The sequence below is a fragment of the Paraburkholderia polaris genome (assembly GCF_012927345.1).
Classification (GTDB): Bacteria; Pseudomonadota; Gammaproteobacteria; order Burkholderiales; family Burkholderiaceae; genus Paraburkholderia; species Paraburkholderia polaris.
Map to the genome: position 1 here is coordinate 1 of NZ_JABBGJ010000049.1, position 57,277 is coordinate 57,277.

Here is a 57,277-nt window from a genome sequence, read left to right on the forward strand (position 1 = left end):
AACGCCATCAAAAACGAACAACGAATCGATGTCTTTCGCGGTTAGTCCCCAAACGGGTTGCCGGTGTCTTTCACTTCGGTGTTGAGGTTGTATTCCGCACGCACGGCCTTGAGCACGCCCTCGATGTCGCGCTCGAAGCCGACCGCGTTGCCGAAGTGCGTCATGCTCCAGTTGCAGCCTGTCTTGTCAGCCTCTTGCAACTGCGGCCGCGGCACACGAATCTTCACGCCATCCTCGACGACTTCCTGCAGTCGATGGATTCGCCGGTTGACCTCCTGCTGAAGCTGCGAGGCATTGAGCGTCTTGCGTATTATCCAGGTCTCCTTCTGGTTGCCCAAGCCAGTCTAGCGCAACTGAGGCGTTCCGCGATTTGGCGCTGAAATGCAAGGTGCCTGAGAGAGAGCAGGCGCCTTGGTTCGTCGGGGTGCGTCAGTAAGTCAGTACGTGACAATCACGACGCCGCTGCCGCCAATGCCACGACGACCAATGCGCGCACCGTCCCTGCCACCACCGATGTTCGCCTCGTCAATCGCTATGCCGCAAGTCTGTGCTCGTGGTACGGCCGGTCCCGGCGACCTGAGGCGGAGGGCGGTCCGTAGTGCAGCCCAAAGGTGACAGCGTTGAGCTCGACCTTAATTGCCCGGAAGCTCCCGCGCCCTCGCGCAGTCAACTTATCCACAGATTTTGTTAGCAAGTTTGTGGACAACCCGCTCGCATTCGTCGCAAGCACTTGAGGGACTGGGGCTTTGCTCTTTGGCTGCAGGCGGCGGCAGGCGCTTCTTCCAGCGCCACCACCTTGCTCGACCTTCCAGTTCGAAGCCGCTTTGGTCCTAACAGTAGTGGGTTCGCCGGTCTGCATGAAGCCTTCGCGAGTGCCAGACGAGGTCATTGGTCGCATCGAGCAGATTGTCCGTGATGCATCGGTTGCAACGTTGCGATCTTCCGCCCTTCCCCGCACAATCCGAAAAAAGGGGAAGAAACGTATGAAAACAAAAATAGTGCTCGCTGGACTGACCATCCTCGCTGGTTGCACAACAGTCTCCTAAGTTACGCCTGCCGGCGACGGACACTACACGGTCACGACACAGGTCCGCGGCGGGATGACGCCTTGGGGAGAAGTCAAAGCGACGAGCCTCAAGCGCGCGGATGAATATTGCAACAGCCGAGGCAACCAGATGCACCAGGTCGACATGCAGACGCACGGCGTGCGTGGCTGGACGCCGCAAGAGGCCGAGTTGACCTTCTCATGTTTGCAGGTCGAGTAGATTTCAGAGCGATGCTCGGAGGCAGTATGCAGAATCCCCCGCTTTTTCACGCCCTGCTAGATCACCTCGAAGCGATCGACGCTCCGCCGATGGAAATCCAACGGTTTGTCGACCGCTGGCATCGCCTGAAGCCTCATGAACGAATTCCTTGTCCAGTCTGCTATCTGAACGGTGAGGAGCAACCCCTCACGCCGCTCGACGCCCAAGGTAACACCGAACCGGTGTTTTGCAGCGCGTGTCGCACGCAGTACGACATTCCAATCGACGAAACGTAAGGCAGTATGGTCGTACGCGACAACCTGCATGACGAAGCGCGCGCCGAACTCCTCTGCTACCTGGTGGTCGGGCTGCTAGTGACTCGAGCACGCACAGGAGAATGGCTGCGCACAGACCGCCTCGTCGAGTCGACGCGCGTCTGGTCGACCAGCAATGGCGCTGACGCAGACTGGGCCGAACGCGTCCACTTAGGAGCCTTGTTACAGCAGATCGCGTTGGATTTTGCGGAGTTGCCACGCTTCGCAGACTCCGCGTCGCTCGCCAGGCTGTTCACGGACGCCTGGCGGTTGGACTATCGGTCGCCTGTCGTCCGCGGGATCCATGCGGCCTGCGAAAGCGAGCTGCACCCGGAAAAGCCATAGCCGCCGGCGTCACGACGCGCTAGTGCTCGATGTACATGCGCCATTCCGGAAACTGATCGAAGAAGCTTTCGCTCACGTAGACGAGATACACCACCGGTGAATGGGTGTTTGTCGTCATCCCAGGTTCGTTAACGATCGTCAGGCCGGGATCGATACCGCTCGTGCTGGCCCACGCGGTCAGGTCATCGGGAAGATCACCGGCTTCTTCGCGCGGCACACGCAATTTGATTGGCTTCATGTCATCCTTGGCAAACGGGGAATGGCATCTGGCCGAATATCATACAAAGAAGCGGCGTGCCCGCACCAGACTACGGTAGCGGCAAGTCTGAGGTTTTCTCGGAGCCTGCCGAGAATCAGTCATCAACAGTGACGACCGCTACCGCCCCGGCCATCCCCGCTACGACGAAGCGATGGCTCTTGAAATGACCGTTCGCGCGACCCGCTGCACGCAGCGGTAAGAAAAACCCCGAAGACTTCACGACCGGCACACCCGAATGGGACACCGCGACCAAAGATTTTCTGGGCGATATTTACGGCGCGATGGTCGGCGATCCTGCTGATCTCGATAATCCAGACTGGCTGGCTATCGACTGTAGTTCGAACGCGGGTGATCAAAATAATCAGACAAAACACCCGATTGCAGGATTACTTTCACCGTGTAAGACTTCGCGCTCGCCCAGCGATCTCTGGGCGGAGTGTGTCTCCAGGCCGCGGCTATGTCTGCGGCTTTTTTTTGGTTCGTCTGACCTGAGAATCGATCGATTGTGGAATCCGCATGACCGCAGCTCGAACGACCTAGACTTTGATGAGTGGCTACAAGCGTGCGAGGCTTGCAATCATTGCAAGAACAAGCAACAAGGAGGTAAGCCATCATGAAGTCCCTGATCTATGCGATCTCTACCGCTGCGGTCTTCGCCGCTCCGGTCGTGTCCTTGGCTCAATCGAACGCACCCGTAACACGCGCACAAGTGCGGGCCGAACTGATGGAGCTCGAACAGGCTGGCTATCGGCCGTCCAGAGGTGAGGACGTGAATTACCCGATGGAAATCCAGGCGGCGTTGGCGCGCGTGGCCGCAAAACACGCAGCGATGCAAGCGCCTGCCCTGCAGTAGGCCGGTTCACCCGATCATCAACAGGCGGTCGTCGTCAAACCGCCTCCACAGATTGTCGAGTGCCCTTGCCGCAATGTAGTCGCATCGTGCATCGCCGGCAACACCCAGCGATCTCTGAGCGTGCGTCTGAGATGCGCAGCTATGGTTGCAGCTTCTTTTTTGGACGCCAGATGCGAAGAGCCGGGCGCAAGGCAGAGCTAATCTGTGGTGGACCTGGGAGAGACGACCTCGTTTTCTTGCTACTTTCACGTTGAGATAGGTAGGGCATCCACCGTCAGTTGTGAGCTCTTTTGAGGAGCGGGATGAAAACTCTAGTCGCGACTGCATTGCTTGTGAGCCTTGGAATCGGCCTTTCTGGTTGCATCGTCCAGGCCCCGGGGGGTGTTGCTCCTGTGCCCATCGGAATCACAATTGGATGGCACGGGGACCAGTACTATGATGGCCGTCGTTACCGGGCGCACGACGACTGGATGCGCACGTAAGTGAATTCTGGCCTGCGCTGGCCGCTTGCGCAGCACACCCGGTACGGGCCTGAGTGGGATCGCGCCAGTACCCTACCGTGCGTTTCTGGTAGACGTTCGCAATTACCGAACAATGCCTAAAAACAGAACACCTTCTTTATCCAGTAATTTTTATTGATTAATAATCAATAGTTTACAACTTATATGTTCGTTTTTTTCATTGCGTTCGTTTTTTGAGTACACTACTCAAAAGAGTACATGGAGCGCGTTATGTCGTCGACGAACAATCCCACCTTCGCTGAAATGCAGCTGGTCGAGGAGGCGTGCGCAGCCTTCCAGAACGCGACGCGACGCTTCAAGGCAAAGCCCTTTACTGCAAAAATCACCAACGCGCGTCCCGCGAACAGCGCAATGGCGGACACGTCCGTGCAGTTCGACATCAGCGGCGAGAAATTCGTAATGCCCGTCTATGTGAAGGCCCGTATCGGGACCTCGGGTGGCCTTTTGGCCCAACACCACATGTATGCCCGGCAGCTAAACGGGCGGTCACGCCCTCTTATGCTGGTTACGCAGCACGTCGGTCCAGAGCTCGCCAACCTCCTGATCGAACAGAACGTCCCTTTCCTCGACGCCGCGGGAAACGTCTATCTGGCCGAACCTGAAGCCACGGTGATGGTCACCGGCCGGCCAAAGGCTTCACATGGCGTCCTGGTACCAGGTACGCGGTCGACGACGCGAACCGGCCTTCAGGTGATGTTCGCGCTCGCCGCACACCCGGGTCTGGTCAGCATGCCGTACCGCACGATAGCCGACGTCGCTAACGTATCTCTCAACTCCGTCAAGCAGGCGATGGACGACCTTCTCGCCCGTGGGCTTGTCGGCGAAAGCCGCAGCGGCTCGCGTAGCCTGCCCGACTGGCCGAGATTCGTCGCCGAGTGGGTGAGCCTCTACCCATCACGGCTACGACCCAAACTCGGCGGCCGCCGTTTCTCCAGCACATCTCCTGACTGGTGGCGCAAATTCGACTTCGCCTCGTTCAGCGCTCTACTAGGTGGCGAAGCCGGCGCCGAAGTCATGACAGACCACCTCAAGGCCGCCAGTGCGACCGTATATACCTATCAAGCGATCACGCGCGACTTCATGATTCGCGCCAGGCTACGTCCCGACGAGCGCGGCGATGTGGAGATCCTCGAAGCCTTCTGGCCGCAGCCACCGATCGAGACCTGGCGGGAATACGGACTGCCACTTGTTCACCCGCTGCTGATCTATGCTGACCTCGTTGCGACCGGTGACAGCCGTAACCTATCAATCGCGGAACAGATCTATGAAGCCAAACTCGCCTCCTCTCATGCTTGAAGTCAGCGCGGATCGCCCGCTTCACCCGGTCACGCTTGCCATTCTCGGGCATGTGCAGGACGCCGCAAGGCAGTCGGGATCGGACTTCGTTGTCGCCGGCGCGACCGCCCGCGATATCGTGCTGTGGCACGTGTACGGGATCCGCACCGAACGTGTGACCCGCGATGTCGACGTCGCAGTCTGTGCGGTCAGTTGGGAGGCGCACGGCGAACTCGTCGAGAGACTTGAAGCTACGCGCTTGTTCAAGCTCAGCGAGAGAGTCGAGCACACAATGACCTTCCTCGACGAGTCGGTTGGAAAGCCGACACCCCTGGATCTTGTACCGTTCGGGCCACTCGAGGCCCCAGAGGGCACCATCACGTGGCCAAAGGACAAGAACCAAATGAATGTGCTCGGTTTCCGTGAAGCTGTCGATACGGCACTCGAGATCGATGTCGGCGAACGCCTCATCGTGCCCGTGGTCACGCTGCCTGCGCTCGTCTTACTCAAGCTTCTAGCGTGGCACGACCGGCGGACAACCAAGAATACGGATGCACCGGACTTGTTGCTGACCATGCGGAACTACCATGGCGCGGGCAACCAGGAACGCATTTACGATGTTGCGCCCGACCTGCTTGAGATCCACAACTTCGACCCGGGTCTGGCGTCCACTGCCCTTCTCGGTCGTGACTCCCGGCGAGCCGCGTTACCCGCCACACGTGATGCGGTGGCCCGCCTTCTTGAACAGGAGAAAAGCTACAACACGCTACTCGCCGACATGCTGGCACGAGCCGCAGCACTGGCATTCGATGAATTTGTGGACAGCACAACCGATACGCTGGCGGCCTTTCGGAATGGGTTCCTGCAACCTGCCGACGGAGAGTTATAGAGACGCTGAAGCGCGGCCCGCAGAAGACTTCGCCGGCGCGGAATGCTGCTGCACGCCGGTCCATGCCACATGGCTACATTCGCGGCCTGTGCGGAACGATGCTGGAGGTTGTAGGGGCGGTATTCGGGCAATCTAGGCGTCGCCGTGCAATGAAGGAAAAGTAGCAGCGTTTCGGAAGTAGTGGAAGCAGCCTTGGTGCAAATCGTCTACATCGCCCACCCACCCATAAGGTGGTCGTGCCCATTCCCTTCGAAACCTATTCACTGCCATGTTCGTGCAGGTCAGGCAGCTTTCCGCTTGATCCGCTATCGGTACGTTGAGGCCCTGCTGGCAGAACCGCTTTGTTGGCTTGTCTCTCCCGCCGCTCGCTGCGTCTCTGTTCCGCACGCTTCACGACTTCTTCCAGCGATTGCACCTTTTCGGGGGTCGAACGACCAAAGCGCTTGCTATAACAGTGCGCGATAAATTCGGCGAGGAGCCGCTTCCACGGCTCCTGCTGGTCGTTAGCCAGTGATCCGAATTTTCGGGGATTCAATCCCAGTTCGCGAGCCATCTGGATATGAATATGGCTCAACCTGAAACGCTGCCGCGCATCACACCAGGGTTGAAGTTTCGGTGGCGGCCGCATTACTGCTCACCTCTGCGCCAACTCACTGCAGTCAATCGCTCCACTGCCGCGTAGTAACGCGCCTGCGAAGCAGCAGCATCGTCGTTCTGATCCGCCTTCAAAATGCCAAACAGGTTCTCTGCCACAACTGGGCCGATCGCGTGGATAGCATCGTGTCGCGTGAGTCCCTGTTTCCCGAGGCGATCCATTGCCCGGACCACGGGCTCAAGGTCCAGGGCAATCTGGTTTTCGACGATCACATGCAGCGCGGCATGTGCCGTGAGGTTGGGAAGCTTGATCCGGGCAACGCGATGCCAGGTTTCAATGAGAAGAATCCGCTCCTGTTCGTCGAGTTCAAGCCATGATTCAGGCTCGGGCCCGCGCTCCGGGTTGTTCGCTTCCATGATGTCAATCCTGTACTGACTTCTGTTCATCGTAAAAATGCCGCCTGCCGTCGCGTTGCGCCTAACCGTGCCAATTGAGCCCATGCGGAGGCATCGCGGGCGTTACACGCAGTTCCCTCCAACGCTCACCGAGACGCTCGATGCACGGCATCTGATCATTCTGCAGTGCATCGAACAGACGCTCTAGCCAGCGTTCGCGCATGACGGCTGGCGCATCGACTCCGGCGATGACTGGTACCGGTGCGTCGACTGCACGGTTCACGACTGTGCCGGGTGCACCGAACGAACTGTCAACCCGCTCGAGTGCGCGTGAAAGCTTCTCGAGCAAAGACACGGCGCCATCGGCCGCGACAACAAGCTCCCTTCGGGCGACCTGCGGATTTCCGCGACGGCTTCCTTGAGACGCTGGATCGGCAGCGCAGATTTCCGGCCAGACGCACTGCGTCGGGACCGTGCCGGGAAAGTCCACCTGTGAGCGGTTGGACGGGTCATCATCTTCAGGCATGCCGTGTCAGCGCGTCTTCAGGTAAGCGGCGTACAGGCCGGCATGCAGATCGCGCAGTGCCTTGCGACGCTCCACCAGCTCATGCTGGTTGCCCTGCCGCTCGAGGCCGAGGATCTGCAGCAACAGCCGCGTCGCCCGCTCCGGCGCCGTCTGGCGCGACGGCTGCGCTTCACGCAGCAGCGGTGCCAGTCCAGGCTTTTCGATCAGCACCCACGCAGGGAACCACGCGAGATCGGCTGTCTGGCCTGCACCCTCGAAATTCGCGTCGAACTTTCTGCGCAACGTGTCGATTGACGCGTCGGCGAGCCGGTGCAGCAGCCCAGCCAGGCGGCCAGGTGACAGCCACGCCAGTTCAGTGAGCAAGGGCAACGCGGCCTCCAGACCATCCGCGCGATGTCGCACCTCTGCCATCCACATCAGCGGCGCAGGGATCCGGCGCCACGACCCGATCCGCTCGACGGCCCGTCTTGCCTCATCCCAGTCGCCCGCGCGCAACCAGACCGCCGCCGCGTAAAGGTCACTGACGTCAGCGCGAAACGGCAGGGACGCGGCCTGCTGCGCGAGCGTCCGCCAGCATGACGCCACCCACGCCCGTCCGGGCGCGTCGCCCAGTAACCGCCGCGCCGCCGGTTCAACCTCATCATTGAGGCGACCACAGGCGATAGCCAGCGCCGGATGATCAGCGAACGGCGCGGCGACAGCGCTGTCGAGCACATCGATCAATGTCGCCAGCCCGGCCAGGGTGTCGTCATCGGGGAATTCGCCTGCCAGTCTCTGCCAGGCCTGCCGGGCAGAGACTGCATCGCGCTGGTGGAGGGCATCCAGCACATCGTTGCGGAGCATGACGTCGCGGCTGTCGGCGAAGATGTCGAGCTGCATGATGGTCAGCGTCAGAAGAGTTGATCGTTCAGACCGGCCAGATTAGCCCATTTCACCACGCTGCGGAACGACCGGCCATTGACGTCGACCGATTCAATCACCGCGCGTTGACCGCTCGCTTCGGCGATCACGCGCACAATGCGATCGCGATACCGCATCAGCGCGCCGATCGGTGGACAGACGGCCTTCTTCCTTTTCCGGGCGGTCGGGTTCATGCACTTATCCCGCCTTCTTCGCCGATGCCGCCTTGCGGGTCGCACGAGACTGCTTGCGGGCGGGCACCGTGACAGACCCACCCTTGCGACCTGAGTTGCGCGGGGCGACCGTCCCCGCCATCTGCTGCCGCAGCAACCCGAGCTCACGCGCATAGCCGGCGCTGGCGTCGCGCACAGCCACCAGACTGCCCTCAAGGACACCAGCCTGGTGCCGCGCATCGGCAAGTTGCGCCTGCACGGCCTGCAGCTCGCTGCGGTGGCGTGCCTCGCCCTGCTCCGTGCGGCGCGTCGCGGCGTCGAGTTCCTTCTGGAGTCGCGCGCTGGCAACCCGCTCACGCTCGATCTCGAGCAGCGCCCGCTTCCCGGTCGCCCGTAGTCGCTCTTCCGCCAGTCCGGCGCTGGCCCGCAGCTTCTCGAGCTCCTCCGAGAAATCCGCCCGCGCCTGCGCAAGTGCCCGGTCGCGCGCGGCGTTTTCGTCCTGCAGCCGGCTGATTTCCGCTTCGAGTGCACGACGCGTGGCCTCACCGGCGGCCTGCCCCTGCTCGAGTTCCTGGATCCGGACCTGGGCGGCGAGCAGCGCGCTGGTGCGCTGCTCGAGCGCAGTTTCGGTCCGGCCCAGTTCGCCTTCCATCGACGTGACGGCATTCTGCGCGACGACCTTCTCCGCCTCGGCTTCGACCCGCAACGCCTCCAGTGCCACCTGCGCCGATGCGGTCGAACGCGTCCACAGCGTCGCGACCAGTTCGCCGGCGGCGGCCTGCAGGTCGGCTGGCAGGTCCGGGTGGTCGATCCGCACGCGGCTCTTCTCGCGCAACTCCGCCCAGAACTCGCCGAGCACGGCCGTGGGCGTGCCCATGCTGCCACGCCGGACCAGCTGGTACAGGCGGTTTGCGGTCGGCGTGATGCCGTAACGGAAGAACAGCAGCGCGCAGACCTCGCGGTACAGCTCGCGGGTTTTCGGATGCGCGGCTTTCAGCCGTTCGATGTCGGCGGTCACAGCGGCATCAGCGGCATCAGCGGAGGGAGCGATGTCCATGGGTGAAGGTGGCCAGTTCTATCCTTAAATATTACTACGTAAACCGACTTGTATCGAACGATAAATCCACACTACACGACATTAGGCCTATAATGTCGTGTAGATGGCCGGGAGCGCTGGCCGTCACCGCGTCACACCCGCCGGAGCCGCCCGAACCGTGCCGAACACCCCGATTGCGTCCATCCAGCCCGTCGAGTGGCTCATCGTTCCGGAAACGCTGGATGGTCGCGACGGCACCAACCGGGGTAACCCCGGGCATTCGCAGCTGTCCGCCAACAACGATCTGGACGCGGTGCGCGCGTGGCTGTCCAACTACGCCGACACGAAGACGACCTTCGACAGTTACCGCAAGGAAGCCGAACGCCTGCTGCTGTGGGTCGTCGTGCAGTCCGGCAAGCCGCTGTCGTCGCTCACGCATGAGGATCTGCTGCTGTTCAGGGCGTTTCTCGTCGATCCACAGCCGGCCAGCCGGTGGGTCTCGGCCACCGGCGGCAAGTACCCGCGCGGCGACGCACGCTGGCGGCCGTTCAACGGCCCGCTGTCAGCGGCCAGCCAGCGACAGGCGCTGATCATCCTGAACGGCATGTTCACCTGGCTGGTGGACGCCGGTTACCTGCGCGGCAATCCGATGGCGTTGCTGCGGCAGCGTGGCAAACATGCGGCGCCGCGGGTCACGCGCTACCTGTCACTCTCGCTGTGGCATGAGGTCAAGGGCTTCGTCGGGCAGTTGCCGCAGGACACCGGGCTGCAGAAGGCGTACGCCGCCCGCTGCCGGTGGCTCACTACCCTCTTCTACCTGCAGGGCATGCGCCTCTCCGAGGTCGCCGCCGGAAAGATGGGCGACTTCTCGCGCCGGCTCGGCACCGACGGACGCGAGCAGTGGTGGCTCGACATCCTCGGCAAGGGTGAGAAGGAGCGGATCGTCCCCGCGTCGCCCGAACTGATCGCCGAGCTGGCCCGCTACCGCAAGGCGAACGGGCTGCCGTCGCTCCCGGGCCGCGCAGACGACACGCCGCTTCTCATCCCGTTCAGGGGAAAGAGTCGCTGCATGTCGCGCTCAGCCGTGCACGACGCGATCAAAAGCGTATTCGGCAACGCCGCCGCGTGGCTGCGCGCCCGCGGACCTGAGTTCACCGATCGCGCCGATGAACTGGACCGTGCCTCGGCGCACTGGCTGCGACATACCTCGGGCTCGCACCAGGCCGACGGCGGTGTCGACCTGCGCACGGTGCGCGACAATCTCGGTCACGTGTCGCTGAACACCACGAGCCTTTACCTGCATGAGGAAGAGGACAAACGCCATCGCGAAACGGTGAAGCGCCACCGGATGAACTGGGAGACGCCGCCTGCTGCGGAGCCCGGTTCTGCGAAAAACGACTCATGAACCCAGCCCCGGACGGCCAACCCCTGGCGATCGGTTGATCCGCAGGCCGACTGCCGCATAACGCCCGACGATCGCAACCTGTCCCGGCCAGAATCAGGCATCCGCGGGAATGGGAGAGCGGGACGTTCCGGCCAGGAATGCCCCGAGCTTCTGCTCCGCGGCGAGTACTTCGTGCAGCGGCGCACTCGCGAGTTGCGCGTCGTAGAGGGCAAGAAGCACCTCGAAGTCGGCGATCGCCTCTTCCGGAAGCCGCCACTCGCCACACTCGTGAGCATCGGCCAGCGTCGCCTCGACGGCGTATTCGGTGATCCTGAACTGCTCGACCGGGATGGCGCCATACCCGGCTCGCTGCAGGAACCAGCCCAGATACACCGCGCGCATCAATTCATTGATGAGGTGTCCGTTTCCGTGACCGCAGCGGCACGCGACTAGCGCAAGGTGATTCGCGAGGGACTGTTTGTTTGCCGACGCGCGATCCATCGGCAACAGAAGCGCCCTGGTTAGCGGTTTGTGGCCCCGCGCACTGCGGGGCCTGTTTCGTCTGGACGACACGGATTTCAAAGTTGCAGAGGGCGGGTTGATAACCTGGAAATTATAGCGACACCGGCTGCGGGGATTTTGCAGCTCGCGTTACCCTTGAAGCGCCACGCCGTACCCTCCATCAACCCCGACCTGTCGTTTGTCAAAAGTCGGAATTGCAGCTGATGGCCCCCCCGATTTGCCCTTCTGAAGTTTGTATCGCTGCTGTCGTTAAAGTGGCATGAACATCGAGTTGCCGCCTGGTCCCGTCGCGCTGCTCCTGGCGCTCAGTGCTGTCATTGCGACACTGGAGGTGATTCGCAAGGTGAAAGGTCTCAGCCCGATCACGGGGAAGTCCGGTGAATTATTTTAAGCACGCGAGACTCATCAGCGTCCGGTGTCCCGTGACAGCCAGAAATGATCTTCGAGCGCTTCGCGCGTGATCGTGCATTCGATATCGCGATTCCGATCACATAAACGGAATACGACCGCGCGACTGTCGAGCGAGACTTCGGGAGCGAGATCAACAACGTCCATAGGACCGTCGTAAGATACGGCCGCCGCGCTTCGGCAATGAGCGCATGTTGTGGAATCTACCAGAACCCGGTGGACGGAAGACCGGTGCCCATTCTGAGCACTGGGCCGACGGAACTGGTCGAACGCGGCAGTCTGCAAAACTGTTTTTAACCTTTGTCGCTCCGTCAAATTGAGGCTGACGGTTAGTTGCATTACGTCGGGTAATCCAGCGCATTTGAATGGTGAGCTTTTGCAGGAGCACGCGGTTGTACGGGTTGCCGACGTAGATTGCAGGAAAACGTGTCTCAATTTCGCCAGGAAATGTGTCGCCCATTGAAAGGAGAGCATTCTATTTGGTGGGGTGGCGCGCCGGTGGCAGCAGCGGGGCGCTTTGAGCGGTGCTGCATAATCCCGTCCGGGTTGAGCGACGGAGAACCGCTCCTTCTTCCGCTGCCTTGCAGCTTGCCGTACACGTTCCAGTCCCTGTGGCACGCTTGCCCGGTTCTGCGCCCGGCACGTGTTGGACTGATCCGTGTTCCCCTTGGTCCCCGCCCTTCGCTCCACCTGCTCCGCAGCCGGTTCCCCGGCGTTGTTCGCAGGCTTCATCGCTAATATGGCGGAGTCTGACTTCTCCCGTCCGTTCATCATCGGCTACGGCTCCTCGCCTTCCCGATGCGGACCTGCCCATGCTGCAACAGACCAGACCGGAGACCTCCCGGTTCCCGAACAAGGAGCGTGCGTGCGTGCCAGGGTCTTCGACCACGCCGAGCCGACGGAGTGCTCGCAATTATCGCGCTCCGTCGTGTTGCCTTCCGCAGTGTCAACGGCGTCGGCGCTCGGGACAATTAAACTATCGCGGCTCAATGGCTGGCCCGCACGTACCCCTGTCAACGCTTCGCCGCATGTCTCGCGACATACTGCGCATGACTCGGGGACAACGTGGTTTGCTAGACCTTCGTTGTAAGAGACTTGCACTCTTTACTCCTTGCCGGTCTCCCGGCGCACTGACAACTTTACTAGCGAAGTTGTGACAACTTTGCTTCGGTCTACGCCATCGCCGCCCTCAGTCTTCCAACACAATTACCCAGTTGTCGTACAAAAACGGAAGACACGACGCGGACAGTGGCCAGGCGAGGGCCGCGCCGGTTCAGCGCCCGGAGAACATGCTGGGGCAGAGCATCCCCAGCGGACCCCCGCTCGATGCCAAAGCGAGCAACGCGTCCGGTCCGCCTCGTAACGATTGATACGTTTTACGTTTCAATCAATACAAGCTCGGTGGCGAGCTCGGTGACCGGCCTGCTGTAGACGGAAAACGCGCCCACAAAACGCGTCTCACCCGCAGAGCCCGCGCGTTTTCGTGAAACATTTCCTTTTAAATTACTTGAAGTCCATACCACACAAGGATTTCGGGGCGGGCCCCGTTCGACGCCGGATGTTTCACGATCGCCTTGCCTACTGCGGCAGTGCAGGCCGTTGCCAAAGCTCGAATCCAGGACTCGCAGCATGACAGCGGATCCGCCATCACCGAAGCTTCCAACATTCAGTTCAGTTCTCCGAAGTTTCCAACTTTCACTTCCTAGAGGTCGGAAGTGAATCTGGAAGCGGCCGGGCGGCGGAGGTCGAGAACTCAAGGGGTTGCGTTTCCGGCGGGGCTATCACTTTTGCTTCACTCGACGACTGTTGGCCCAGCCGGCCAGTCAGCTGCTTGACGCGTTTGGTGCCGGCAGGGCATCGCCCGGCTCAGGCAGCGCGGCCGCCATGATGGGGCTGCTTGCCGCACAACTGATCCACACGGTCTGCCTGAAGAGTCTCGAAAAGGAAAGCTGCCGCCCTGCAGAAGCGACACTACGCCACATCCGCGACCGCATGACGGAGATCGACCCACTGCTGCGCGCGCTGTTCGAGAAGGATGCGCGCGAATTCGAAGAGGTCGTCCGGCTCATCGGCGAGCGGCAAAGCGCAGCCACGCCGGAAGCGAAAGGCGCCCTGTCCCGGCAGATCAACGCCATGCTCGAGGGTGCAACGGACAACGTGTTCGAGATCATCGACCTGTGCCTGCCGCTGATCGACCACGGCGTGACCGTCTTCCAGCACGGCTGGGGTACGGTGCGCGGCGACTCCGGCGCGGCCATCAGCGCGTCGATCGCCGCGGTCACGTCGGGACTCTTCATTGCGAACCTGAACATCAAGTGGCTGAAAGGGAGAAGGTACGCGCGAGACAACATTGACAGGGGGACTGCATTGCTGGCGACCCTGCCAGCAGAAGCAGCTCGCCGCGAACGCCTGCATTAAGTCCTTGAACGCCGAAGCGCTCGCCTCGATCGAGCTCGAGGCCACCGACGAACGGCAACTGCCGCTCGCACTGGACGCGGTCGCCGCGCCGGCCAGCGTCGAGGTTGGAAAATCGTGAACACCCCCAACCTCCGCACGATGCCGGCTGGCGAGCCGTTTGACCGGCTCGCCACGGCGCTACTCGCCCTGCTCGACAGCGCCCGTCCCGCCGACCCGCAGGGCGACCGGCTGGCCGGCTGGAAGCCGGTGCGCGGCGAATGCCACGACAACGTCGACCGCTGGGTGGCGCTCTACCCGGAGGCGCGCGCCGTGCGCGGCTGGCGGCACGAGGACTTCAACGGCGTCACACACAAATTTGTCGCACATTCGGCGATCCGCACCGCCGGCGGGTTGGTCGACGTCACGCTACCGTGTACTGAACCGGCGCGGCCGTTCATCGAGCACCCGCGCGAGGTGTGCGGGTTTTTTGCTGTGCTGTGCCGGGTGGGCCTGGATTACCCCGCCCACGAATTCAGGGTCGAACTTGCCGCGCTGGCTGACGAGATCGAGGCGAACCGGGATTTCACACTGGACGAGCCCGTCGACGGACACTGCCTGTGACCGGCCCCGCCCTGCCCTTGCCCCCAACCGTGACGGCCACTCCGCCGCGTTGCATGACCCTGTGGTCCCGCGGGCCAGCGCTGACGGACGGTGCGCGGACCGTTAGTTGCGTCCGGCGCGTGGCCCCAGCCGGCTCTGGAGCCTCCCGATGACCGCAGTGGACCGTTCTGAACCGGACACTGTCGCCGCGGCCCGCGGGCAGCCAGCAGTTGTCGCCCACCGCCCGAACCGGTACCAGAGTCCGATCCTGCCGCCGCACCTGTCGGACGAGGAGGTCGTCGGCCGCTGGCTCGCGGCCAAAGCCACTGGTCGCGGGCGGCTGGCCACGACCACGCTCGCGCAGTACCGCACCGAGGCCGAGCGCCTCTTCTGGTATGCGCGGCAGACCGGTACGCCCATCTCGAGCTGGGGGCTGGACGAGTTTTCCGCCTACATCGGCTTCCTGCAGGCGCCGGCGCCATGGGCGGTGCGCAAGCCTGGCGTACGGCGCGGCTCGCCGGACTGGCGGCCGTTCCTCGGGCCGCTCACCGACCGCTCGGCCGGCCAGACCCAGAAAATCGTCACCTCGCTATTCGACTGGCTGCGCGACGTCGGCTACCTGCAACTGAATCCGGCCACCGGGCTGCCGACGGTCGGTCGACTCGAGCCGGAAAAGCAGGTTCGCTTCCTGTCAGCGAGCGACACGGCGCTGCTGCGCGAGGCCATTGTCGCCCGCCCGGGCGCGGAGTCCGGCCGCCAGGCACGCCTGACGAAGGCGCGCGACCTGTTCGCGGTGGACCTGTTTGAACGGACCGGCCTGCGCACCAGCGAGGTGGTGCATTGCCGGATGGGCCACGTGCGTATCGAACCGGTGCCACAGGCGCTGCGCCGGGAGTTTCCGGACGCCCCCCCCCTTCCAGTGGCTGCTGCGCGTTGAGCGCGGCAAGGGCGGCAAGGCCCGCTGGGTGCCGTGCGACGAAATTGCGCTGTCGTTGGAGGCCTACCGGATCGCGTTTGGACTTCCACCAGTGCCGTTGCCGGATGAAGACCTGCCACTACTGCTGTCGGTGCGGCGCTCCCGTTGGGGTGAACTCAGGGGCATCCGCAGCCGCACGGCGGTCTGGAAACTGGTCACCGTGCTGTGCAGCGAGGCACTCGCCTACGCCCGCGCCCACGGCCGCCGCGTCGATGCCGACCGGTGCGCACGCGCGTCCACGCACTGGCTGCGTCACACCTACGCCAAAGGGCTTGCGCAGGCGGTCCGCGACGGCCTGGACGCCTCGGACGCGCTCGAAAACATGGGCCACAGCGATTTGCGGACCTTCCGTCAGTACGTCGACGAGGAGCCTCTGAAACGCGCGCTGGCGACACAGCTGGCCCGCACACGCACGAAACGATAGCGGTTGGCTTTCGACGTCCTTCGGACTCCCCGCCCGCACGAGCCTTCAGGGATGGCAGCCCGCAGTGGCTGCGGCACACGTTTGTGTTGCATGCAGTCGCCAATGGCATGAGCCTCGAAAGCGCGCGGAATTTCCCGGGCCCCGACTTGCTCGATACCACGTCCATCTATGCCTCGTCGGAACTCGGCGGCCAGTATCGAGAAGCGGAGGCATTTTTACGCCAGGCAGGCGTTTGAAACTACGCCCTCTTGGTTTGCTGATTTCCGACGCCCCCTCCTCTCGGCGCATGAGCAAAACGCTTACAGCGCGCGGCCTGTGCAGAACAACTCGGGCTTAAGCATGCCGTCGTCAAAAAGTCCCGCTCGTCCAAGTTGGAGCGCCAGCGGGCCGTCGCGCTGCGCTACGAACAGCACGTCAGCTGGAGGATTGTACGGCTCGCTGATGATCACGCCGCCTGACCCAGCGGAAGTGATCTGAATGGGTCTTTTCGCTTCTGCAAGAATTTGTTGTTCTCGCTGGTATAGCGTTTCGATGTCGTTCACGAATGTCCTCGTAGCAGTTAATGAAGAGCGCAGCATAAGGCCCTCTCTCCTCCCCGCCGCGAGCAATTTTTCAAAGCGCGTCTCGTCGCTCCATTGCGTCAACTTCAGTATACAAGGTCGCTAACGCGACGCCCGGCGTCAAGCGATGTGACTTCTGCAGAGTGGTTCTCGCTTGGCATAGGAATACGTCAGGATTTGAAGCAACCAGCGCTTTCAAAGCTTCGGCAGCCTCTTGCAATCTAGCGTCCGTGGCATCGTCGAAAGCCGAGTTCATTACGGGGTAGCTTCAAAATTCGGACATAAAAACCCGATAGCCGCAATGCACCATCAATGGATCGAATACTTGCCGTGTCCTGACGACGGTCCATCAGAGGCCGTACTGCCGTTAGATCACATCCTTATCCAGCAAGGCTTTGCCGTCCAAAACGCGCCATGTGTTCCGAATTCTGAAGTCGCCCCCTGTGTCACTGATGAGGCGCACCTGCTGCTCCAAGAAACGGGCGAAAAATCGCCCCTTTTCAGCCAATCAAACGCTCGAACGTATTTCTACCGCCGTCCACTCCGAACATGACACAGGCGCCGTCCATGACAGATTTTCTTTCATCGATATCGATCTTCAGGGCAATCTTTCAAGTTCGACGCAAACCGTCGACGACCGGCGCAAGGCATGCGGTTGTGCGTTTCCTTCCCTCGTTGCGTTGATGAATCAGAACAGACGCCATCGCAGCCCACCGGGGCGGACCTGCTGAGTACCACGTGTCGGCTGGCTACGCTCCGGAGGCTGACAAATCCGAATCATCATTGATTTCAAGGCTCCATTCCTCCACGAGAGCCTTCACACGGTCGGCGAGCTTGTGCTGCGCCGGCCCTTGAACCCCCTTGAGACTCAACTCTGTGCGACCATCGCCGAAGAGTTTGAGTTCGCCCAAATCGGCACCAGTAGGCGTTTTAAACTGTACGCGAGACTGGTAATGAGGGCGCCGTGATCCCGGGCGCTTGATCGTCGCGTCTGCCGATGCTGCTTGTTCGAGCCGGCGCACACTGGCTCGGCCTTCAATGATTTCCTGCAACCAATGTTCCGCGACCTGCTCGCCGGCGCGCTCGTAGATCAGCTTCAGGTTGTACGCATGGGAGAGTCCAAGCGGCTTTGCCGCCTGCGCCAGTTTATTAAAGAAAAGTTGGGGCAATTCGTTCAGGAGCGTGATTTTTGTAACCTGGTTCACCGACTCACCGACGGCCGCAGCCAATTCGTTGTAGTCGACGTAGACCCCCTCATTCAAAAGTTTTCTCCACGCAACGGCGTCATCAAATACCGTCTGTTCATCGCGTTCCTTATTTGCGCGATAGGCACGAAGATAGAGATCTTTTGCGCCCAGCGGCTCATCTGAGAGCTCGGCATCAATGTATTCGTTGCCGAGCGCCTTCGCTGCTCTAACGCGCCTCTCACCATCAACGATCACTCGCTTGTTCGGATACTCCGCAAGCTCAGTAATCTTGATGGCGTCTATCTGTCCTTCGTCGCTGAAGCTCTTCGCCAGCGAGTCGATGGTTTGCGGGTTGTAAAACGTCCGCGGGTTATAGGGATTGGATACCAGGTCCGCGAGACGGATGCTGAACCTTCCTTTCCGTGGCAGCGTCGACGGAGCCAAAGCCAACGCTGCGCCCGTTACACGCGCTGCTTCGCGCTGCGCAGTTTCTACGACGTTATTTTTGGTGAGACGTTCGTCTGCGGACAGGCGTTCTACAGCCATTCCTTGCCGAACACGGCTTGTAAGATCAAGTCGCCCTTTAGCCATTTGCCGCCTCCTCGGTTCGCTCGTTGCTCAAAAGCGCTATCAGCTCCTCCACCAGCGCCTTCAATTCCTGCTTCGCTTCCTTTTTGCCAGCCCTAACACCGGTCGCGTCGAATACTGTTCGGCCCAGCGCTGCGGCTTGCGGATAACACTCCCGGTCCGACATTGTTGACTCGAACATCAAAACCGACGATTCCGCCAGGAGCTTGCTTAGTTCGCGATACAAGATCGATTTTTTATTGGATTTATTCACTAAAATCGCGAATTTCGCTTCCGGACTGGAAGCGCGCGTGCGCTCGATGAGCGCGATCATGCCTTGACTACTCCACATCTCTAGCGGTGAAGTATTGGTCGGCACGATAGTCGCATCCGCCACGGCGAGAACACGGCCTGTCGTCAAATTCGCGATATTAGGCGGACAATCAATCAATACAATGTCAAAGTCGTTCGCAAGGTTGGCGATTTCCCGCCCGATGTTTTTTTCCAGTTTCGCTATGCTTCCCACACGAAAAGGCAACGCTTTGCTTGGGTCAGTTGTCGCCGCCCAGCTCATGCAAGACTGCTGTTCGTCCGCATCTGCTACGTAGACGTTGTAGCCTTCTTCCGCGAAAGCGGCTGCGAGATTCATCGTAACCGTGGTCTTCCCTACCCCGCCTTTCTGATTCGCAATTGCTATTGCAAGTCCCATTTCATCCTCTCCGTGAATAGCGCACCTGAGTTACGGGCCCTGAACGGGGCCCTCGATTCGCTCCGCGCCGCTCGGGCAAAGGCGCGCGACGCACAAGCTAGAATTTACTTGAGCTTGCCAGAAATGCAAGACCTGGCTTCAAATAAGTGGCACTATTTTTCTGATAACGGGCTGGCGCAGCCTCTCATCGCACATTTCCGGACGAAAAAGAACCCTCCGCAACAGTGATTCGATGAATAGTGCAGGCGCGCATGTCGCGACTCTTCCACGTGGAAGAAACCCTTTGACACTCAGAAGCGCCCGACATCAACTCGCCCCGTGTTCCGTACCTACTTTATTTCACACAAATAGCCGCGTTCCTTGCCCAGTTTCGTAATTCGATTACGCGCCCCGATGGAACCTCAATGCGAGCACGGACTGCATCTGGCCATCGGACTGTGGCAAGGAAGCAACGCGAACCCAATTTCGGAGAGGGACAAGGGTGTTGTGTACGCAAGCAGATGCCTGCGGCGGTCTGAGCGCCAGCCTGCGGCCGATCCCGGGGATCGGCCCAGTCGAAAGAAACAGAGATCTTCCACGTGGAAGATTCCCGCGCGCGAGCCAAGCCATAGCGTTGACCTTGATCCCTTCTGCCAATCTTTCACGTGAAAGACGTGAGTCACTTTGGCATACCGGGCCGTGTTACGTGCGAAAATTACCGCGCTTCTTCCACGTGGAAGAAGCGCGCCGGAACGGACATGGCTATCATCCGAGTAACTGCGCATCTGCTAGTCGTCCAACCGCGAGCCGAAATCAGTACACAACATTTCACGTGGAAGACTCAGATGACGATCATCCTATTCACGGCCACCAGATGCTATGGAATGCTGTACGCAATCTTCCACGTGGAAGACGTGAACCAGCTTGCTCATAACAAGCCGCGACGCCCACGCAACTGACATCAACTGGTGATGATTCATCGCCAACTTGCGTAATCGAAAGGCCCTCTCAAATGCAGTGCGCGATCTTCCGTGTGGAAGACGCGTGCCGCCGGACGTTTATTTATGAAGCTTGGCGCTTTGAAATGGGCTGACCTGCTGGTGTGCCGTTGGCCTCGTGCGATTGGCAATTTTTCAACTTTGTGCGCTTTTCGAGTTAATTGGCGCGGGCGGATCCGGGGTTTGGTAAGCATCTTCCACGTGAAAGATGCACGCGCTCTCGCGACGGACGAAAACATGGGTCACATGCGCGTCGACGGCCGTCTGGTTAACTACCCGGCACTGTGTGCACTCGCCACTCTGGCACGCGGTAAGCAGCGCGTTACCATTCGACGCTGCAGAGCCAAAGGTTGGTGACTCGGATTGCGATGCACGCGTACTGCTCGCCGATCACAAGACCGCCGGGATGAGAGCCCAGCAGCGTTAAATCAGATAATCTGTTAATAAACTATAGTTTTTATATTTCATTATTTCAAAGCCGCCCGAACAGAAAGGGCACGGTCGGACCTCAAACGCTTCCGATACTTGAAAGTCCGGCCTTCTCGTCGGATACCTGGGCGGGAGAGGATCCCGTTGAACTTGAGCGCGGCGCAGCTGCAAACTGGCGCTGCGATCAGGGACTTGTGCACCGCCGCGTCGGCTGAACTAACTTCGCACGCTTCAGGAGCTCCGCGTTAGCATGATTGACTTGGCGCAGAGCGGGACGAAACTAAGACGCGCCTGACGCCCGTCCACGAGAGCATCGTAGTTTGGTCAGGCGGGGGGAGGGGGTATCATGATAGCCTTCCCCCTCTAAGATCAACGAAGTGGAGTAGTCTGTTTAAACGTCTCCCCGACAACATCGTCGCACGGTGTTCAAGGTTCTCAGGCTGTGGCCGTGGACGCCAAACCTTTAATCACGAACTTAAACAGGTCCTCAGTCGATGGCTCGCCCCACGTTTCATGGGCCAACCACGACAAGAACGATTGCTGTGCTGCGGCGGATTGTTTCTTTCCACTTTCCAACCGCCACTTTTGCATCGGTTGCCACGCGTTGTAACGCACTATCAACTCCGCCTGATCAGCAGCGCTCAACTCATCAAAGTACGCTCTGGCATCCCCAAGTTGGGACGCGCGGTATTTCTCACGGATTTCCTCCTCCGTGATACCGGTTATGGACAATCCCGGGGCTGCGGCCGCCTTTTTGGTGCCGCTAGACTTCTCCGGTGCCATCCATTTCTCCGCAAGCGCTTTGCGGAAGTAGGCTGGAACATTTGTGATCGGTGTCGCGCCCTTTTTGGCTTCGCGCGCGCGGACATAGTCGAGCGCGTTGCGCACATCGCTCTCACTATGGCGGCCCAGAGTCTTTCGCGCTTCGGAACTCGGAATACCTAACTGCGTGACTGACATTAGAAGATCACTATCCACCGACTCTAGGCGCGGGGCCTCTTGCTTCCGTGCCACTGTAAAGCGAACTCCAACGACGGCGCGCCCCTGTCGAACCTCGAGTACTTCAATCGTGTGGTCACTGACCTCATTCGCCTCCCGCACTGCGGGCGTCAAGACGTTTCGCTTGAACTCCTTGTACTCGGGGTAGATTGTCTTCGCGCCTTCCTGGCCCAGAAAGAGTTGCCGAAGTTTCTCGATCGCGATTACTGCCGACTGGCCAATGCCCTCGTAACGCACGGAGTTTTCCCACAGCACCAGCGCTGCCGCGCGTTTGAACGCACGAACAATGCGCATATCAATCGTCGCGTACATCTGGGGATGAACGAGAAAGTCCCGAATCTTGGCCGAAAACTCATAGGTGAGGGTGCTACGGTCCATCTCTGCCGTCGATAGAAGACCGGTCGCGGCCCAGACTTCTCCGCGCTCGGCTTCCAGAAAGTCCCAATTCACGACCGTACCGATGAGTGAATTGATGACCCCTTTCAGATAGTCGCGGTTGTTGCTGTTCAGACCTACCTTATCAACGAGGTCCGTAAGAGCGATCGAGAACTGGGAAAGACCCACATTCGTACCGGCATGATCGCGGTCCTGCTCAATCGCATTTGCCAACAGCGCGTTGTAAATCTTGTGCTGAACAAGAGTCAGCGCTTTGTTTTTTGCGCTGATGTGAACAGCCGGCGTCGCTTTCTTGAAGGGCTCCGGTTCCTCGACAGTGAAGAGTCCGATCTGAGTCGTCCTCGCTTCGGTTTTCGCACCTTTCTTGCCCTTCAGTCGCTTTGGGGGCTGCGGCGACTGCTCAGCGAGCGTTACAGATTTGGATGCCACGCGTTGACCTCAAATTCCGTTTTATTTAGTTCTCGGTGATTGATAACAAACCTCAACACGTCAATGACTTAGCAGACAATGTTGAGATTCTACCCGATATCGTGTCGCGGTCCTTGCCAAGCGGGGCGTCCACCATACGCCTACACCCCTATCACAATCTGACCGCAATTCTGGCCTAAAAAACGACCATACGACTACACCTTTCAGCATTCCAAGGGCATCAATCTACCACCATTCTTTCCCTATACTCCGCCCTGGTGAGCGCTTACTTCCGCTTTAAACCGCATAAAACGGTGCCTGTGGCGCCCGAACTACGGATCGTCGATCCGAACTCACCACCATAGCTCTACACCTTCCACGCAACTGTCGCCGGCCGACCGGCCGGTGCAGGCCGTCCAGTGGTCGCGCCACGGCCCGAAATTGCGCTGTGGCGAACCATAGAACTACACCTTGGCGATCGTCCCATAGCGTTCCACCTTAGCGGATAACTGAAGATCATTGCGCGCCAACGGGCCTCCCAACAAATACCATAGGACTACACCTAGTTAAACAACGAGCCGACGCGCACAGCATTCCGTCTCCTTTCGCCATCAGTCGGATCGTGCCGATGGCCGCACCATGGTCCTACACCTCAAGCCAGCGTGCGAGGCGCCTACGACGACCAAGCAGAGATCCGGAGTCCCATAGGACTACACGTTCAAATCAAACCATAGATCTACACCAAACACCGGTGACCATAGCCCTACACGTTGAGGTCCTCGTGAAGTGAATTTGGATTGCCAGGAAAAAATCGTTCCAATTCAAGGGGAAACCCTTCGGTGCCTTCGGTATATTTGGGAGCCTTGGGACTTTTTCGCTGCTGTGGAATGACGGTGAGCCGCACAGGAGTAGCGAGATGCAATTTCGTGCTTTCCTTTCTTCTTAAAGACGAACGCCGTTTACGTGTTTACGTATACGCTTAACACCTTTAGTAAACCTTTAGCTCAGCTCAATCCCTTACCTGGCGGGGCTTTCAGCCTGGCAAGGTGTAGTTCTCTGGTGTCCTTGGTGGTGCTTTATGGTTCCGCTGGCGTGTGGATATGGTACGGATGGGGTAGTCGGCTGGTACGGAAGGGTGTGTTGTTATGGTACGAACGTGTAGCCCTGTGGGATTTCGGTTTCGGCGCCTACACCGCCCGATCGCTGGGCCGGCTCGCGGGCGACCGAATGCCCCAGTTGTCGGCTCGGTTCCGAGAATGGACGGCGCCGGTGTCGACGCATCCCGTGGAGACGCAGTTCAATGATGTAGGCGTGATTCAGCTGTTCAGCACTGACGGGAGGATAGGCGATGTGGAGGCCGCCGTAGCGTTCGATTGGTCTGGCTGTGCCGGCGGCGCCCCCGTAACTCGCCCGCGGCGCACGAGGCCGTTGGCGCTGCCCGCGCAAGCGCGATTCCAGGCGCGCAGCGTGTTTCACAAATTGCCTCTTTGAAGATCAGATCTTCGTTTTAAATCAAGGAAGGGAAAACGTCATGGGGTGTCCGCTCGAGAGGGATGCTTACGCGGCGCCGAGTGGGGGGGCGATTTGGACTGATGTCGGCCGTGTTCGCTCAGCGGAGAACCACCCGGACGATGTTCACCAACGGACACGGCTCCGAGGTCCGGCGAGTGCTGGACAGCTCAAAGCGTCGAGGACGACGATCTATACCCAGAGCCGCGTGCGCAGGGAGTTCATGCTCGCTGCACGGTTGCGTCCTGACAAGCGCGGCGACGTGGAAATCCTCGGAGCGTTCTGGCCGCGCACGTCCCTCCCGGCGACGCAGCCACCGAGCATGCATCCTCTCGTCCACCCCTCACCCATTTACGCCGACCTCGTAGCCACCGGGGACAGCCGCCGCCTTTCAATCGCCGAGCAGCTCTATGAAGATCACGCTGCTCAGAATACCAAACCGGCAGTGCACGAGGATATTTGAAAGGCGATGACCGTTGGGTTGTGACGATATCTCCCATTCACCGCGAGTTATCAACGCCCTGATAGCTGGTGCCTTTGCGTGTGGCACGGATCCCCTATTGCCGTTAGCGTCAGTGCGAATGCATCTTCGACGGTCCAACGATCGCGATTTGGCGCACGATATGTTTTGCCCCGATGCGCGCTAAGCGCTGCTTGTTCCTCGCGGTCCACATCCTTGATTCGCGCTCGTTCAGCTTGCTCGGCCAGTTGCATCTGCGCGGTTCTTGCATATCCACACACCTCGAGTCCCATAGGCGTCCACCTAGGCTCCCATGCCCGTCCACCAAGCAACCCGGAACGCCTTATCCAATAAGGCTTTGAGGTCATGTAAACGGCTTAAAGGGGTGAAGTGCGTAAGTAAACACATAATCGGAATCCGTTGCTGTCTTAGCAAAAAATGACCTAGGCTTTAGTCGCTGACAGCGGGTCGCCCCCTCACGGCGAGACGGGATGAACATTACAAAAACGTTCAAAAGGACAGGGGTCGCTAATCTAGATGTACGACCAACTCAAGAAAGACGCCATTTTGATACCGCCATTCTACGGAAAGTGTGCCTAATAAACAGTCAAGTAATGAACGTGAATTAAACAAGTAATAGTGATGAAAGATAAAAGGGGTGGGCGGTAGGACATGCTAGCCGGGAGGCCAGCGCTTCAGATGTTGATTATGCTCAGACCCCGTGAAATGAGGCTGTTTTTCAGCGATCTTTCGGTGGCTTCCTGAGGCTTCGCAGAACGTTTAATGGACGAGTCTAAAACAGGCCCGTTCAGATGAAATTCTTCAAGCGTTCGAAGCAGGACATAGCGTTAGCAAAGGCCCCTGGCCACTACAGCGAGGATGATCCCGAAAAGATCATCTTCGATGTGAAGACGCGTCTCTTCGTTGAAACGAATCACTGGAAGATCTTCGCGGCTGTCATGGCCGCCGTCGCTCTGATCGCCGTTTCCACGCGTAATCCACCGCCGTCTGTAGTCAAGGCCTACGGCGTGTCCGCCGACACAGCCGGCACCCCTGTGCTTCGCGAACTCACGACCTACCAGCCGAACGCACTGGCGATCCGCGTCGCCATCAAGGAAATGACCCAGCGCTGGTTCACCATCGAACCGGTCCTGTCTGGCGACATCAAGCACTCGCGCATGGCCACCAACATCAGGGCTGTGCAACTGCAGATGGAAGGGAAAGCCCAGTCTTCTTTCGTGGATTGGCTGCGGAACGATGCGCCGTTCGAGGCCATCGCCGCCGACCCAAAGCTCACCCGGCAGGTGACCGTCACCAATGTCGCCTTGCTCGAAGATTCGACCGTCGTCGTGAACTTCACGACATCGACGTCACAGGGTGAAGCGGATCAACCCGTGGTCCAGCGATTCTCCCTGACGCTCCGGTATGAGGTCCAGCCGCCAGCGTCCGACGCTGCTCTTGGCTCCAATCCTTTCGGGATTTTCATCCCGTTCTATACGATCGAGAAATCCGCATGATCTCCCTGACTCGCATTGCTGCACCCATCGCCGCAGCGCTTGGTATCTCGATGATTATTGCTGTGGTCAGCGCAAACGCGGCCGAAACCGTAAAGCGCGGTAGCATCGATCCGGTAGCAGCAAGCGATGGCGCCTCGGTCAATCCGGCTGGCCAGTACAACGGCGGTGTCGATCCGGTAACGATGCCGAACGACGCACGTATGGCCGTGTTCACTTACTCGCGCGATCAGATTTATCGCGTGATGACTGCGCCGCTGAAGACAACGACGATCGAGTTCGCCAGTACGGAGAAACTGATCGCGGACCCCGCCATGGGCGACACGATCAGGTGGACGATCGATACGGACGGCGCGAACCACGTGTTCGTGAAGCCGAATCAGCCGGGCCTCATCAACACCCTGCACCTGTCAACGAATCTGCACGAGTACGACATCACGCTTGTCTCGTCGCCTCTCGGTGGCCTTTTCTACCAGACCGTCCGCTTCAACTATCCGGGGTCGTTGATGGCGAAGGTGCGTGAGCACCAGCAAGCCAACCCGCAAAGCGATCCATCCGGCGACCCTACAAATTCCGGCGCCATGAACGTGTCGCCAGACAAGTTGAATTTCAGCTGGGAAATCCACGGCGATGCAGCGTTCCGCCCGGAAACAGTATTCGATGATGGCAAATTTATCTGGATGCGTATGCCGGCCAATGCGCCGTACGCGGTTCCGATCATCAAGGATCACGGCGACAACGTAAGCCCGAACTTCATCCGTCGCGGGCAGTACCTGGTCGTGCAGCAGATGGCCGACGAAATCGTGCTTCGCGCCAATCACGATGAGGTCAAGGTTGAGCGCGCTCATCACGGCCTGTTCGGTCTTTAACCCGGAGCGGCGATGAGCACGTCAACCGATCAGAAGGGTTCCTTCTTCAAAGGGAAGACACCGAGGAATGCAATCCTCGGTGTCGGCCTGGTAGCGGCAGTTGTCATCGGTGGTCTGGGCATCTATTACCAGGCAAAAGAGGACGCTCAAACAAAGGCGGATGCTGCTGCAAAGAAGGGCCAGCAGCAACAGTTCAGCCGCAAACCGGATAACGGCAATCAGGATTTCAACTCCATCATTAATGAGCAGCAGTCGGCCGCGGATCTGAAGGCGCAGAAAGCGCAACGCGCTCAACCCACGAACGCCAGTACCCCGAGCGCGGACAGTTTCGTCGACCCGCAGGGAAATGGCGCTCGCGGTAACCGGGCGCCGACGCCGGGTGGCGACGAAGACGGGATCTATTCCGCCGGTATCTTCAAGGGCGGTGGTCACCAGATCCAGAACAAGGCTGGCGCCAATGGTGCTGGCGGTCTGGCCGGCAATGGCGCGACCCTCAGTGGGGAAGGGGGGGTACCGACGCCTCAGGAAATGATGGCCGCGCAGGCGACAGCGGGGCGTAGCGTCCAGGACACGTTGGCGGCGGTTCAAGGCCAGATGACCCAGGGGGCGCAAGACCGGGCAGGTGCTGGTAGCGCAGCTGGGTCGCAGCAGAGCGACCTGGCGTTCTTGCGCACCGCGAAATTGAGTTCGCAGAGTGGTGCGGGTTTCTCAACGGCTTCGTTCGTTGGGCAGGAAAAGAGCTGCACCCTCGCGCCCCCGAATCACATTCCGGTCCTGACGATGGAGAAGTTGAATTCCGATCGTCCGGGGACGGCCTCGCTGCTCGTCACCGAAGACGTGTACGACAGCGTCACGGGCACCTGCCTGGTGATCCCGAAAGGCTCGAAGATCGTGGCTCCGTACTCGTCGGATATTCGCGTGGGCGCCGAGAGCATCATGGTCGCCGGCACGGAATTGCGTTTGCCCAATGGAAAAGAAGTGCCACTGAACGGGGCCGCAGGCGCAGATCAGGATGGCGAAGCGGGCTTCTCCGGGGACGTTAATAACCACTTCCTCAAGATCTTTGGCGCTTCCTTCGCGACCGCGATCCTGCTGGGTGTCTTCGACAAGAACTCGACTGTAGCGACGACATCATCGCCCTACGGTGTCACGCAGGTCGGTGACACGGCTGGGCAGGTTGCCGCGCAAACGTCGCAGTCAATCCTGTCCCGCTATCAGAACATTCCGCCGACGATCACCGTCAAGCCGGGCACGCGCTTCATGGTCAAGGTAAATCAGGATATCCACCTGGAGCCATACCATGAATAAGCGGGTGGCCATAGCCCTTGCGATGACAGGCATTGCGGCGGCTGCGGCGGCGCAGGCCGGAACAGGGCCGATGATCCAGGACATCATCAGCCCGGATTCCATCGTCCTCGTAAAGGACGGGGTGAAGGCACTCAAACCGCTTGAGGGCACGCCCGTGTACTTCTGCGGGATGCGCGCCTTCAAGGAGTGGGCAAAGCCGCTTCTTGGGCAGGCGGTCTACGCCGACAAGTCGGACAAGCTGACTGTGCTGGTCGACTCCAGGCCGGTCGAGCTGGAAACGCTGCTCGTTCGCGCAGGCTGGCTTCAGCCGACCAATCTGAATGACGACGCGCAGGCCGCGATCACGGAGCATCGCGGCGGGTGGAACTGTGCGAGCAACGAGACCGCGTTCGACCTCATGCACGCCACAGTCGACGCCAAGGTGCTCGCCGGTATCGCGATGAACGAGTCGAACTATGCCGGTCGTCCATGGCCATGGACGCTCAACGTCGCCGGTCGCGGCTATTTCTTCAAGTCCCGTGAAGGGGCATATCGCGCGATTACTTACCTGCTGTCGCAGGATCGTTGTGACTTCGACGTCGGGATCATGCAGGTGAACTGGTGCTACCACCACCAACGATTTGTCTCGCCCTGGGATGCGCTCAAGCCCAGCACAAACATTAAGGCAGCCGAATCGATTCTCAACGAGAACTACAGCAAGACCCATTCTGTTGCGCAAGCGGTGGCTGATTACCACAGCGCCAATCCGGAACCTGGCCGAGAGTACCTCGCGCGCTTCGTTCAACACCTTGATCAACTGGAGGCTGGCCTGTGAAGCGCATCGCCAGATACGTCGCCATCGCTTGCGCCTGCTTGGCCGGCACTTTAGTCCATGCGGCCGACACCGATCCATTCGACTTCGATTACACGATCATCGGCGCGAACGCGGATCGTCCGGAAGCCGTCTTTAACGACGGTTCGCAGACGTTCATCCAGCCCCGCAACGGTCAGAGCATTACCGCGGATGGTGGGCACATCGAAGGCCCCTACGTGGTGGTCGATGGGACGCCCGACACGATTCAGTTCCGGGTCAATGACCGGCCGGCGACAGCGCGTTGGAAAAGCGGGAACTCGTTCATAGGGGGCCCGTTGTCGCCGTCGCAATTTCGTGGCGACCAGCCGGCCGGCTTCGCTGGATTCAGCGATCACCTTGTGATTATTGGACAGGTGAGCGCGATCGAACCGGTACGCGGTATCAGCAGCACCATGACCATTAGCAGTCTGGTCAAGGCATTGGTGCCGCAAGGCTGGAGCGGTTCCGCCGAGAAGGATATCGACCTGACCAATCAGGTGGCCTTCACGACCCAGGACGGAGAAAGCTGGATGCAGGCGCTCGATCGACTCATGAACCAGGGTGGCCTGTTCGCGTCGGTAGATTTTTCGAAACACCATGTGCGCCTTGAGCGCTCTGCGCCCAAGTCGGTAGCGGTTGCCTACGCACCGAACACCGCTGTGGCGGGGGCCGTAGCCGCGCCGAATTTGCCGGCTCCCAGAACAGAGGCCAAAGGCACATCGAACTACCAGTCGCAACTCGCGACCGTGTTCGGCGCGCAGGCGATCCGCGATGCGGACGACTCGCATGTTCAGATCCGTTTTACGAGCAGGCCGACCGACGAGTTGACTTTCCGCAATCTTGCCGGCGAATCGCTGCACCCGCACTGGGATCGCGACGCCAACGTGGTCACGATAGACAGGGCTCGTGTCTTTGTCGTATCGGACGGGAAGAACAAGGTCGAAATCGGCCGCCAGACCGGGATGATCTTCGACTTTGAGGCGAACAACGGGGCGCATCTCGAAGCCGTGTTCGAGGCGGACGGTGCCACGTACTTCCGCTTCGCGCCCACGGTCATTCAGGCGTCAGTCACTGATGTCAGGGGCCAGGGCAAGGGCGAGCAGAGAGGCGCTGCGTACAAGTTCGACGGCACCGCCGATCAGTTCATTGCGACGGCGGACGGCGGCACCACGACGGTCTCGCGCCACGCGGCCACGCACTTCTACGAGAGGACACCGTCATGAAACGGATGCCGATCTTCGCGGCAGTGGTGTGCGTAGGCATTGCTTGCATGGCAAGCACTGGTGCGCGCGCCGATTGCCTGGATGACGCAGCTATCTATTTTGACCTCGATCCGATGCTCGTGCGTGCGATTGCCAAACACGAATCCGGCATGCGTGCCGATGCAGTGAACCGGAACCGCAACGGCAGTTACGACATCGGCCTGATGCAGATCAACACGGTCTGGCTACCCAGGCTTCAGGAGAAGGGCATCACGGCCGAGTCGCTCAGGAATCCATGCGTCAACGGTTACGTGGGCGCATGGATTCTCCGCTCGAACGTGGAACGTTTCGGGCAAACGTGGAAGGCGGTTGGCGCTTACAACGCGAGCTCTTCCGACAAGCAGTTGAAGTATGCCAATAGCGTCTACAGCATCTGGACACGGCTTCGAAACATGGCTTTCGAACAACGAACCGCGAGCGCGCAATGAAACATCACATCCGAACCACCATCTGCCACGCTGCCTTCGGAGTTGCGGCGGTCATGGCCATCAGCGCAAGCCCGGCGGCAAGCGCATACGCCGACAATTCAGGCGTCTTCCAGCCGAACGACGATCAGTTCGGTGCAGGCTGGCAGGTGCTTCAGGCACCTGCTCCATCCGCACCGATCGCTGCGCCGTCTCCGGTAGCGGCACCCATCGCCTCACCGGCGGTGGTAGCAACGCCGATCGTCGATCAGCCGCCGATGTACACCGCGATGGCGGAGCCAGGCCCGTCAGTCTCCACGTCGAACGCTTCGCAAGCCGTGCCGATTGCGAGGCCGGTCGTCCAGCCGCCGAGGGCGGTTGTTGCGTCGGGGCACCCTCCTCAGCAAGCGTCGGCTTCCATTGCCGGTGCACTCGCGCCGACCCCGATTCCTGCGGCCGACAAGGTGCCGGTTGCGAACAGCCTGTCGAGTGGAGAAACGGTGATGGCGGCGGCGACTCCTGACGCGATGCCCGCCGCAACGGAACTTGGCCATACCTTCGAGCTCCAGGCGGGACTTTCCCTCGAACAGCAGCTGCAGTCGTGGGCACACGATGCTGGTTGGACGCTGACGTGGAATCTGACGGACGACTGGGTCGTCCCCGGCAACAAGTCGTACGGCACTGACTTCGCGCAGGCAGCGCAACAGGTAATCGAGCAAGCGGCAAACAACGGTGCGGATATCCGTGCCGACCTTTATTCCGGCAACCGCTCGCTGGTTGTCCATCAAGCGGGAGCGGTGCGATGACTCAAAGGAAGCAGATTTTCACACCGCGCCAGCGCGCGGCTGCATGTCTCGTGGCGATGGCAATGAATTTTGCTGGTTGCGCAGTTCCGACCATCCATCAGGAACAACGTGACATCGGCAAGGCCGCGGGATCCGCCGCAGATACGCCGGCTCCGATCGGCCCAGTGGTCCAGGTTCATGACGGTTCGTGGCTGCTCGGCGAGAGGATTCAGGCGAGCAAGCCACAGCCGGAGATCTACAACCGGATTGTGGATTTCAATTCGGGCAGTTCATCGCCGTCGCTCTCCGACATCGTCTCGTACCTGTCAGAAGTGGTCCGCGTTCGCGCGGAAATTGACTCGTCGGCAACTGGTTCAGGCGCGGCAACGACGGCAATCATGCCTTCCGCACCGACGGGAATTACCCTCGGTCAACGTTCCGTGGGGCGGATGCCGGACCTTCCAGCGGGCCTCGCGACCAGCTTCACCGGCAGTGGCGGTTTGGCGGCCAGCGGCCCGTCGGGCGGGCCAATTCGCTACCACGGCCTGCTGCGCGGCTTCCTCGACGTGGTGGATGGTCGTTTCGGGGTCTGGTCGCACTACGTCGATGGAACGGTGAGCTTTTACAGGACCGAAACGCGTACCTTCACGATCGGGAGTCTGCCAGACCAATCCTCGATGTCAGGTTCGATCTCGACAACTGATTCGAGCGGTGGATCGAGTTCGGGCTCATCTGGTGGTTCAGGCTCCATCACGCCGGCCGCGTCACCGGGCGGCATCAGCGGCGGCAGCGGCGGGAGCTCGGGCGGTGGCAGCGGACAGCAGATGAGCCTCGCCGTTGGTGTGAGCCCGTGGGCAAGCTTGAAGGATACGGCACAGTCCATCGCGGGACCGGGCGCACAGGTTACGGTAGATCCGAACCTTGGCACGCTAACGGTCACCGGATCGCCACCGCAATGCGATCGCGTCGAAGGACTGACGAACAACCTCGCTGCAATGTTCGGCAAGCAGGTTGCCATCGACGTGCACGTCTATGAAGTTCGCACGACGGGCGAAGAAAATTACGGCATAAACCTTGCGCTCGCGCTGAAGACGAAATCCGGTCATACAAGCGCAGGCTCGTCTACCGTCTCCATCCCCACGGTTTCGAGCGCCGCGACGCCGATGACATTCGGCGCCACGATTCTGCAAGGTCCGTTTGCCGGCACGGGCGCGACAGTCCAGGCACTGTCCACGATGGGCGATGTCTCGGAAGTCGTCTCGCGCTCGGGTATCACGCAGAACGGCAAGGTGCTGGCCCTCCAATCAGCTCAGTCTGTTGGGTACGTCTCTTCGTCCACCTCTACCCAGACCGCTTCGGTTGGCAGCTCGACCGCGATTTCGACGAGCACGCTGGTGCCCGGCTTCACGAGTTCGTTCCTGCCGAAGGTAGTCAACGGTCGCATCCTGATGGCGTTCGACATGACGCTCTCGGACCTGCTGAGCCTGCAAACCTTCACATCGGGCACCGGAACGGGCCAGTCAAGCGTGGAACTGCCGACGATGCAGATGGCTCGCTTCGAACAGTCCGTGACGCTGAAGCCAGGTGAGACGCTGGTCCTGACGGGCATGCGTCAACAGTCGGCTACTTCTACCAACAACGGTGTCGGCGTGCCGCAGAACTTCCTGCTCGGCGGTGGCCTGGATGCGTCGCACCAGCAGACCATCCTTGCCGTAGTTATCACCGCGCGCATTCTTTAAGGACAGGTGCCATGAAGACTTACCAGAAGACCACCGCGCTCGTGCTTGCTGCGCTCGTTTCCGCCGGCGCGTGGGCGGCCGCGCCCAGCGCGACACCTGGCTCGACGTCCACCGCACCCGTGCCGGTGTCGGAGATTCCGGAGCTCCTCGCCAATGAACAGGCGCAGACGCCACTCCTGATTGCGAAAGCGACGAACGCAAAGCTTCGGGACGACATCAGGCAACTTGAACACCCGAACGCCGCCGGGGGGGCGGCTGCGGCCGGCGGGGGGCTGTCTGGCCTGAGCCAGTCGCTTGCGAAGGCGCGCAACGATGGTGGGGACCTGGGGCTCATCCAGGTCGGCGGCGCTGACGGTTCGTACCGTGCGTACATCAGCATTAACGGCCGCACCATCATCGCCGAAGTTGGCGACACGATTGATAACGGGTGGCATGTCGTGGCGATCACCAGCTCGACTGTCCAGCTTTCGAACGGCAAGCAACAGAAAACGCTGAGGATCTGACTACATGGCTCATGTCCTGACACTCCCCGGCGTAAAAGGTCTGTTTGCAGTCGGCATGTCCTGGCGTCATGAAGAAGCCGTGCCGAAGGCAAAGGCATTGCGTGAACTTGCAGCTGATATGGGCAAGTGGGGCACGGTTTATACGGCGAAGGGCGGTGGCGTGCAGGTCGGCTTCTGTGACCCGATCGACGGCCTGAAGAGTCCTGGCAAGGCGCGTTCACTGGCTGCAGCCGTCGCAGAGGAATTTGCCCAGCCCTGGCGCGGCATCTTCGAAGTGGGCCACGGTCTTTACTGGTATGTCGCGGTTCGGGACGGCCAGGAAATTCTCAACGACGGCGACATCGTCGGTACCGAGGATGACGTGGCTCGCGTTTGGGCGGAGCACGACCGGTTGTCGGAGTGGAAGACTGAGATCACGGACAAGCCGCTCGAAATCCTCGCAGTCGCGGTCCAGACGAAGAGCAATCTGGCACGCCTGCGCGACCTCAGCTACGACCCGACGATGCTCTATATCGGGGCTGCCGGGGTGGTCGTGCTCGCACTGGCCGGAGTGGGCGTGTGGGGATACTTCCACCATAAACACCAGGAAGAACTGATGGAGCAGCAGTCGCTTGCTGCGCGTGCGGCTGCGCTATCAGCGAAAGCTGCAGCCGACGCGAAGGCGGCGATGATGCCGTGGTTGGCGTTGCCGTTGACCCACGACGTGTTCAGTGTGTGTCAGGCCCAGTGGAATCAGGAGGCGTTATCGATCAAGGGTTGGGGGCTTAGCACCTGGACGTGTAGTGCCGACGCGGTCGGCATTACGATCGAAACGAAGTGGACGCGCAACGGTGGCGTGGCCAATGATGCGCCGGGCAAGCTGGATGATGGAGGCGAGTCGTCCTCGCAGGACACTGTGATAGCGCAGACGTTTGGCGGCCTTAACCAGGACGCGCTGACTGGCGAAGCGGCGCCGCGAGCAATGTACACGCTGGTGCAGACGTACGGCGCCAAGCTGCAGCTGACGAAGCAACCGGAAATGGCGCCGAAGGAAACCCCGGATACGCCGAACGCGGTTCCGCCTCCGCCGTGGCTTGCGTACCCGATGACGCTGGACCTCTATGCTCCGCCATGGGTTGAAATCGGTGCAGCGCCGTTCGACCAGGTGACAGGCCTGCGCGTCGCGAGTATCGAATACGACAGCAACAAGCGGGTATGGACAACGAAAGGCACGCTGTACGGGATGCGCGAGGCGACGACTGCGTTAGCTGTTGCGGCCTCCGACGGCTCCGGCGTGGTTCCGACGGCGCTCGCTTCGCCCGCCTCAGCGGCAACGACGGCTGTGACGTCCGCTCCTGCTGCGGCGCCTGCCGCACCGGCGTCGTCTGTCGTGAGCGGGCCGGTTATCGGGGCAAGCGCACCCGTTGCCGCGGCGGCTCGCCCCGCAAGTGGTAAGCCGAAGCCAACCGACACGACCCTAACGGCGGCTGGGCCCGTGCCGAAACCGGCGTCTGTCGTAGCGCTGACGCCAGTAGCGCCAGTGGCTCCGACGTCCCCCACGGACAGCGACAAGTCGCAGGGTGGCATGGGCGCGCTTGCTCTCGTACAGGCGCATCGCAACGCTACAGTCGCGACGGGTGTAACCGTTGTGGGTTCAGTACCGGCGCGGCCGGTGAAGCCCGCTCTGGCGACCGTTCCGCCGGGCGTGGGCAATTGAAGCCATTTATGGGACTTCTCGACAGCCTCACAGGCAGAAACCTGGTGCCGACGCGCGCAAGCAGCGGTCCGGCGTTGCCTCGCGAGCCGAGTCAGACGTCGAGCACCGATGCCGTGGAGCGGCCAGTTCTGCAAGGTGGCGTAATTCCGCCGCGACCGGGCGCGACGGTGCCAGCTCGTCACGCGGTAGTCGAGAAGGTTCACAGGATTCCGCCGGCGCCGGCGTCGCTGCAGGAACACGTCAGCCACCCCGAAACAACAGGTGCTCCGTTTGCTGAGGCTGCCGTCACGATCGGCGTGATGACGCCTGAGCAGGCAAGCGAGTTGCGGCGCCTGCAGGTTACGACCGGCATGACGTCGCCGATGATCGCTCGCGAGATGATGAGCATCTCGCAGGACGAGATCGATGCAGTGATGCAGGTGCGGGCATGCACCGTCTACGTCGATGCGAGGCACGTCGGGCAAAGTGCCTACCAGACCTGGCGGGACGATATTCGCCGGCTCGACCACAGCGTGCGATTCGAGGAAGTCGACGCCCGCGTGATCGTGGAGATGCGAGCAACGAAGACTTCGATGCAGGTCGCGGAAGCCTCGAAGGGACAGGGGAACCTCAACAACGTAAAGCAGATTCTCTCGTATTGCGCGACGATCGGCGGAAGTGACTTGCATGTGCTCCAGCGGGAAGACCACACGGAGATGCAGATACGGGTCAAGGGCGACCTGAAGACCATGAAGCGCGCGATCCTGAATCCGGCCGAGGGCGAGGCTTTCGTGCGCTCGATGTACACCGGCCTTGCAACCGTCAAGGAGGCCACTTACAACCCGCTGAGCTTCCAGGACGCGCAGATCAAGGGTGACTCCTTGCCCGGCACCATGCTGTCGAGCATACGAATCATCCGCGGCCCCATGTTCCCCGTTGAAACCGGCGGGGGTTTTACCGTGGCTCGTCTTCAATTCCTCGCGGCCAAGAAGTACGACAGCGCCCAGATCCAGATTGCGTCGGAACGCCTCGGGCTGGTCGAGCCAGCGAAGCCGGAAGGAGAATTCCGGCTCGGCAAGATGGGATTCACGCAGCACCAGGTCGAAATGCTCGAGCGCCTGATCCGCCGCTCCATGGGCATCATCGTTGTGACCGGGCCCACTGGCTCTGGCAAAACCACGACGTTGTACGAGCTCACGAAGCAGCAGGCGCGGCTGTTTCCGCATACGCGCCTCGTCACAATCGAGAATCCGCCCGAGTATCCGATGCCGTGGGCGATCCAGCTCTCATGTCGCAGCGAAGAGTTTCCGCAAATGGTCCGGTACTCGCTGCGGATGGACCCGAACGCGATTCTGCTGGGCGAAGTCCGCGGTGTGGATGAAGCCCTTGCGGCGCTTCAGGCCGCAATGACAGGGCACCTCGTGCTGACGACCCTCCACGTGACCGATCCCTTCGAGACGTTTTCGCGGCTGGAACTCCTGGACAACGTGCGCCTCTCGCGCCAGGTGGTCTGCAACCACAAGCAGGTCATCGGGCTGATCTCGCAACGGCGCGTTCCGATTCTTTGCGGTAACTGTAGTCGAGCGGGCGCGGGGGAGTTCGAAAAGTATCCGGGCTACCTGCAACGTGCTTTGAAGTCATGGGCCGGCGCTCGCCCATACGGGCTGGAAAAGGTGAAGGTACGTGGAAAAGGATGCCCCGATTGCAACTACCTCGGGATTATTCGGGAGCAGGCCGTGGCGGAAGTTGTCGTGACCGATGAGCAACTCATGGTGGACTGTATTGAGGACGGCGTGCTGATCGCGGGACGCAAGCACAGGAAGAGGCCGGGTTCCGACAAATCGATGATCGAGCACGCGATGGACCTCGTACTCGACGGGTTGCTGGACCCATCTGATGCAGAGCACGAAGTGGATGAAATTCCAATATGGGAGGGTACTAATGGCTAATATTTCCTGGCCTCTGCGTAAAAAGTTCTACGAGCAGGCGTCGACGCAGATCGAGAATGGGCTCGGCCTCACCAAGGTACTGGGCGATTTTCGTGATCGGCTGATCCGTCGCGGTCGCAAGAAAGCGGGGGAAGCTTTTCAACAGGTCTACCGTCACGTGGAGGACGGAAAGACGCTGACCGAAGCGATGGGCCGAAAGATAACGGATCTTGAACGCACGGTGATTTCGGCCGGCGAAAAGGCCGGTTCGATACCGCAGTCGATGCGCCTGGTCCTCGACGTGCGCGAAATGACCTCGCGGATGATCAACCAGCTGCGATCGAGCTTCTTTGCGCCGACGGTCTACATGATCGCCATGTACCTGGTACTGTTCATCATCGGCGACTATATCGTGCCGCAATTCACGGCTGCGGTGCCGGTTAAGAAATGGACTGGCTGGGCATTCACGATGTATCAAATGGGCGACCTGGCAACGAGCTGGAAAACGCCCATCGTTTTTGGGGGTATCGCGGTTTATGCGGGGTGGGCGATGTGGGCATCGTCGCGTTGGACTGGGGCGGGCCGAACGTTCTGCGACCAGAAAATCTTCCCGTTCACAACCTATCGTGAGGTCGCCGGCTTCTCGTGGTTGCTGTCGTTCGGTGCGCTCCTACAGGCTGGCGTGGCGGATACCGTAGCATTGAAGGGGCAGATTCAGAAAAGTTCGCCGTGGCTCGCGTCGCGTTTGCGGCCGATCCTGCACGAACTTGAGGACGGTCGGGATCTCGCCACCGCGATGCGGAAGTCGGGCTACGGTTTCCCGTCACCGGAACTGATCGACGACATTTCCGCCTATGTCGGATTCCCGAACTTCCCGGAGATGATCGAGAAGGTGTCACGGCAGTACGCGAAGACACTCGAGAAGCAACTCGTCGCACGCGGCGCGATAATCTCGTTCTTTTTTAGCATGGTGATGTTCGGGGCAATGATCGTGCTGCAGTTGGGCGCAAACTCGATTTCCACGATTTTGACGTCGAACATGAGTCACGGGTGATCAAGAGAATTGCGGCTGTGAACCCCCGGGCGTAAAGCAAGCCAACGTGTGCCAGTTGGTGGCACCCGTGCCGGTCATCATGGCAATCGCCGCGATGGTGACAGGTATCGTGCCGGGGGATGCATGGCCGATGGCGAACGCCAGTGCTGCACCGACGCGCGGCAGCCGGCGCTTGTAGCCGTCGGCGAGGGCCGGCCAATCTTCCTGTCGGGATCGCGTCCAGCGCCCGTTAGAAGCCTTTCTTGCGCTAGTTCCCGCCCCCCCGGATCAACCTGAAGACGCCTGGTGACACCCGGCGTTTGGAACGGTCGCGCGCGGAGGCTTCGCCACGTCGTAGCGGCGATGACCGCGTCCCCTGCGGTCGGCGTCTACCGTGCCAGCAGCTTGCCAGCGACGCAGTGTCGTGACCGACACCACCAGCGCTCGCGCTCCTGCACCAGCCAACCTATTCCAACAAGCCGGGTTAGCACCGACCCGAGAGATCACATTGGATCGTCGCAAGCCTGCCAGTTCCGTGGAAAGGCCCATGATTTTCACCACCTTTTGCTAGGTTTCAAGGCACTCCGAGCGATTTAAATAGTAATGCCCCAGCACGGCAAAAGAAGTACTGCAGGGGGTACTTATTCAATCGCACATCACAACACGGAGTTGAAAACATGGAAGGTATTCTCGGGCGAATTGTCGCCATCGTGCTGGGTCTGCTTGCGCTGGCCGCAGTCGGTTACGCAGCTTACAACGGCTTCTCCAACAGCAAGGCTTCTGACGTGGCCACCGGCGTGACGACGGTCGTCGAGAACGCACGCGCGCAGTTCACGCAATCGGCTACCGGATACACGAAGTTCACGACAGCCAACGTGGCAAGCCTGAACACTGCAGGCATTCTGCCTTCGACGTGGTGGAACGGTACGAATGCGATCGACCCGTGGGGTAATACGGTTGCGTTCGCTGCTGGCGCCGGCGGGACCTCGCAAGGTGCGATCACGTTCGGCGGCGGCGGTTCGGAAACGCAGTCGCAATGCGTGAACGTCGCGCAAAACCTGAAGGATTACGTGACCCTGAAGGTAGGTACGACAACGTTCACGACGGCCGCTCCGGCTGATCCGGTCACGGCTGCCGCAGCATGCACGGGCGCGGTTGCCTTCGTTCTGACGTTCCAGTAATCGACAGGCGAGCTCAACATGAACGCGATTGAAGGGGGCGTCGCGTCACGGGCGGAGTCTCTGATCCAAGAGGCTCCGCCTGCTGCTTTTGGAGCGATTGGAGGCGAGCGCTTGGCCATGGGTTCCTTGCAACCGGCGCCGGTCCCGCTTGCGTCACGGACTTCTCCGCTCGCGGACATAGCCTTTTCTGATTTGTATCTGGAACACGACGGGCTGGCCTGGTACAAGAAAGCCCCGAACGATCGGCACGGTCACCGGCTAAGCGGGCCCTTGCAGGCAGCAGCGCGCCAGCTGCTGGAGGACGCGCGGGGGATGACGCTCACCGATGACGATAGCTTCGGTTGGGGTGGTTTGATTCTCCGAGCAAAGTGCATTCCAACGCTGAAGGGTCCGGTCTATTCGTTTCGCCGGATTATCGACAGGCCGCTGGATTTTCTCAAAATCGGCTATCCACCGCGGCTTGAGCGCGCGCTTATGGCAGCCGAATTCGATGAGGGTGGGCTGGTGCTGGTGGCGGGGCGAACTGGATCAGGGAAAACAACTTCCCTCATGTCCTATGTGGCGGAGCGCCTGCGGACCTTCGGTGGGCTAGCGGTCACGGCCGAAAACCCGATCGAAGTGCAGATGCAAGGCCGCTACGAAGGGCTGGAAGGGATTGCTGGCACTTGCTACCAGACGCAGGTGAAAGATGACAAGGAGTTCGGCCCGCGCATCAGGGACTTCATGCGTGTCGCGCCAAACATCATCGTGCTCGGTGAAATGCGAACTGCCGATGCGGCGGGGCAAGCGGTGCTTGCTGGAACCAGCGGGCACCTTGTTTTGGTGTCTGTTCATGGCAGGGACATCGTTTCAGTGATAGATCGCGTGAAAAACCTCGTCAGCGAATCTGGATACGACGTGTCGCTGTTCGCAGACTGTCTCCTGGCTGTCGTCCATCAGCAGATGTTCCTTGACGACATCGACGGAGAGGACTGTAGGCGCATCGTCGTTAAGCCGCTCATCGTGAAAGGGTCGACGAACGAGAGCGCGATCCGATCGCATATCCGCGGGGCCGTGCTTGAGCAGATGGTTTCCGAAGTGGAGCGGCAGGAGCGGGTGATGACGCTGCCCGGCAAGATGGGACAGTTCTGACATGGGCTATGCGATCTTGCCGATGGTGGCATTCCTCTTCTACTCCGGTCTCCAAATAATGGGCTGGCAGACGGCGAACTCCGTGCCGGGCGCCGGGCCGGTCGGCCAGATGCAGAGCAAGCAGGTCATCAGTGCGCAGCAGGCCGAAATGTGGGGGGAAGCCTGCTACAACTCTGCATCGGCGCAGGCAGGTGTCGTGAGCAGCACGGTGCAAGTCACGCTGCCGGCTGGGGTGAACGCCCCGGCCAGCGGCGGGTGCATAACGACCGCAACCGGAACAGGCGGCCGGAATATATACGGCTACATCCCGGCTGCGCCAGGCGCGGTTGGGAAGGTTCAGGGCGATTCAAATGAAAACCTGATCTGGTACAGGGTGACACAGCAGGGGTCGGCGATTTCTCTCGTTTCCGGCGAAGCAGTGGCCGTGCCGAATCAAATTGCAGTAGGCGATCTGGTCGACTACTCGACAACGGCTAACTAAGAGAGGACGGAATGGACCCGATCATCGCCGCGCTGGTTGCTTTGGTGATTTCGATGGCAGGCGTTGGGGGCTTTGTCAAATTCGCCAAAATGGGCGTTTCGAACGTTCAGGTTGCGGCGACGGCGTCCCAACAGCTAACGTTCAACGCAGCAACTCAACAGTATGTACAGGACAACGCCGTGACGCTCGCACAAAGCGCGACGGCAACGGTGCCGGTCACGATCACCGCAACCCAGCTAGCGACGGCCGGCTACCTGCCAGCGGGCTACGCGGGAACGAATACCTTTGGTCAAACGTGGCAGGCGCAAGTGCTCCAGCCGACGGCCGGTCAACTTGAAACACTGGTTACGTCGACGGGCGGTAACCCGATCACGGACACGAAGCAACTTGCCCAGATAGCGGCCCAGACAGGCGCGAGTGGGGGATTTGTGCCGTATGCCACCCAGGCCGGAACCACGTTCAGCACGAACACCGCTTACGGGACCTATGGTGCGTGGAGTGTGCCGCTTACCGGCTTCGCGAATCCGGGTAGCGGACATCTTGCGTCGTTGCTGCAGTTCACGAACGTGCAGGCAAATACGGCATTTTTGTATCGCGTGCCTGTGGTGAACCACCCCGAGTTGAACAACATGCAGACCGATCTAGGTCTGACTGACACCGGTGGGAACGCCCACAACATCACCGGGATCAACACGGCTACTGCCCAAACGCTCTCGATCAACGGGCAGGGGCAGTTTCAGCCCGATCAGGGCGGCTCGCTTGAACTGGGTGGAAACAATACGACGGCGGGAACAGGTACACCGTACATCGATTTCCACCAGGGCGGCCAGGGCGTGCAGGACTTTAATGCCCGCATCATCAACGACAAAAACGATCACGTGTCGATTCAGGCGGCCAATGGGCAGGCTGCGCTTCAGGTCCAGGGCACGCTTCAGGCGGGCAACGTAGCGGTCGCCGGCTCGTCGTGTTCATCGAACGGAATCATCGGGGCGAACAGTGACGGTTCAGGCCAGATTCTTTCGTGTCAGTCCGGGACCTGGCTGCCGATCGGTGGACGCTTCCTGCAAATTTACAAGTACACCGTGTCGAACGGATCATTCGTGCCCTATCCGAGTCCGAGCTGTCCGTCCGGGGGCACGGCGCAGATCCTGGTCTATCCGTCGACTATAGGTGTTGACGATACCGCTGTCGTGAACATGGGAGCCAGTCCCGTTTCAGGGGGGTGGTCGATCTACGTAACAGATGGCGCGGGCACGCCTATCGGCGGGTCTGGTTCCGCCTCAACCTACTGTTCTTATTAATTGGGTGTAATCGTGATGATGCGTTTCCTGAAGCTCTTGCTATTCCTGGTGGTACTGTTCGCCGGCAACTCTGCGTTCGCTGCGCCCGTCGTGTGTACGCCGGGCTATCAGGACTCGACGTGTCTGACGCCTCTCCATCAGGGCCCGAGCGCAGCGCCGACCTGTCCGTCAGGCGCCGGATGGACGACGGTCTCGTCCGCGGTGTGGCAGGGCTCGCACTGGAGTCAGCCGCAGTGCTCATATCAGGGGCAGCCGACTTGTCCTTCCGGGCAGAATCAAGTTCAAGCTGCAACGTGGAATGGCGGAAGTTGGGTGGGCCTTGTATGCGCGCCACAGGCGACCACACCTCCGGCTCCGACTGGAGTGCCAGCCTGTGACGCGGCCGCAGCCAGTAATGGTTTTCAGATTACCCAGCAATTTGGTATTTACTACGGCAATTATCCCTACGTCGGCGGCGTAGGTGTGGAGGGTATTATGTTCGGTGCGAACGGGCCGCTGGCCACCGATACTTGCGGGGACACCACCTCATTCTACGAACTGGAGTGCATCCTGAAGGGTGACGGTACGTTCGGGTGGCTGGCGGTCGTTCAAGCCTTCTTTCCGGGCTGCAGCGGAGGGGGCAACTGAAGCGGCTGACTTAGGGTGGCTGCGCCGGGCGACATCGAGCGGGTTTGCGAGGGCTGGCCCTCGATGGGCGCGGCAGTGACACAGACGATTTGCGCAGGAACGTGGGACGACTCTCGAATTCGCCGCTAAAACGTCGAGAGACGTTTCGCGGCGAGCGAGTATCTTGACTTAGCCAGCGACGTTGCCGGTCGTGAAAGTGAAGCTGCGACTGAACGCCGTCCCGTTCACCGTGCCAGTCAGGCTCACCGAGTACTGCGTGTTCGGCGAGAGTGGCGACGTTGGATACGCGACTGCCTCATATGCGCCGATCTCCTTGTTCGGGTCCGTTGACGAGTTTAGGACCTGAAGTGTCACACTGCCAGCAGGCCCCGTCATGGATGCGGTCTGCAGTACGATCGCGTCGCCTGAGTTCCCCATCACGACCACGGGCGTACCCCAACCAGTGTTCGAGACGTTGGGCGGCGTCGGAGTTTCGCCCGCACCGCTATAGGCAATGCCGGTTGTGCCTTGGCACGGGAAAGTGAGTGGTGTGCTACTCATCGTCTGTGTAGCGGTGTTCAAGAGGCTCATGCTGCCCCAGGCATCCGGATAGCCGTTGTATTGAGTTTCGTACTCGCCGATGCCGACGATTCCAGACGGATAGAAAACCGCGCCGCTGTGGTACACGCCTGCGAGCCAGGTCGTAATCATGTTACTGCCGTATTGCGACTCGGCTAACGTCGAGTTGGTGTAGTAGGCAGCGCTAACACCCGTACCGTTCACCGTGGATGGAAGACCTGCGGCGACGGCCCGAGCGATATAACTTGCGCCAGTGAAGCCTGCATTCCCACTTGCCTCAGAATCGGACACCGCATTGTTTAAGCCCATGTACTTAGCGTGCGCCTGAGCAGCCTGATCGAGTTCAGTGTTCTCCTGGAGGGCCGGAAAACCACATTCCTGCCGGTACTGGTTGAGCAGGGTGAACGCAGCGAGTTGAGCACTGTTCGCCGCATACTGCGGCGTCGTCAACGTGCCGGTCACAGCCGCCGGCGTGGTTGGCGAAGTGCCGCTGGTCGACCCCGACGAACCCGTGCCTGACGTGCTCGGTGAGCCGCTACCACCGCCACCACCGCAAGCCGCCAACGTAAGCGATGCTGCGATCGCGATGGCGGTCAAGCCGTATGCCGAAAACTTGGTATTTTTTTTCATCTTCGATCCCGTGTCTGGTTTGTGGGTTCGCTCATTTGCGCACCCTTGATTTAATCTTATCGCCCTGCCGGAGAAGTCAAGTCGCGTGCGGCGTCGACAGAATCTGAAAACGCATCTGGCAAGTCAGGTCTTCTTACTTACTTTCGTTGTCGGCGGATTAGCCGTTGCGGTGATGGCCATTTCCTTCGTTCGTCTCGTTTGTTTTTTGCGGATCTTGCGCAAGCCGATCAGAATGCCGATGACGACCACCCCTGAGGCTGCAGGGTTGATGTGACTCGCTGCCTTCAGCACCAGCGAAACGGCGTAGATGGCGAAGAGTCCGACAGCAGCTTTCCCGAGTAGTACCGAGATACGGGCTTGCGGCGGCTGAGCGCCGGTCTCACTGGCAACCTGCTCAAAGGTTTCATTCACCTTTTCAAGGTCGAAATTGCTTTTGAGTGCCGCGAGCTTATGTTGATAGTACTTCTCGTACCGACGAAAGCGCCCGTCGCCCTGGCCGCTGAGCCAGGCTGCGGAGCTTTCGGGTACGAGGTAGGCTAGGTCTTCCATGTTTCACCAGCGCGAAGTGATGGCCGTGCTACGGGTCAGTTGGGCAGACCCGTAGGGGTCCAACTAGCGAAGGCGAGGACGTCAGTGATTTGGGTACCATCCGCCTCGCTCAAGAAGTGGCCTTCATCGTCCCGATAGGCAAAACAGAGCGTCTTGTCTTCTCGGTAGACCCAGAGATTCATTTCCATTGGGGACTCTCCATTGTGTGATTGGCTACGCGTCAATGTGATGCTGAAGGCAGCTTGGTCCGTCTTGCCCGGCGTTGGGTACAGAACGAGCACGAAAAGTTGTCGGCGAGTTCGATCTTGTCAGCCGAGTTCGAAAGGAGGTACTCAGTTCCGCATCGCTTGCACGCCCCGACGGTCATGCTCGAATCGCTCGCCATCATTTTGAGCATGTTGTAGGCCCGGTCGGCGCTAAAGCGCTTGGGCGTCGGGAGCGACTCTTCTAATTCGCCAAACATCTTCGTAAACAGATTCAGGGTTGCAAGGAAAGGCAAGTACGCGCGAGAACCTTCGGTGTTGGCGTTGCGGTAAAGATAGGTAAAGAACGTCGCGCGCAGGCGGTTTGGCGCTGCCGCAGTGATCCACGGCAACATTTGCGGCTTGCTGCCACAGGTCGATGACCGGCCGTTGATGTTCTTGAAGCGGTTCCGGACTTCAGTGGACGTGCGGCGCATGATCGTGGATACCGTCGCGGCGCGGAAGCCGTAGGCAAGCAGCGCGTCCATATAGTCTTCGACGACGGCCTTCTTGAAAGAGTAGGCGTCCCAGTCTGCCTTGCGCGAAAGATTGCTGATCTTGTTCTCGGGCGGCGACGATTGCATGATGAAGTAGGCAATTTCCGCGGTCGTCAGCGCCTCGGTCGAGTGGTCGAACCAGAAACGCGGTGCATTCATGCGCCACTTGAAGAGTGGCACCGGGCCTATGTTAGACAGCAGGTCGATTTCATTCGAGGCGCTCAGGTTGCCAAGGAACGTCATGACATCCCTGCTCATGCCAAAGATGACGTGCGCGAGGGCATAATTCGCCGCGAACTCACGAATCAGGTGGAGGTACAACTGATTCGCGTGCCGGATCTGGTAAGACTGCGCCGTGCCTACATGCCTGGGCGCCTTATCCTTCACCGCGATCACCGAGTCGGACGGCCAGTTCGACACGAGGGCTTCCCAGCTTTTGATGTCGTTGAACACGGGAGAGAAGAGGTTGAATGGCGTCGTGACGAGCAACGACAACTGGCGCGTACGATCGAGGAGTGCCTGTGTACGGCTACTGCTAAGGCCTGTCAGCGATTCGTATTCAGGGTACAAGTGAAGGACCGTATCTAAGACTTTAATGGTCTCAATGTTGAAAATCTCAAGATTGCGTTCACTGCTCTTCTCGATGAACGCGTATCTCACACGCTTGAAGTCGATGTCGGGTTGCATGGGTAGGTCTCTTCGGCTGTGTCGTTATAGTCAAGCACCGCGGGCGATCGCGGCTTGAACTTCAAGGTGCAGGTTCTGCATCTTCGCGTCGATTTCCATCAGGATCTGGCGGAAGGGCTCGGGAGTGCCTGATGCAGCGACTTTGAGCCGGGTTGTAATGTAAGAGGTGTGAAACTGGCTGAAGCGGTCGATCAGCTCTGTGAACGCATTGCCCGTGGCGAGCATCTTGCTGGTGTCGGCGAGTGTTTCCCTGGTGCTCGTCAGCTCCTGCTGTCTTGCTACCGTCTCGGTTTCGAGTGCTTGTACTTCCGCTTGCTTTGCTGCAAGTGCTGCCTCCGCGGCGGCGAGCGCTTCGAGTTTCGACGCATACTCGGGGGGGACGACTTCGACGTCCCTTGTTACGACAGGGCCGGTCGGGGAATTCTTGGCGGCTTCGAGTTGGGCCTCGAGATTCTTGACTCCAGCCTCGAGTTCATGGACACGATCCTGGGCTGTTTGAAGTTCGGTCCGGGAGGCAACGAGGCGTGATGAAACGTCTGCGCGAGCCTCCTCGTTCTTTTGCAAACTTTCCCGGGACTCCGCAAGCGACTTCTCGAGAAGGCCGTTGGTGGTCTGCAGGCGCTGTAAGTCGGTCGCTTTGAGGAAGATGTCACCTTGCGCTTGCGCAACCTCTTCCTTCATTTGTTTGATCTCGTCCTGCGCTTGTCTCATCTTCAACACGAAGTCGCGAGTGAGCGCCTTGAACTCCACCGCCGTCAAGTTCGCTTGGCGCTTTTCGTCGATCAGGCGCACGATGGCCTCATCGTCCTTGACCTGATCGGCAAGCAACAGCATTTCAGTGTAGGTGAGAAGGCTCTGTGCTTCAGCGTTGCCTGCAAAACATTGGTAGATCAGTATGTGATTGCGTGCCACAGGCCGGTTGTAGCCGTGAACTACACGGATATATTCGTAGGTCAGTTGCAGGGCCAGCTTTTGACGATTGGGTGAGTCATCACCATCGGACGTGACATCCTTCTGGATCGCGTGATAGATGGTTTGAAAGTGACCACCAATCGCGATCCGGGCGCGGACGGCCGATTCTTCCTGAATCGCGACCGCTCCGGAGATCGTGAGAAGCGATGCTACGGTGTCCTCCCGACAGACCGCGGAGAGGAGCTGCCGAGCAGCTACGCGCCGTTCAGCGAGCGGGATAGTCGAGATCAGGAGGCGGCCAAGCGCCGGCTCGTGGTCGATGGCGCCGTCGTGGTCCCCGTCGAGGGCGGCTGTTGGGTCAAAGACGTCAGTTCCAGGTTTCTTTTTAGGGTTGGCGGACATAGGTGCGGTTCCATGTTTCTTTTGCTGGTTAGCAAACGTAGCGCTTACACATTGTGTTCACCTGCGGAGAGCAAGGGCCACTCGCATTGTTGTATTTTCGGTCGCGGTGGCCGAGCCTACCCTCAGAATGACGTAGGAAAACATGCGCCTTATTAAAGGTATTGCAGAAAACTAGTGAATTTCTTATCTCTTTCTGGTCCATTCGCAGAGAACCATGGCTAACGAACAGCTGGTCCATGCAGTAACAACGTTGGGTGTTCAAGCCATTGCAGCCACGCGCTGCTTGTGATTCCTGATTGCGTTGGGCGACGTGTCGGTGTGTGCGAGGATGGCTCGAATCACTTCCCCGGTGTCGATGGGAGACAAGCGAGCGGCACTGTATCCGTCGCGTCGGGCACGCAGCCAGTACGCGAGTTCATCCAGGCACAACAGGTCGCTCTTGAGGCGCATATCGAGACGGACGGCCGGGTGAGAGAAAATCCCGACGCCGCTGATGGCGTTTGCATGTTGCGGGAGAATCGACCTCAGAAACGTAACTTTCGAGCCATTCTGAGCCGCCGGGTTTTTCCTTTGTTCCGACGTGCCGTCGCGGGCGACCCGCAGCAGCATATTGTTGTCCGCCGGAAGAATCGTCCCGTACCAATGCTTGGTCTCGATGACAAAGATCCCGAAGCTTGTGACAACCAGATGATCGACTTCCGCAGTTGGAAACGCCGCACCTGGTGCGTGGTTAAGGATGAGCGAGTTGCGCAGGCAGAACGGGCCTTCTGAGATCGCTTGCAATACGCTTTGCAGGCAGTCGGATACGGCGGCTTCACCGGCATCTCCGTTGGCCTGCATCTTTGCTTGCCGTGCCTTCTTTCGCGAAAGTCCGTCAAGATGTTTGTATCCGCGACGCCCAAGCCAAACGAGCAGGCCGACGCCAACTAGCCCGAGGTGCATGTTTTTCTCTCACATATTCTTTTAGACACATTCAGAGTAACAACCTGCCGATGAAGTCAATCCACCGAAGCGCTCTGAAGTGCTTAATTCTGCGTAGACCCTGTCACCATCGTCACGACTATTACAAAGTCGTCTTTAGCGTTCCATAAAGCGCAAGATGCAGCTGAGCAATTGATCAGAAGTTAGCATAATGGCTCCGATTTAAGCAAATAGTTCCAGCAACATTTCATGCCCGGTAACTGTTGCGGACGGAGTTGCGGGTACGGTCAAGACGCTCGTCCCGTCAAGCTCTCAATGACCGCCGCCGCCCAACTGAATTGAATCGAATCTAATACGCATAATTTAAATGGCGGATTAAGCCAGGTATCGCATTACAAAGTTGTTCAATTAAAATTACATATATACAACTTTAAACATTTAGGATAACGAGTCGGCGAATTCGGCGACTCAAATCGCTGAGGCGCGCGAAAGGTACCCGGGTTTCGTCACCATTCGGCGCCCGGATGTGCAAAAGTCGGTTTATCCTTGCCTTACTACTCGCGTGATTGCACGCATCGACCCTGCGCAAAGTCCACGCTTTGCCTGTCAATTTTCACCAGCCTGCACTTCCAGACGTCCCGCCACGGAACCACACGTGTTCTTTGCTCAGTCCCATGCGCCTCATGAGCGCGTTATGAGGCTGCGCAAAGCAGCACAGGCGTCGATTTCCTTGCTCGGTTGAGCATCGAATCTCCAGGGCACGAGTCCTGACAACCCTTCTTTTCCTTCGGGAGTTCTCTATGGCGTCCGCTAAGACAGTCCGCAATCCCATCGTCCTCGGGTACCACGCTTGCGTCCGTGCCGTGATGTGGCTGGTGTTAGTCGATTTAAGCCTTATGGCTGTGAGCAAGCATCCCTGGGTGCAAGCTCTGGTGTTTTTGTGCTGGGGCGTGGTCTTCTATTTCCGTGTCCTGAAGCCTTTCGTCCGCTTCATGTTGCCTGCGAAGGTGACGCAGAAGCCGGCACAAGGCGCTGCGGAGAAGGCGGAAGCTCAGAAGGCAGCTCCCAAGGCAGAGCAAGCTGCGCAAGCTGCTCCGCCGGAAGCACGGCCGGAGGGAACGCCGTCGCCGAAGCGGAAGTACGCCAAGTCGGCAGTCGTTGTTCCTTTCACAAAGAAGTCCTGAATTAGGCTTCGCTTTTCGCCGCCCCCCTGGGGCGGTCCTCATTACCCTGCCGGGAGCCCCCTCCCGACAAGGCAGTGGTTTCCTGGCGTTTTTGGAGTATTGCCATGGAAGCCGCTACCGCAACAGCAAGTGCGTGGCAACTCGACTTTTTTAGCGAGGCCATCGCCGTCAACATCAAGCCGGCCGTCAAGCCGGACCCGCTGCCCGATCCACATCTCTGGAGCGAAAACATCCGGGAGCAAATGGTCGACGCGCTCATCACACTCGCAATGGACTCCCGCAAGGGCGATTCCATGCCCGAGTCGCTGATGGATTGCGCAGATCTGCTCTCGCAACGTCTTCGCAACGCGGACATCGATCTCGCTGATTACCGCGCAACGTTGGGATGGATCATGGGTTACTGGGGCGGTGCATTGCCCTATGACTTCGTGTGCCGTGCAAACGGTGTCGATCCCGAGACGCTTCAGGACGTGATCCTGAGCACTCCCGCGCTGAAGGCCGATCTGGACCGCCTCAAAGACCAATCGCATGGCACGCTGATCTAGGAGGCGACATGCTCAATTTCTTTTCCCGTGCTTTCGATGCTTTCTGTGACTACGGCCAACCGGTGCGCGCTGCACCCCCACACCAGCCTGGTCCAAAGCAACCTCCGCCTGCACCCATTCGACCTCCGGAAGAGGACTTCGTGGCGGTCGGGCAGGGCGCAGCGAACGAAACGTTCGTAACGATCCGCGACGTCATGCACCTGTTCGTACAGGAAGCGGATTACGTCGTCCACTTTGAGCAGGAATTCGACGTGGTGGTCAGCGATACACCTGTCGGAAAGAAACTCCTGCCGGAGCTTTGCCCGCGGTGGCATGAAAAGCAGGTCCACCATTGCTCGCTCAAGGAAGCCATCCTGAACGTCATCCGACGAAAGGATCCTCCGGCCGTACAGCCGAAGCCAGACGTTGCAGTGCCAAAGCCGCAACGTGTGCCGGAGACGGCAGCCGTTGCAAAGGCTGAACCTTCTCCGACGTCCAAAGCGGCAGCTGAAGAGGGCGATGGTCGTTATGACTATGCCGGTCTGATTACCGCTTGGGGCGAGGAGAAGTTTCCGCGTCGAAATGCGGCGGAAGGGACGGAGAAGTTCTACACCTCGTTTGCGATTCGTCTCGAGACCAGTTCTGGCAAGGAAAAAATTGTTCAGGGCGAGGGGCTCAAGGACGCAATCACTCAGTGCGGTTGTGCATTGGGCGATCGGGTAGGCGTCAAGCGTCTGCGCAAAGAGAAAGTGCAGGCATTCGATCGACACGGGACAGCTCGCATGAAGGACGGCCAGCCGGTCTACTTCGACAAGTGGATCTGGTCGATCAAACATATCTAACAGGAGTTTCCAACTTGGCATCCGTCAACAAAGTCATCCTCGTCGGGAACCTCGGCGCTGACCCGGAAATACGTTATCTGCCCAGCGGCGACGCCGTGGCCAATATTCGACTCGCTACCACTGACCGCTACAAGGACAAGGCGTCGGGCGAGATGAAAGAAGCAACCGAGTGGCACCGCGTGTCGTTTTTCGGACGGCTGGCCGAAATCGTTTCGGAATATCTGGAGAAGGGTTCAACGGTTTATGTCGAAGGTCGCATCCGTACGCGCAAGTGGCAGGCGCAGGACGGCACTGACCGCTACTCCACGGAGATTGTCGCTGAGCAGTTGCAGATGCTTGGTGGCCGCAGTGGTGATGATCGGCGTGAACGCGACGATGGCGACGATAGCCGGGCCGAACCGGGTGCCAGGCAGCGAACAGCATCGGCGCCCGTAGCTGCTCGAACTGGTGCTGCGAAGCCGGCGGCATCAGGCCCGCGGCCTCCGCGATCTCCTGCCGGCGGCGGTGCCTCGCATGGTGGTGGGTTCGATTCGACGGATGAGGATATTCCGTTCTAAGGTCTATCCGCGTGCTGCGTGGTCCATCGTCTGAATCAGTAGGCCACCGGCCGGTGGCACCTCGTTTCTCAGTGGCGTCCGAACGCCGGTTCGGGTCATTTTATTTTTCGGCCTCGCGGCGCACCTCCCGGTGCGTCGTGGTCCGTACCACTTCTTTCGCCATGCACGGCGCTGCCTGACAACAGCGACCGCGATCGTCTGACATCACCGGAGAACAACACCTGCTGAAAAAGCTGCCTGCGCATCCGTCGCGGGCACCTTTTTGAGCGAGCGTTTTCACGCCTGACTCAGGCATCGACCAACCCACAAACCCAACGAGGAGAGTGACTATGAATGTGAAGCAGCAGCACCTTCCGCGACACGCGGAGTTGGGGGCCAATCGTCGCTCGGACGAACGACCCTGCTCCGACGTTCGTTGGGGCGCGCAAGGCTACTGGATGGTCGTTCCTACGCGAGTACGTGGCGTGACCGACTTTGATAACGGGAGCGACCGAGAGGAGGGCTCAAAATGAAGGACTTACCAAGGCTGAATCTGGGAGATCTGGACTGGCCACGAATCTTCCCGTTCTATATCGACTCGAAGTTCCTCGGCGATGGCAACAAGAAGTGGTGGGCATGCCCACTGTGTGACGGCGAGGAGACGTTCAAGCTCTACTCGAGGGAGAAAGACCCGAAGGGTGGATGGTACTGCGCTCGATGCACCAAGGGCGGCGACGGTGTCGCCCTGATCCATGAGGTCTCCGGAAAGTCGTATCGGGAGATTTTCTATGAACTCAGGACCGGCAACTACAACGGGGGGATTCCCCCTGAAGTGGCTCGAACTGTTAAGCCAGTTATCGCGAAGCCGGAGAAGTCCGACGCGCAGAAATGTCTGGAAATGCAGGCCGCGTGGGATGGAGCGGGGCCGGTAACGTTGGGCTCACCCGTCTGGATCTATCTATTGTCGCGCATTCCCGGGCTTCAGATCGAGTGGCTGGGAAAAGACGTGTGCTACCACCCAGGCATGGAGTACGTTGACGCCTGGGGCAAACGGCAAGGAAAGTTCCCCGTAATGCTGCTAAGGGCGCGCTCGTCGTCAGGCAAGCCTTGCCGGCTACACAGGACGTATCTGACTGGCGAGGGCACGAAGGTGCCGTTCCTGACCAGGAAGGGTAAGTCCAGAGCCAAGCTTGAGATGAGTGCGCCGGATGGGTCAGGCGGGGCGTCTATCTTGTTGAATGCCGCGCGCTCTCGGACCCTCGCCCTTGTGGAGGGGGCGGAGACAGGCTTCGCCGTAGTCGCGAGATATCGAAACAAGGTGGAGGTGCGCTGCATGCGTAACTGCGGAAGCCTCGAACAGGCCGATATCGAATGGTCGGATTACGATCACATCATTATCTATGCCGACCGCGACAAGGTTGACCCGAAGCGGGGCTATCGCCCAGGCGAGCACTCCGCGGATATCCTGGCAACGCATTTGCGGGAACTAGGAAAGCGAGTGTCGATCCCCAAAGCGGTTGTGGAGGGGACGGACTTTCGTGATGTCTGGGAGTTGCAGTACAGGAGGCAACAGGAGCGCCTTGCTGCTTTCGAGGAGCGTCGCAAGCTTCGAAATGAAGTACGCGAGCGTAACCGAACGCAACTGCGGACCTCGGAACAGCGGTCTGCAGCGTAGTGGACTTGTATAGGGCCGGAGGACCATCCTCCGGCTCATCCGGCTAACCGCCGTCGGCGGCAACCTTTTTAAGCCCAATGGGGATTCGTCCCCTTGGGCGAGTCGCATTGGGCGTCAACTTGTGGAGATTCCCATGCGCGCATTTCATGTTTTCGTTGGCAAATTCTTCGAGATTGTCGGTACCACCGGTGTGAATCACGGCAGCTTGCCTGCAGTGAAGTCAGAGGCAACCGGGTTCGACGTGATCGACCGACGTGCGACCGGCAGCGCGCGATACGTCTGTCGTGATCAGTCGTTCGAGGACGCTTTTGAAATATGCGTGCGCAGGACGTTGGTTCAACCCGTGCACTGACCTTCTGAAACGGCCCTGGATTTCCCTGGGGCCGTTTGTTTTTGTGCCCAACGAACGACCTCCAAGAATGAAAAAGCCCGCAATTGCATGCGGGCTTTTTTTTCGTCCGGACGGTGCCGGCAGGAGGACCGTTATTCCTTGCCGCCAAGGAGTTCGATGAGCTTGTCGTCGATCTTCTCGAAATACGGGTACAGCGCCAGGGCCAGGTAGATAGTGGCTATGCAGCTTATTACAAGTACGGCGATCATCAGCCATGATGCTGGCTGGGAAAGGTCCAGCGCCAACAGGTCGTCCCACGAAAAGTCGATAAGGCTCGTCAGATCCGCGATTACCATTTTGCTCTCCCTTCGCTTGCGCACGGTTTGTATGTACTTATCCTACACCGTGAGATGCAATGCCAAGCCAACGGATGCTACAGGTATTTGCTAAAGGAAGACTGCGATAGGAGGGATGACATATCTTCGCCACCGTGTGCCATTTCCTGAGGCTGCCCATAGCTCGCGCGGTCGAGTCCCTCGTCAGAGCCCTCGTCGAGACCACTGACGCTCGGAGAGGGGGAGTCGGCTGTAGCGGCTGGTTCGACGGTGCGGCCGGTAGTCGACGGGTGGCCGCCGTACGGATAAAGCACCTGAACCTGAGCTAACTGTTTTAGCAGGGCGCTACGCGTACGCCCCTCCTTAGCCCGTAACAACCGCGCGTGAAGCTCGGGGGTCTCGTGGGCAGAAATGGTGACCTTCATGCGGAACACCTCTTGGTCGTCGGCCATGGCAGTGCGTCCAGTCAGTGGAGGGCCGGCATGCTTTCAATCAGGAGCAGAAATCCGACGGCATTGGCAAAGCACGGGCTCTCAAGCAGTTGGATTCTCGTCTCGCGATGCATTTCTCTTAGCGCAGGGTAGTACAGGTCGCTGCCACCTCCGGTCAGGATGATTGACTCGACACTCTGGAGAGCGCCTACCCGTTGGCCGATACCCATGATGACTGCCTTGATGAGTTGCTGCGCTTCCGCGAGATACGGAGCGAGATCGAGCTCGTGACTGAAGAAACGGAACTTCGCTTTTTCGCGAAGGCAGACATCAATTCGTTCGATGTCGTCGACGGGTCGTTCATATTCCTTGCCGATGTTTGCGGCAATGCGTTGAAGGACGTGGGACGATCCGCCGGGGCGCCCTCCGGAGCGGCGGTCGTCGACCATAAAGTTACTGACGTACACCCAGTCGGTAGTGAAGTAGCCGACGTCGATAAGCAGGTAATCGTGCCGCTTCTGCCGGATCTCGGGATACAAAGACGACGCATAGGACATCGAGCCGAGTGGCTGAGGAACCACGCTTACGGCATCGATTGTTATTGGTCCATGCCCGAACTCGTGCTTACCTGTGAATCGCTCCTTTAACTCGCGAGCAAACCGCTCCATCGTGTGTACGGGCAAACCCAGGATCAGCCGTCTGATGCGGCTGAAGCCCGCGCGATATACGGCGCCGGCGAGAAGTGCGGCGTAGTTGTCTGTACGCACGTATTCCTCAATGAGGACGCGCCCCGTTTCACCATAAGCGGCGTTGAGAGGTACGTCGGGTCCAACCTCGTATTGCGTTCCATTGACGGTCACGGTCACGACGTCGCGATTCCCGAACCCGGCACCGCCGCTCGCGGAAACAGAACCAGGGGCGCGAAAGGGCGCGAGCGAGGGGAACATGTCGGTGCCGACTTTGCCGTCGGGCTTACGATAAGCGCATTTTGTGCTGCCATAGCCGATGTCGAGGGCGAATGTCTTGCTTTCCATTAGGTCGTTCCTAGTTTGAAGAGTGTTTTAGTAAAGGAGACGTTGACGGCTCCATAACGGCTCCTTTTCATCAGTGCCACCATGAGCCAGCGCGAAGGAGACGAATTCGTGTCCATTAAGTCTCCTTCTCGTTCACGTCGTCCAGTTGCGGGAGCAATGTCGATGGCAATCGCAGCAAACCTGTTGCCGACAATACCAACCTGGCGAAGATGATTGCCGCGAGAAAGAGGCATCAAATAAGGCATCTTTCTGCGTTGTCCATCACTCCGACGCGGCGCACACTTCCGTCTACCTACTGCGCTTTCGGCGCATCGACCTCCTGCACCACGCCCGTGGTGCGTCAAAAATTCGCGCCGCTTCGCTGCGAATCGTTCCCCCAAAAGAATCAGGACAGTGCCCCGCAACGGGCAAAAATCCCTGTCTGTCCAGACCGCACACTTGATGCGGTTTTTTTTGAGTCAGGTCAATGGGATACAAGGGGATACTGAGTACACCCGGACACGTGATCACGTCTCGGTTTGCGATGTCTTCGGGACACTCAATACACGACAAACGGAAGTCCCGGACGCGGACACGGACACAGAGCCGGTCTGGCGACTGCTTCAAACGACAAATACCAATCGTCTCGCTCAGCGGCGTTACGCTGGTTTGATCGACTTAGCTCCCCAAACGCGGGCGGGCAAGAGATCGAACTCGAGACGGGAGGGCCGTGGACTGCGTTATCGCGGTCAGCCCTCTATCGCACATATATATGGCCCGCCCAGCCATCCACGAATGGGCACAGTGTTGATTGGCAGACGTAGTAGAAAGCGTCGCGGAGATGAAGGTCCGGTCTCCAGCCAGCCATCCCAAGTTCTGCAAAAGTAAGTGTCGACCGGAGGGTCGCGATGCAGCACGAGGGACGATCAAGCGTGGCTTCTCCACACGCATGGTCGATCAAGACGGATCACTAAAGTCCAGGAGAACAGTGAGCAGTGCGCGGTAGAGGAAACCCGGCCGGGGTCTAAACGGCGGGCGTAACCGCGAAGCGACGAGTCGTCCAGGTAGGGGGCGATGCGAGCGGCAGTGCTCGGGATGGCTAACGTAAGGAGGATCGGTCTATGGCGGAGTGCGGCATCGGCGTCGACGCAATCGAGGAGGCAAGTGGTTTGTCCGACGCAACGAATCGGGAGCGCGCGAACAACGTGGATGTCGGTACATGCTGACGCCCAACATTATCTGGTTAGAAATCGACCGGGAGACTGCTTGTCGGCACAGTCCGCGGTGATTCAAGATCAAGGAGAAAAATCATGGCAATGATCCAGATGTTCGACGCGGACAGACTGTTAGCGAAGTACCGTCTGCCACAGCGTATGCGCGATGAATTGAAGGTTTTGTTTAGAGACAACATCGGGAGAAGTCTGAGTCGGACGCGGGTTAGCAAGAACAAACTGGCGTCGGATACCCAAGGAAAGCGGGCCAACACAATCTGTGCAACGCTTGTAAACATCCGCAAGTTGGGATTCAAGATCGAAAGCATTTATTCCGTGGAAGGGCGACATCTGAGAGCAGTGGTTGCGCACTGGATCGATAGCGGCGAGGCCGTCGGCACGATGCAGGGCAAGCTTGCGCACCTGAAGGCGTTTTTGGAATGGATGGGGAAGTATGGACTGGTCAAATCGCTGTATGACTACAGGTCCAAAGAAGAGTTGGCGGCCATGGGCCGAAACAGAAGTTACGTGACGACCACCGACAAGTCGTGGGAGGCGAACGGGGTTGACGTCGACGCGATCTTCGCTCAGATCGCACAGACTGACCCGCATGTTGCGGTGCAGCTAAAGCTTCAGGCGGCTTTTGGTCTGCGGGTGAAGGAAAGTTGCATGCTGCGCATCCGGAAGACACTTCTGGAGTTGCAGTCGAGAGACGACGACAAATTCCGTGTGGACAAGGGGACGAAGGGGGGGCGCGAGCGTGACGTACCATTACAGCTGAAGCTTGAGGTATTGCACGAGGCGCTGCGGCTCGCGAACGACACGACGGGCTCGACCATACCCTCTGACTACGACTGGCCGCGTTGGCGGCGGCGCTACTACGGGATTTTGGCGCAGCATGGAATCACGAAGGACGAAAAGGGCGTGACCAGCCACGGATTACGGCATGGATGGATGCAGCAACGCTACGAAGTCCTGTCAGGAAGT

The 57,277-nt window shown here is 59.6% G+C and carries 57 protein-coding genes (1 of these 57 cut by a window edge); 34 read left to right on the forward strand and 23 right to left on the reverse strand.

Annotated elements, in window-relative coordinates:
- Positions 1-41: 41 nt before the first annotated feature.
- The gene (locus HHL24_RS35115; protein ID WP_169489960.1) at positions 42-314 is read right to left on the reverse strand and encodes a hypothetical protein; all 273 of its coding nucleotides are present in this window, start codon (positions 312-314) and stop codon (positions 42-44) included.
- Between the two features lie 977 nt (positions 315-1,291).
- Between HHL24_RS35115 and HHL24_RS35120 the strand changes: the two genes are divergently transcribed.
- A complete protein-coding gene (locus tag HHL24_RS35120) occupies positions 1,292-1,540 on the forward strand; it encodes a hypothetical protein (RefSeq protein ID WP_169489877.1) in 249 nt (82 codons plus the stop codon).
- Between the two features lie 6 nt (positions 1,541-1,546).
- Entirely contained in the window at positions 1,547-1,903 is a 357-nt protein-coding gene (locus HHL24_RS35125; protein ID WP_169489878.1) for a hypothetical protein, read from the forward strand.
- A gap of 19 nt (positions 1,904-1,922) precedes the next feature.
- Here HHL24_RS35125 and HHL24_RS35130 read toward each other — a convergent pair whose 3' ends face one another.
- Entirely contained in the window at positions 1,923-2,141 is a 219-nt protein-coding gene (locus HHL24_RS35130; RefSeq protein WP_169489879.1) for a hypothetical protein, read from the reverse strand.
- Positions 2,142-2,775: 634 nt separating this feature from the next.
- Between HHL24_RS35130 and HHL24_RS35135 the strand changes: the two genes are divergently transcribed.
- The 3 genes from HHL24_RS35135 to HHL24_RS35145 all read left to right on the forward strand — a co-directional run bounded on the left by HHL24_RS35135 (position 2,776) and on the right by HHL24_RS35145 (position 5,700).
- Positions 2,776-3,015, forward strand: a complete 240-nt coding sequence (locus HHL24_RS35135; protein WP_169489880.1) for a DUF4148 domain-containing protein — start codon at positions 2,776-2,778, stop codon at positions 3,013-3,015.
- A gap of 731 nt (positions 3,016-3,746) precedes the next feature.
- On the forward strand, positions 3,747-4,832 hold the full coding sequence (locus HHL24_RS35140; protein ID WP_169489881.1) for a type IV toxin-antitoxin system AbiEi family antitoxin: 1,086 nt from the start codon (positions 3,747-3,749) through the stop codon (positions 4,830-4,832).
- Positions 4,801-5,700: a nucleotidyl transferase AbiEii/AbiGii toxin family protein gene (locus tag HHL24_RS35145; RefSeq protein WP_169489882.1), complete on the forward strand. Its 900-nt coding sequence runs from the start codon at positions 4,801-4,803 to the stop codon at positions 5,698-5,700. Before HHL24_RS35140 ends, HHL24_RS35145 begins: the two co-directional genes overlap by 32 nt.
- Before the next feature lie 256 nt (positions 5,701-5,956).
- Here HHL24_RS35145 and HHL24_RS35150 read toward each other — a convergent pair whose 3' ends face one another.
- The 6 genes from HHL24_RS35150 to HHL24_RS35175 all read right to left on the reverse strand — a co-directional run bounded on the left by HHL24_RS35150 (position 5,957) and on the right by HHL24_RS35175 (position 9,346).
- Positions 5,957-6,274: a hypothetical protein gene (locus tag HHL24_RS35150; RefSeq protein WP_169489883.1), complete on the reverse strand. Its 318-nt coding sequence runs from the start codon at positions 6,272-6,274 to the stop codon at positions 5,957-5,959.
- A 53-nt stretch (positions 6,275-6,327) separates the two neighbouring features.
- The gene (locus HHL24_RS35155; protein WP_169489884.1) at positions 6,328-6,711 is read right to left on the reverse strand and encodes a hypothetical protein; all 384 of its coding nucleotides are present in this window, start codon (positions 6,709-6,711) and stop codon (positions 6,328-6,330) included.
- 61 nt (positions 6,712-6,772) lie between these two features.
- A complete protein-coding gene (locus HHL24_RS35160) occupies positions 6,773-7,045 on the reverse strand; it encodes a hypothetical protein (RefSeq protein ID WP_169489885.1) in 273 nt (90 codons plus the stop codon).
- A gap of 177 nt (positions 7,046-7,222) precedes the next feature.
- Positions 7,223-8,095: a hypothetical protein gene (locus HHL24_RS35165; protein ID WP_169489886.1), complete on the reverse strand. Its 873-nt coding sequence runs from the start codon at positions 8,093-8,095 to the stop codon at positions 7,223-7,225.
- A gap of 11 nt (positions 8,096-8,106) precedes the next feature.
- Entirely contained in the window at positions 8,107-8,310 is a 204-nt protein-coding gene (locus tag HHL24_RS35170) for a hypothetical protein (RefSeq protein ID WP_074290261.1), read from the reverse strand.
- Between the two features lie 4 nt (positions 8,311-8,314).
- On the reverse strand, positions 8,315-9,346 hold the full coding sequence (locus tag HHL24_RS35175) for a DNA-binding protein (protein WP_169489887.1): 1,032 nt from the start codon (positions 9,344-9,346) through the stop codon (positions 8,315-8,317).
- A 157-nt stretch (positions 9,347-9,503) separates the two neighbouring features.
- On the opposite strand from HHL24_RS35175, the gene HHL24_RS35180 reads away from it, so the two are divergent.
- Positions 9,504-10,730, forward strand: a complete 1,227-nt coding sequence (locus HHL24_RS35180; protein WP_407947546.1) for a tyrosine-type recombinase/integrase — start codon at positions 9,504-9,506, stop codon at positions 10,728-10,730.
- A gap of 93 nt (positions 10,731-10,823) precedes the next feature.
- On the opposite strand, the gene HHL24_RS35185 is transcribed toward HHL24_RS35180, so the two are convergent.
- Together HHL24_RS35185 and HHL24_RS35190 are read right to left on the reverse strand one after the other, a co-directional pair.
- A complete protein-coding gene (locus tag HHL24_RS35185) occupies positions 10,824-11,210 on the reverse strand; it encodes a hypothetical protein (RefSeq protein WP_230417701.1) in 387 nt (128 codons plus the stop codon).
- A gap of 426 nt (positions 11,211-11,636) precedes the next feature.
- Entirely contained in the window at positions 11,637-11,786 is a 150-nt protein-coding gene (locus tag HHL24_RS35190; protein ID WP_169489889.1) for a DUF1488 family protein, read from the reverse strand.
- A 1,659-nt stretch (positions 11,787-13,445) separates the two neighbouring features.
- On the opposite strand from HHL24_RS35190, the gene HHL24_RS35195 reads away from it, so the two are divergent.
- The 4 genes from HHL24_RS35195 to HHL24_RS35210 all read left to right on the forward strand — a co-directional run bounded on the left by HHL24_RS35195 (position 13,446) and on the right by HHL24_RS35210 (position 16,036).
- Positions 13,446-14,057 (forward strand): cyclodeaminase/cyclohydrolase family protein, encoded by a 612-nt coding sequence (locus HHL24_RS35195; RefSeq protein WP_169489890.1) that lies wholly within the window; start codon positions 13,446-13,448, stop codon positions 14,055-14,057.
- A 114-nt stretch (positions 14,058-14,171) separates the two neighbouring features.
- Positions 14,172-14,657 (forward strand): hypothetical protein, encoded by a 486-nt coding sequence (locus HHL24_RS35200; protein WP_169489891.1) that lies wholly within the window; start codon positions 14,172-14,174, stop codon positions 14,655-14,657.
- 148 nt (positions 14,658-14,805) lie between these two features.
- The gene (locus HHL24_RS35205; protein WP_169489892.1) at positions 14,806-15,573 is read left to right on the forward strand and encodes a hypothetical protein; all 768 of its coding nucleotides are present in this window, start codon (positions 14,806-14,808) and stop codon (positions 15,571-15,573) included.
- A gap of 28 nt (positions 15,574-15,601) precedes the next feature.
- Entirely contained in the window at positions 15,602-16,036 is a 435-nt protein-coding gene (locus tag HHL24_RS35210) for a site-specific integrase (RefSeq protein ID WP_169489893.1), read from the forward strand.
- A gap of 299 nt (positions 16,037-16,335) precedes the next feature.
- On the opposite strand, the gene HHL24_RS35215 is transcribed toward HHL24_RS35210, so the two are convergent.
- The 4 genes from HHL24_RS35215 to HHL24_RS35230 all read right to left on the reverse strand — a co-directional run bounded on the left by HHL24_RS35215 (position 16,336) and on the right by HHL24_RS35230 (position 22,289).
- Entirely contained in the window at positions 16,336-16,578 is a 243-nt protein-coding gene (locus tag HHL24_RS35215; protein WP_169489894.1) for a hypothetical protein, read from the reverse strand.
- Positions 16,579-17,345: 767 nt separating this feature from the next.
- The gene (locus tag HHL24_RS35220) at positions 17,346-18,374 is read right to left on the reverse strand and encodes a ParB/RepB/Spo0J family partition protein (RefSeq protein ID WP_169489895.1); all 1,029 of its coding nucleotides are present in this window, start codon (positions 18,372-18,374) and stop codon (positions 17,346-17,348) included.
- Positions 18,367-19,059 carry a ParA family partition ATPase gene (parA, locus tag HHL24_RS35225; protein ID WP_169489896.1) on the reverse strand — a complete coding sequence of 231 codons (693 nt, stop codon included), beginning with the start codon at positions 19,057-19,059 and terminating at the stop codon, positions 18,367-18,369. The genes HHL24_RS35220 and parA overlap by 8 nt, the downstream gene beginning before the upstream one ends.
- Positions 19,060-20,900: 1,841 nt before the next feature.
- Entirely contained in the window at positions 20,901-22,289 is a 1,389-nt protein-coding gene (locus HHL24_RS35230; protein ID WP_169489897.1) for a replication initiation protein, read from the reverse strand.
- Positions 22,290-23,799: 1,510 nt separating this feature from the next.
- Here HHL24_RS35230 and HHL24_RS45195 point away from each other — a divergent pair.
- From HHL24_RS45195 to HHL24_RS35320, 18 genes are all read left to right on the forward strand, one after another.
- Positions 23,800-24,240: a type IV toxin-antitoxin system AbiEi family antitoxin gene (locus HHL24_RS45195; RefSeq protein WP_169489898.1), complete on the forward strand. Its 441-nt coding sequence runs from the start codon at positions 23,800-23,802 to the stop codon at positions 24,238-24,240.
- 809 nt (positions 24,241-25,049) lie between these two features.
- Positions 25,050-25,754, forward strand: coding sequence for a type IV secretion system protein (locus tag HHL24_RS35240; protein ID WP_169489899.1), 705 nt, complete (start codon positions 25,050-25,052; stop codon positions 25,752-25,754).
- The gene (locus tag HHL24_RS35245; protein WP_230417702.1) at positions 25,751-26,620 is read left to right on the forward strand and encodes a TrbG/VirB9 family P-type conjugative transfer protein; all 870 of its coding nucleotides are present in this window, start codon (positions 25,751-25,753) and stop codon (positions 26,618-26,620) included. Before HHL24_RS35240 ends, HHL24_RS35245 begins: the two co-directional genes overlap by 4 nt.
- Positions 26,621-26,632: 12 nt before the next feature.
- Complete coding sequence (locus HHL24_RS35250; RefSeq protein WP_169489900.1) at positions 26,633-27,928, forward strand: TrbI/VirB10 family protein; 1,296 nt, start codon at positions 26,633-26,635, stop codon at positions 27,926-27,928.
- On the forward strand, positions 27,921-28,742 hold the full coding sequence (locus tag HHL24_RS35255) for a transglycosylase SLT domain-containing protein (RefSeq protein ID WP_169489901.1): 822 nt from the start codon (positions 27,921-27,923) through the stop codon (positions 28,740-28,742). Before HHL24_RS35250 ends, HHL24_RS35255 begins: the two co-directional genes overlap by 8 nt.
- Positions 28,739-29,983, forward strand: coding sequence for a TrbG/VirB9 family P-type conjugative transfer protein (locus tag HHL24_RS35260; protein WP_169489902.1), 1,245 nt, complete (start codon positions 28,739-28,741; stop codon positions 29,981-29,983). The genes HHL24_RS35255 and HHL24_RS35260 overlap by 4 nt, the downstream gene beginning before the upstream one ends.
- Positions 29,980-30,450, forward strand: coding sequence for a lytic transglycosylase domain-containing protein (locus HHL24_RS35265; RefSeq protein ID WP_169489903.1), 471 nt, complete (start codon positions 29,980-29,982; stop codon positions 30,448-30,450). The genes HHL24_RS35260 and HHL24_RS35265 overlap by 4 nt, the downstream gene beginning before the upstream one ends.
- Positions 30,447-31,232: a toxin co-regulated pilus biosynthesis Q family protein gene (locus HHL24_RS44280; protein ID WP_230417703.1), complete on the forward strand. Its 786-nt coding sequence runs from the start codon at positions 30,447-30,449 to the stop codon at positions 31,230-31,232. Before HHL24_RS35265 ends, HHL24_RS44280 begins: the two co-directional genes overlap by 4 nt.
- Positions 31,229-32,950 carry a secretin N-terminal domain-containing protein gene (locus tag HHL24_RS35275; protein WP_169489904.1) on the forward strand — a complete coding sequence of 574 codons (1,722 nt, stop codon included), beginning with the start codon at positions 31,229-31,231 and terminating at the stop codon, positions 32,948-32,950. The genes HHL24_RS44280 and HHL24_RS35275 overlap by 4 nt, the downstream gene beginning before the upstream one ends.
- An 11-nt stretch (positions 32,951-32,961) precedes the next feature.
- Positions 32,962-33,453 carry a type IV pilus biogenesis protein PilP gene (gene pilP / locus HHL24_RS35280; RefSeq protein ID WP_169489905.1) on the forward strand — a complete coding sequence of 164 codons (492 nt, stop codon included), beginning with the start codon at positions 32,962-32,964 and terminating at the stop codon, positions 33,451-33,453.
- Positions 33,454-33,457: 4 nt separating this feature from the next.
- The gene (gene pilO2 / locus HHL24_RS35285) at positions 33,458-35,149 is read left to right on the forward strand and encodes a type 4b pilus protein PilO2 (RefSeq protein ID WP_169489906.1); all 1,692 of its coding nucleotides are present in this window, start codon (positions 33,458-33,460) and stop codon (positions 35,147-35,149) included.
- 350 nt (positions 35,150-35,499) lie between these two features.
- The gene (locus HHL24_RS35290) at positions 35,500-37,077 is read left to right on the forward strand and encodes an ATPase, T2SS/T4P/T4SS family (RefSeq protein ID WP_230417704.1); all 1,578 of its coding nucleotides are present in this window, start codon (positions 35,500-35,502) and stop codon (positions 37,075-37,077) included.
- Positions 37,070-38,110, forward strand: coding sequence for a type II secretion system F family protein (locus tag HHL24_RS35295; RefSeq protein WP_169489907.1), 1,041 nt, complete (start codon positions 37,070-37,072; stop codon positions 38,108-38,110). The genes HHL24_RS35290 and HHL24_RS35295 overlap by 8 nt, the downstream gene beginning before the upstream one ends.
- A gap of 656 nt (positions 38,111-38,766) precedes the next feature.
- Complete coding sequence (locus HHL24_RS35300; protein WP_169489908.1) at positions 38,767-39,270, forward strand: prepilin type IV pili; 504 nt, start codon at positions 38,767-38,769, stop codon at positions 39,268-39,270.
- A gap of 18 nt (positions 39,271-39,288) precedes the next feature.
- On the forward strand, positions 39,289-40,401 hold the full coding sequence (locus HHL24_RS35305) for an ATPase, T2SS/T4P/T4SS family (protein WP_169489909.1): 1,113 nt from the start codon (positions 39,289-39,291) through the stop codon (positions 40,399-40,401).
- Position 40,402: 1 nt separating this feature from the next.
- Complete coding sequence (locus HHL24_RS35310; RefSeq protein WP_169489910.1) at positions 40,403-40,882, forward strand: hypothetical protein; 480 nt, start codon at positions 40,403-40,405, stop codon at positions 40,880-40,882.
- Between the two features lie 11 nt (positions 40,883-40,893).
- On the forward strand, positions 40,894-42,183 hold the full coding sequence (gene pilV, locus HHL24_RS35315; protein ID WP_169489911.1) for a shufflon system plasmid conjugative transfer pilus tip adhesin PilV: 1,290 nt from the start codon (positions 40,894-40,896) through the stop codon (positions 42,181-42,183).
- Between the two features lie 363 nt (positions 42,184-42,546).
- On the forward strand, positions 42,547-42,810 hold the full coding sequence (locus HHL24_RS35320; RefSeq protein WP_169489912.1) for a hypothetical protein: 264 nt from the start codon (positions 42,547-42,549) through the stop codon (positions 42,808-42,810).
- A gap of 168 nt (positions 42,811-42,978) precedes the next feature.
- Here the strand turns inward: HHL24_RS35320 and HHL24_RS35325 are convergent, their stop codons facing one another.
- The 5 genes from HHL24_RS35325 to HHL24_RS35345 all read right to left on the reverse strand — a co-directional run bounded on the left by HHL24_RS35325 (position 42,979) and on the right by HHL24_RS35345 (position 48,127).
- The gene (locus HHL24_RS35325; protein WP_169489913.1) at positions 42,979-43,998 is read right to left on the reverse strand and encodes a CAP domain-containing protein; all 1,020 of its coding nucleotides are present in this window, start codon (positions 43,996-43,998) and stop codon (positions 42,979-42,981) included.
- A gap of 123 nt (positions 43,999-44,121) precedes the next feature.
- A complete protein-coding gene (locus tag HHL24_RS35330; RefSeq protein ID WP_169489914.1) occupies positions 44,122-44,547 on the reverse strand; it encodes a hypothetical protein in 426 nt (141 codons plus the stop codon).
- A 220-nt stretch (positions 44,548-44,767) separates the two neighbouring features.
- Positions 44,768-45,973 (reverse strand): FlhC family transcriptional regulator, encoded by a 1,206-nt coding sequence (locus HHL24_RS35335; RefSeq protein WP_169489915.1) that lies wholly within the window; start codon positions 45,971-45,973, stop codon positions 44,768-44,770.
- A gap of 30 nt (positions 45,974-46,003) precedes the next feature.
- Positions 46,004-47,287 (reverse strand): hypothetical protein, encoded by a 1,284-nt coding sequence (locus HHL24_RS35340; RefSeq protein WP_169489916.1) that lies wholly within the window; start codon positions 47,285-47,287, stop codon positions 46,004-46,006.
- Positions 47,288-47,545: 258 nt separating this feature from the next.
- Positions 47,546-48,127, reverse strand: a complete 582-nt coding sequence (locus HHL24_RS35345; protein WP_169489917.1) for a nuclease-related domain-containing protein — start codon at positions 48,125-48,127, stop codon at positions 47,546-47,548.
- An 881-nt stretch (positions 48,128-49,008) separates the two neighbouring features.
- On the opposite strand from HHL24_RS35345, the gene HHL24_RS35350 reads away from it, so the two are divergent.
- The 5 genes from HHL24_RS35350 (at position 49,009) to HHL24_RS35370 (ending at position 52,969) form a co-directional block, all read left to right on the forward strand.
- Positions 49,009-49,392: a hypothetical protein gene (locus HHL24_RS35350; RefSeq protein WP_169489918.1), complete on the forward strand. Its 384-nt coding sequence runs from the start codon at positions 49,009-49,011 to the stop codon at positions 49,390-49,392.
- A 104-nt stretch (positions 49,393-49,496) separates the two neighbouring features.
- A complete protein-coding gene (locus tag HHL24_RS35355; protein ID WP_169489919.1) occupies positions 49,497-49,937 on the forward strand; it encodes a hypothetical protein in 441 nt (146 codons plus the stop codon).
- Between the two features lie 8 nt (positions 49,938-49,945).
- A complete protein-coding gene (locus tag HHL24_RS35360) occupies positions 49,946-50,758 on the forward strand; it encodes a hypothetical protein (protein ID WP_169489920.1) in 813 nt (270 codons plus the stop codon).
- 14 nt (positions 50,759-50,772) lie between these two features.
- On the forward strand, positions 50,773-51,315 hold the full coding sequence (locus HHL24_RS35365) for a single-stranded DNA-binding protein (RefSeq protein ID WP_169489921.1): 543 nt from the start codon (positions 50,773-50,775) through the stop codon (positions 51,313-51,315).
- A gap of 508 nt (positions 51,316-51,823) precedes the next feature.
- A complete protein-coding gene (locus tag HHL24_RS35370) occupies positions 51,824-52,969 on the forward strand; it encodes a DUF7146 domain-containing protein (protein ID WP_169489922.1) in 1,146 nt (381 codons plus the stop codon).
- 483 nt (positions 52,970-53,452) lie between these two features.
- On the opposite strand, the gene HHL24_RS35375 is transcribed toward HHL24_RS35370, so the two are convergent.
- The 4 genes from HHL24_RS35375 to HHL24_RS35390 form a co-directional block, all read right to left on the reverse strand.
- Positions 53,453-53,656 carry a hypothetical protein gene (locus HHL24_RS35375; protein WP_169489923.1) on the reverse strand — a complete coding sequence of 68 codons (204 nt, stop codon included), beginning with the start codon at positions 53,654-53,656 and terminating at the stop codon, positions 53,453-53,455.
- A gap of 77 nt (positions 53,657-53,733) precedes the next feature.
- Positions 53,734-54,087 (reverse strand): hypothetical protein, encoded by a 354-nt coding sequence (locus HHL24_RS35380; protein WP_169489924.1) that lies wholly within the window; start codon positions 54,085-54,087, stop codon positions 53,734-53,736.
- 14 nt (positions 54,088-54,101) lie between these two features.
- Positions 54,102-55,100: a PRTRC system protein D gene (locus tag HHL24_RS35385; protein WP_169489925.1), complete on the reverse strand. Its 999-nt coding sequence runs from the start codon at positions 55,098-55,100 to the stop codon at positions 54,102-54,104.
- Positions 55,100-55,345: a hypothetical protein gene (locus tag HHL24_RS35390; protein ID WP_169489926.1), complete on the reverse strand. Its 246-nt coding sequence runs from the start codon at positions 55,343-55,345 to the stop codon at positions 55,100-55,102. Before HHL24_RS35390 ends, HHL24_RS35385 begins: the two co-directional genes overlap by 1 nt.
- Positions 55,346-56,389: 1,044 nt before the next feature.
- Here HHL24_RS35390 and HHL24_RS35395 point away from each other — a divergent pair.
- Positions 56,390-57,277, forward strand: partial view of an integrase domain-containing protein gene (locus HHL24_RS35395; protein ID WP_169489927.1) — the 5' portion only. Its footprint extends 285 nt past the window's final position; only the first 888 of its 1,173 coding nucleotides appear in the window; its start codon is at positions 56,390-56,392; its stop codon lies beyond the right edge, outside the window.

Coding starts and splice junctions, on each gene's coding strand:
- HHL24_RS35305 (WP_169489909.1), top strand. CDS start 39,289: ATGAACGCGATTGAAGGGGGCGTCGCGTCACGGGCGGAGTCTCTGATC.
- HHL24_RS44280 (WP_230417703.1), top strand. CDS start 30,447: ATGAAACATCACATCCGAACCACCATCTGCCACGCTGCCTTCGGAGTT.
- HHL24_RS35190 (WP_169489889.1), bottom strand. CDS start 11,786: ATGGACGTTGTTGATCTCGCTCCCGAAGTCTCGCTCGACAGTCGCGCG.
- HHL24_RS35145 (WP_169489882.1), top strand. CDS start 4,801: ATGAAGCCAAACTCGCCTCCTCTCATGCTTGAAGTCAGCGCGGATCGC.
- HHL24_RS35170 (WP_074290261.1), bottom strand. CDS start 8,310: ATGAACCCGACCGCCCGGAAAAGGAAGAAGGCCGTCTGTCCACCGATC.
- pilV (WP_169489911.1), top strand. CDS start 40,894: ATGGACCCGATCATCGCCGCGCTGGTTGCTTTGGTGATTTCGATGGCA.
- HHL24_RS35370 (WP_169489922.1), top strand. CDS start 51,824: ATGAAGGACTTACCAAGGCTGAATCTGGGAGATCTGGACTGGCCACGA.
- pilO2 (WP_169489906.1), top strand. CDS start 33,458: ATGGCTCATGTCCTGACACTCCCCGGCGTAAAAGGTCTGTTTGCAGTC.
- HHL24_RS35165 (WP_169489886.1), bottom strand. CDS start 8,095: ATGCAGCTCGACATCTTCGCCGACAGCCGCGACGTCATGCTCCGCAAC.
- HHL24_RS35135 (WP_169489880.1), top strand. CDS start 2,776: ATGAAGTCCCTGATCTATGCGATCTCTACCGCTGCGGTCTTCGCCGCT.
- HHL24_RS35380 (WP_169489924.1), bottom strand. CDS start 54,087: ATGGCCGACGACCAAGAGGTGTTCCGCATGAAGGTCACCATTTCTGCC.
- HHL24_RS35295 (WP_169489907.1), top strand. CDS start 37,070: ATGGCTAATATTTCCTGGCCTCTGCGTAAAAAGTTCTACGAGCAGGCG.
- HHL24_RS35140 (WP_169489881.1), top strand. CDS start 3,747: ATGTCGTCGACGAACAATCCCACCTTCGCTGAAATGCAGCTGGTCGAG.
- HHL24_RS35275 (WP_169489904.1), top strand. CDS start 31,229: ATGACTCAAAGGAAGCAGATTTTCACACCGCGCCAGCGCGCGGCTGCA.
- HHL24_RS35125 (WP_169489878.1), top strand. CDS start 1,547: ATGGTCGTACGCGACAACCTGCATGACGAAGCGCGCGCCGAACTCCTC.
- HHL24_RS35360 (WP_169489920.1), top strand. CDS start 49,946: ATGCTCAATTTCTTTTCCCGTGCTTTCGATGCTTTCTGTGACTACGGC.
- HHL24_RS35120 (WP_169489877.1), top strand. CDS start 1,292: ATGCAGAATCCCCCGCTTTTTCACGCCCTGCTAGATCACCTCGAAGCG.
- HHL24_RS35155 (WP_169489884.1), bottom strand. CDS start 6,711: ATGGAAGCGAACAACCCGGAGCGCGGGCCCGAGCCTGAATCATGGCTT.
- HHL24_RS35335 (WP_169489915.1), bottom strand. CDS start 45,973: ATGCAACCCGACATCGACTTCAAGCGTGTGAGATACGCGTTCATCGAG.
- HHL24_RS35375 (WP_169489923.1), bottom strand. CDS start 53,656: ATGGTAATCGCGGATCTGACGAGCCTTATCGACTTTTCGTGGGACGAC.
- HHL24_RS35185 (WP_230417701.1), bottom strand. CDS start 11,210: ATGGATCGCGCGTCGGCAAACAAACAGTCCCTCGCGAATCACCTTGCG.
- HHL24_RS35255 (WP_169489901.1), top strand. CDS start 27,921: ATGAATAAGCGGGTGGCCATAGCCCTTGCGATGACAGGCATTGCGGCG.
- HHL24_RS35265 (WP_169489903.1), top strand. CDS start 29,980: ATGAAACGGATGCCGATCTTCGCGGCAGTGGTGTGCGTAGGCATTGCT.
- HHL24_RS35205 (WP_169489892.1), top strand. CDS start 14,806: ATGACCGCAGTGGACCGTTCTGAACCGGACACTGTCGCCGCGGCCCGC.
- HHL24_RS35355 (WP_169489919.1), top strand. CDS start 49,497: ATGGAAGCCGCTACCGCAACAGCAAGTGCGTGGCAACTCGACTTTTTT.
- HHL24_RS35290 (WP_230417704.1), top strand. CDS start 35,500: ATGACGTCGCCGATGATCGCTCGCGAGATGATGAGCATCTCGCAGGAC.
- HHL24_RS35250 (WP_169489900.1), top strand. CDS start 26,633: ATGAGCACGTCAACCGATCAGAAGGGTTCCTTCTTCAAAGGGAAGACA.
- HHL24_RS35340 (WP_169489916.1), bottom strand. CDS start 47,287: ATGTCCGCCAACCCTAAAAAGAAACCTGGAACTGACGTCTTTGACCCA.
- HHL24_RS35325 (WP_169489913.1), bottom strand. CDS start 43,998: ATGAAAAAAAATACCAAGTTTTCGGCATACGGCTTGACCGCCATCGCG.
- HHL24_RS35310 (WP_169489910.1), top strand. CDS start 40,403: ATGGGCTATGCGATCTTGCCGATGGTGGCATTCCTCTTCTACTCCGGT.
- HHL24_RS35130 (WP_169489879.1), bottom strand. CDS start 2,141: ATGAAGCCAATCAAATTGCGTGTGCCGCGCGAAGAAGCCGGTGATCTT.
- HHL24_RS35240 (WP_169489899.1), top strand. CDS start 25,050: ATGAAATTCTTCAAGCGTTCGAAGCAGGACATAGCGTTAGCAAAGGCC.
- HHL24_RS35245 (WP_230417702.1), top strand. CDS start 25,751: ATGATCTCCCTGACTCGCATTGCTGCACCCATCGCCGCAGCGCTTGGT.
- HHL24_RS35300 (WP_169489908.1), top strand. CDS start 38,767: ATGGAAGGTATTCTCGGGCGAATTGTCGCCATCGTGCTGGGTCTGCTT.
- HHL24_RS35390 (WP_169489926.1), bottom strand. CDS start 55,345: ATGCCTTATTTGATGCCTCTTTCTCGCGGCAATCATCTTCGCCAGGTT.
- pilP (WP_169489905.1), top strand. CDS start 32,962: ATGAAGACTTACCAGAAGACCACCGCGCTCGTGCTTGCTGCGCTCGTT.
- HHL24_RS35175 (WP_169489887.1), bottom strand. CDS start 9,346: ATGGACATCGCTCCCTCCGCTGATGCCGCTGATGCCGCTGTGACCGCC.
- HHL24_RS35345 (WP_169489917.1), bottom strand. CDS start 48,127: ATGCAGGCCAACGGAGATGCCGGTGAAGCCGCCGTATCCGACTGCCTG.
- HHL24_RS35330 (WP_169489914.1), bottom strand. CDS start 44,547: ATGGAAGACCTAGCCTACCTCGTACCCGAAAGCTCCGCAGCCTGGCTC.
- parA (WP_169489896.1), bottom strand. CDS start 19,059: ATGGGACTTGCAATAGCAATTGCGAATCAGAAAGGCGGGGTAGGGAAG.
- HHL24_RS35220 (WP_169489895.1), bottom strand. CDS start 18,374: ATGGCTAAAGGGCGACTTGATCTTACAAGCCGTGTTCGGCAAGGAATG.
- HHL24_RS45195 (WP_169489898.1), top strand. CDS start 23,800: ATGGGGTGTCCGCTCGAGAGGGATGCTTACGCGGCGCCGAGTGGGGGG.
- HHL24_RS35385 (WP_169489925.1), bottom strand. CDS start 55,100: ATGGAAAGCAAGACATTCGCCCTCGACATCGGCTATGGCAGCACAAAA.
- HHL24_RS35350 (WP_169489918.1), top strand. CDS start 49,009: ATGGCGTCCGCTAAGACAGTCCGCAATCCCATCGTCCTCGGGTACCAC.